We start from the raw sequence: 56,073 nt of genomic DNA, 5'->3' as shown, positions 1-56,073 counted from the left end.
GGGTGACACCATTGAAGTGACCGACCAGGATGGCAATGTCATCTTCTCCGGCCCGGTCACTCAGGACATGCTGGATAATGGCCTTGACCTGAGCATTGATCCGCCTGCCACCGGCACTGAGCTGGAAATTACTGCCACGGTTACAGATCCTGCAGGCAATGCATCTTCCGGTAACGACAGTGCGACCCTGGATTACGGCGTGGGAGTTGGAGCCCCGGCTGGCCCAGTGCTTACTATTACCGAAGATACTGATAACAACGGCTATATCACTGACAATGAACTCAGTGGTGCAGTTAATTACACTGTAACTCTGAGTGCCGGAACTGCCGTGGGTGATACCATCACCATCACAGATCAGGATGGCAACGTTATCTACACCGCCAGCGTGACGCAGGAGATGTTGGATGATGGCCTCAGCCTTAGCATTCCAGCTCCAGCTGATGGCACAGCGATCACGCTTACTGCAACAGTCACAGATGCTGCAGGCAATACCGCATCAGGCAGTGACAGCGCAGTGCTCAGTGGAGGTGCTGCTGCACCAACAGTTGAGATCACAGAAGACGCCAACGATGACGGTACCATCAGCGACGCTGAACTCGACGGCCAAATCAATATTACTGTCACCTTAGGTGCAGACACTGAGGTAGGCGATACCATTACCGTTACAGATCAAGATGGTAATGTGCTCTACTCAGGCCCTGTCACTCAGGACATGCTGGATAATGGTCTGGATTTGGTTACGGATACCCCACCGTCAGGAACCGTCCTCGAGATTACCGCCACAGTCAGTGATGCCGCTGGTAACTCTGTTGAAGGGTCTGATAGCGCCACTCTCGACTTTAGCGGTAATCCACCAAAACCAGATGCTCCGGTTGTTGTCATCACTGAAGACGCCAACAACGATGGCTATATCAATGACAGCGAACTGAGTGGACTGGTCAACTTCACCGTGACATTGGGTGCAGGAACCAACCCATCCAATACTCTGGTTATTACGGATCAGGATGGCAATGTGCTGTTCTCTGGTCGCGTGACCCAGGACATGCTGGACAACGGGCTGCAACTCTCAATCAATCCACCACCAAGTGGAACCAACTTGATCATCACGGCCACCGTCACCACTCCGGCAGGACATTCAGCATCAGGTTCTGATAATGCCCTGCTCAGCTATGGTGCCGGCACAGGTACACCTTCTGCACCAACGGTCACCATTAGCGAAGATGCCGATAATGATGGCTACATTAATGACACTGAGCTTAACGGTCAGATAGACATTACCGTCGCGCTGGGTGCAGGCACCAATGTTGGCGATACCATTACCGTGACCGACCAGGATGGCAATGTCATCTTCTCCGGTCCGGTTACCCAGAACATGCTGGATAACGGTCTGGCCTTGACGATTGACCCACCGGCCACCGGCACCGATTTGGTGGTGACCGCCACCGTGACTGACCCAGCAGGCAACAGCGCCGAGGGCTCAGACAATGCGACGCTGGATTACGGCGTGGGCACCGGTGCACCGGCCTCCCCTACCGTGACCATTACCGAAGATGCCAACAATGACGGCTACATCAATGATACCGAGCTCAGTGGTCAGATAGACATCACTGTAACGCTGGGCGCGGGTACTGCCGTGGGCGATACCCTTGAAGTCACTGATCAGGATGGCAATGTCATCTTCACCGGCATTGTCACTCAGAACATGCTGGACAATGGACTGCAGCTGACTGTTACTGCACCTTCCAACGGTTCTGAACTTGTGGTCACGGCAACTGTGACTGACCCTGCCGGAAACACAGCAGAAAATTCAGACAGAGCCGTAATGGATTATGGTGTGGGTACCGGGGCTCCTGCAGCACCGGACGTGACCATAGCTGAAGATGCCAATAACGATGGCTACATCAACTCGGACGAGCTGAGTGGTCAGATCGATATTACTGTCACTCTGGGTGCCGGCACTTCAGTTGGCGACACCCTCACAGTGACGGATCAGGCAGGTAATGTACTGTTCAGCGGCCCGGTAACCCAGAGCATGCTCGACAATGGTCTGAGCCTGACAGTTGACGCACCGGCAACTGGCACCACACTGACGATAACAGCCAATGTGATGGATCCAGCTGGGAATACCAGCACCGGCAGTGACAGTGCGGTAATGGATTACGGCAGCACAGCTCCGGCGGCACCAACCGTCACCATTACTGAAGATGCCAACGGTGATGGCTATATTAATGATGGAGAGTTGGTTGGTCAGGTAGATATCACTATCGAACTTGGCAGTGGTACCGAAGTAGGCGATACCATCGAAGTGACCGACCAGGATGGCAATGTCATCTATTCCGGCCCGGTCACCCAGGACATGCTGGACAATGGCCTTGATGTGGCGATTGATCCTCCTGCACCGGGAACCACGCTGGAAGTCACCGCAACGGTCACAGACCCTGCAGGTAACTCCGCAGATGGCAGCGCCAGCGCGGAAATGGATACCAGCGGTGGCTCACCAGCGATTGGCTCACCAAGTGTCACAATAGATGAAGATACCAATGGCGATGGCTACATCAATGATGATGAGCTTGATGGCCAGGTTAATATTACCGTTGAGCTGGGCGAAGGCACCGAAGTCGGTGACACTCTGGTAGTCACAGATCAGGATGGTAATGAAATCTTCAATGGTCCAGTGACTCAGGAAATGCTGGATAACGGCTTGCCACTGGAGATCGATGCCCCTGCTACGGGTACTGATTTGGAAGTTACCGCGACGGTCACCGATGGCAGCGGTAACTCTGCTACCGGTAGCGGCAATGCGACCCTGGATTACGGCAGCACGGCTCCCGCAGCACCAACTATTGAGATCACTGAAGATGCCAATGATGATGGCTTCATCAGTGATGATGAGCTGTCAGGTCAGGTGGATATCACCATCACTCTGGGCAGTGGTACCGAAGTTGGTGACACCATAGTCATCACAGATCAGGATGGCAATACTCTGTTCGAAGGTCCTGTAACCCAGGATATGCTGGATAACGGTCTTGATATCAGTATTGACCCACCTGCAACAGGAACCAATCTGGAGATAACGGCCACAGTTACAGATCCAGCTGGAAACAGTGCGGAAAGCTCTGAAAGTGCAACTCTGGACTATGGCAACGATGCTCCAGCCTCCCCAACTGTCACCATAGATGAAGACACCAACGGCGATGGTTATATCAATACCGATGAACTGGGTGGCGACATCAACATCACCGTCACCCTGGGTGAAGGCACAGCAGTAGGCGACACTCTTGTTGTGACGGATCAGGACGGCAACGAGCTGTTTAACGGCACTGTGACTCAAGACATGCTGGATAACGGCGTGCCTGTCACCATGCCAGCGCCAGCCACAGGAACCACAGTCACAGTAACGGCAACTGTTACAGACAATGCAGGTAATACTTCACAGGGTAGCGATAATGCTCTGCTTGATTACGATACTGATGCGCCAAGCGCACCAACGGTCGAGATAACCGAAGATGCCAACGATGATGGTTACATCAATGATGGCGAGCTCACTGGCCAGGTAGGAATCACTATCACTCTTGGCTCCGGCACCGCAGTTGGCGATACCGTGACTATTACCGATCAGGATGGTAATACACTGTTTGAAGGCCCTGTCACCCAGGACATGCTGGATAATGGCCTTGATCTGAACATTGACCCACCGGCGACGGGAACCACACTGGAGGTGACCGCGACTATCACAGACCCTGCGGGCAATACTGCCGAGGGTTCAGATTCAGCGACTCTGGATTATGGCGTAGGTGTGGACGCTCCGGCTCAACCTACAGTCGTTATTACCGAAGACACAAATGGTGATGGCATTATCAATGCCAGCGAGCTTGATGGCGATATTAACATCACTGTGACTCTGGGTGCCGGTACTGAAGTTGGTGATACCCTGGTAGTTACTGACCAGGCTGGTAATGAGCTGTTTAACGGCACAGTAACTCAGGACATGCTGGACAACGGTGTACCGATCACCATGCCTGCCCCTGCGGAGGGTACTGATATTAAGGTCACCGCAACAGTGACAGATGAAGCAGGCAATACTGCCTCAGGTCTGGATATTGCGACCCTTGATACTACGGCCAATGCTTCAGCACCTGTCGTTACCATAGTAGATGACAACAATCCGGATGATGGAGTCATCAACCGCAGCGAGCTGGGAGACGACGATGTTCAATTGAGCGTTGTTATCGACCACGATGAACTCCTGCTGGGTGGTCAGATTAACCTGACAATTGATGGCACAGAGGTCACCCTGACCTGGAATGGTACAGGTCTTACTGCCAGTGACGGCCGTACATACAACTACGACGCCAATACAGGCACTATCACCTGGACCGAAGTGGTTGCCGACGGTGAAAGAATTACCGTAACGGCCACTCAAACCGACCTTGATGGCAATGTGTCCGAGCAAGGCAGTGATACCGCGGTTGTCGATACTTCATCGAATACCACTGCACCGACTGTCACCATTGTCGATGACAACACCCCAGACGACGGTGTGATTAACGAGTCTGAGCTGGGCAATGACAATGTGCAGCTGCAGGTGGTCGTTGACCACGATGAGCTGGTTGCCGGTGGTCAAATCAACCTGACCATTAACAATGGCGGCACCACCTCGCTGGTATTCCTGTCACTCGACAGCAACGGTGACCCTGTCGTTGTGGATGAGAACGGCGACGCCGTCACCGGCTTCACCTACAACAATGGCACCATTACCTGGACTGAAGTGGTCGCCGAAGGCGCCACCATCACAGTCTCTGCAACCCAGACCGACCGTGACGGTAACGTCTCCGATGCCGGCAGTGATACTGCGGAAATTGATACCACCGCCAACACTACTGCACCGACTGTTACCATTGTCGATGACAACAACCCAGACGACGGTGTGATTAACGAGTCTGAGCTGGGCAATGACAATGTGCAGCTGCAGGTAGTCGTTGACCACGATGAGCTGGTTGCCGGTGGTCAAATCAACCTGACCATCAACAATGGCGGCACCACCTCTCAGGTATTCCTGTCACTTGACAGCAACGGTGACCCTGTCGTTGTGGATGAGAACGGTGATGCTGTCACCGGCTTCACCTACAACAATGGCACCATTACCTGGACCGAAGTGGTCGCCGAAGGCGCCACCATCACAGTCTCTGCAACCCAGACCGACCGTGACGGTAACGTCTCCGATGCCGGCAGTGATACTGCAGTGCTCGACACCACAGCACCATCTGCACCAACAGTGACTGTTGTTGATGATGGCAATGATGATGGCCTGATCAATGAAACTGAGCTGGGCACAGACAATGTTCAGCTGTCTGCTTCGGTCAATCATGATGATTTCACTGCAGGTGGACTGGTTACTCTGGTCATCAACAATGACGGCACCATAAACACAGTGAAACTTAAGCTGGTTGGAGGTGAGCTGCAGTTTGAAAACGGTACTCCAGCTACGGGTTATAGCTACAGCAATGGAACAATTACATGGACTGAAATTGTTGCTGCGGGAGACACAATCACTGTCAGTGCCACTCAAACAGATGTCGGCGGCAATGTCTCTGACTCGGGATCTGACTCTGCGACGGTAACCCAGGCTAATGACGATTCAGCTTCTACTCCAGAGGATCAAACTCGCACAGGCAATGTACTGACCAATGACGTAGGCAACACTTCTGTCGTTACCTTTAAAGTGGCTGGAGACAATACGACATATAATGCAGGCCAAACAGCAACAATAACCGGCGTTGGTACCATATTGATTGCAGCCGATGGCGCTTACACCTTTATTCCTAACGCCAACTGGAATGGCACAGTACCTGTCATTACCTACACCACCAACTCAGGAGATACGGCAACTCTCAGTATTAGCGTTACACCGGTGGATGATCCTGTAGATGCAGTAAACGACAGTTACAGCACTGACGAGGATACCTCACTCACTTTGAATCTGCTGAGCAACGATTTAGCTCCTGATGGCGGCCTGGAGATCACCCATATCAATGGTGTGGCATTAACCGGTAACGCCCAGAACATAGATGTCGACAACGGCACAGTGGTGATCGCCGCTGATGGCTCTATGAGCTTTGTGCCAGACAGCAACTTCTTCGGTACAGTTAACTTTGACTATCAGGTGAAAGATGCCGATGGTGACACAGATACAGCGACTGTCACTATCACTGTCAACAACGTTAACGATGCGCCGGATGCGGTTGATGACACTATGATTTGCGTCGACGCAGGCGTTGTAGCTACCGGATATACGGGTCCATCCAGCGACGCCACTATCGTAGAGGGCTATGGAACCGATAAGGTAGATGACTCAGCATACCTGACCACGACCCACGCTGATGGCAGTTACACTGTGGTATGGCGTGCATGGGATACTGGTTACTCAGGAAATAACAAGGTCTTCCTGCAGAGTTTCAATGCGGACGGTACCCCTAAAGGCGATAAGCTGGAACTGGGTAGCAGACAGAAAATTGAATCGCCTCAGGTTACCTTGCTCAATGACGAAGGAGATTTGCTGGTAACCTGGACGGGCTATAACAACAGCTCGTCACTCAATACCCACTCTTATGCTCAGGTGGTTTATGGAAACCCTGCTGACCACGGAGGAGCAACCACAGGCCCAGAGATGGATCTTGGAGCCTCTGCGCTTCGAAGCGTTACTTCCGCACAATCAGGGGATAACAGCATCCTTGTGTGGCAAAACGGTTTCACTCTGTACATGCAGGTGCTGGATGCAGACGGTAACAAGGTAGGCAGCGCTCAGGTAGTCGGCTCTATATCAGCTAACTCCAATGGTTTCTCTATTGAAGCCAAGCCTGAAATTTCTGTCCTGGATAACGGTAACTTTGTTATCTCCTGGAGCCATGGCTCAACCAGTACAGGCACCAATACTGTGCTGCTGTCTTCAGATGGCACCAAGATCGGCAATACCCAGACCCTCAACATAGGTCGTACAGAGGGTGTTGATGACCTTGAGACCAATATCATCAGCATAGGCACAAGTGGTAAGTATGCTGTTGTCGGCTCCACCGGAGGTGTCGTCAAGATCACCCTGGTTGACGGCACAACCAATGTACCGGTTCCAGGCTCAACCCAGACTCTTTCGCTGGCTGGCACGACGGCTAACGATATGCCGTCGATTACCCAGATTGGCAGTGATGGCGAGTTTGTCGTGGTATGGCGAGGCATTGAAGGTGGTCAGTGGCACACCTACATCCAACGCTTCAATGCCGACGGCTCGAAGGACGGTGCAGTTGACAAGTTCATGGCATCCGGTGGTCACGGACCAGCCAAAGTGGTTGGCGTTGGTGAAGACGGCGACTATGTCATCGCCTGGGCCAGCATCAACAGCAATGGCAACTATGATGTCCACACCCAGAAATATGATGCCGACGGCAATAAAATCGGGGCTGAATTGACCTTTACCGGTCAGCAGGCAAACATCAACGATCTTGGGTTCGATATTGTTCCTGTGGGCAATAACGGCGCCTACGCTATCTCCTTTGTAGGTACTGACTCCGCAGCCAATGGTGGTGACTACAGTATCTATATCGGTCGTGTCGATGAGAACGGTAACAAGATCATCGAATACCCTGACGGCAGTACAGGCACCTTCGACATCACGACCACAGTTGAGACCACCAGTGGTTACTACACTGTCACATACAGTACAGGTACTTTGATTGCCAACGGCGTAGAGTATCCAAGTGGCAGCCAGGTTCCAGTGAGCGACTGGGTGAACGTGCAATTGGTTAATGCTGTTGGTGCTGATTTCGATTTGTCAGTAAAAGCCTGGGTACCTATCACGACAGAAGAAGATACTCAGCTGACGCTGAACGTGTCTGACCTGTTGGTTAATGATACGGATCCTGACGGCGATACCCTGACGGTAATCTCAGTACAAAATCCGCAGAACGGTACTGTAGTACTTAACGGTGATGGCACGATTACCTTCACGCCAAATGCGGATTACAACGGTCCAGCCAGCTTCACCTACACCATCAGTGATGGCAATGGTGGAACAGATACCGCGACAGTATTCCTCACTGTCACACCTGTTGATGATACCGTTGGCATAACCGATCCGGACGCCATGACCCTAAATGAAAGTGAGCTTCAGGGCGGCACAGATTCAGGAACAACACCACTGGTGCAATCTGGTCAGTTCACAGTATCTGCACCTGATGGTCTGAACCGTATTGTGTTCGATACCGGTACAGTCAGTACTTCCGTGACCCTGGCGATGTTGTTAGCCGCCACACCGGAAAGCCCTGCAACTGTACAAGGCGACTTCGGCACCATAGAGATTACTGATTACAGCAATGGTGTGGTCAGCTTTAACTATGTACTGTCTGAAGCACAGAACCATTCGTCTGCCGACCCTCTGGTAGATAGCTTCACCATTACCGCCTACGACGCTGATGGAGATACCAGCAGCACAAACCTGAATGTCAGTATCTATGATGACGATGTCGAGACGGTTATCGATACCAATGGTGTAGACGTACTGGTGGATGGCTTCGAAGCCTCTGGCATCGTTGGCGAGTGGACAAGCTGGACAGGTGGTAACCCGCTGAGACGCTATGACGGTGATGACAATGATACAGGTCTCGACCAGATGCGTTGGGGAACAGGCAGTAACCAAACCTCATCGGGTTATGGTTTTGTCGATAATGACACCAACCTCAACGGGGTACTGGATCTCAACCAGGATATCAATCTGGGTGTGTTTACTCACTATAACAACCCAATTCCAGCAGGATCTGCCATCAGTGCGGCAACCTTAACAGTGACCTTCACCATTACCGACTCCTATGGTGTGGTCACACCGATAACCATCAGTATTGACTTTACCCATACAGAAACGCCTAACACACCAGGAAACCCAGGAGATGATGCTTCCAGAGATATTATCCAGATTGGCCAGCCTGAGGTGACGTTCGAATATGAAGGTGAGTTCTACACAATTAAAGTACTGGGCTTTATCGATGAACAGGGACAGTTGGTCAGTACGGTCAGAACTTATGAAGGTCAGTCCAACAGCTACCAGTTAATCGCCAGGATTGTTGAGGGTGATGGCTATGCGCTGCCTGATAAAGAGGGCAATGTTCTTGAGAATGACCTGGGGGCTGATGCCTTGTCCGTAGTCGGTGTTACCACAGGAACAGACACAGGTACTGATGTATTTACCGGTGTAGGCACGCAGATTCAGGGTACCTATGGTGTTCTGACACTGCAGGCCAATGGTAGCTATCGTTACGAGCTGCAGGAAAGTGCAGAAAACATTCCGGAAGGTGCTCAGGAGAACTTTGTCTACACAGTCAGAGATGCTGACGGTGACGTGTCCACCAACCGCCTCATTATCGGTGTAACACCGGAAGACTTTAACGGTATTCCAGTGGGTACAGACCTGACAGTTGAAACCAACGATGGCAATGACACAGTCATAGTTCAGGATGGTGACAACTCAGGTACACCGGACCAGATGCAGGTATTTATTGGGGATAACCTCACAGGTACCATCATTAACAGCAGTGGTGTTGAAACGACGGTAACCACCCCAACCAATCCTGTGACCGGCTACAACAATGGCAGCGCAGATCAGAATGTCAGTACAGGTCAGGGCCAGGATTATGTTGAAGCCGGTAGCGGTAACGACAAGATTTGGGCAGGTGCAACGGGTAACTCCCAGACCAATAACACCGACCCGGATATTGAGCTTACCGCCAGCTTCATCAACAACCTGCGCATAATGACGGGCAATCTGAACAGCATCACCGACAATGATGGCCAGCTCAAAGCCGACGACATCAATGGTGTCACAGCTGACATAGTCAATGGTGGTGCGGGCAATGATCAGATCTTCGGTCAATCAGGCTCTGACATCCTCTATGGTCATGACGGCAATGACACACTGAATGGTGGTCGCCATAACGATGGCCTCAGAGGGGGTGATGGCAACGATACCCTTATCGGTGGATTGGGAGACGATATCCTCCGCGGCGATGACGGTAATGACGTGTTCGTATGGCAGTCAGGAGAGTTTGGTACTGACCGCATTATGGACTTCGATCATGAAGAAGATACCTTGAATCTGGAGGATATCCTCCAGGGAGAGGATCAGAATCCACTGGAAGACTATCTCAACTTCTCGCTGAGCAACGGTTCTACGACCATATCTATCGATGCGGATCTCAATGGAACCTTTGAACAGTCGATTGTGCTGGATGGTGTGGATCTGTTCGATATCTACGGTATGAGCGAGAGCGACATCATTAACGGCCTGTTCGACGATGGTGCGATAGTCGCCAACGTGGCGGATAAATTGCCGAACATCACACCAATCATTCCAGATCCAAATGATGACAACGGAGGTCAAATCCCGTAGCGGATATGTGACAGAGGCTTGTAAATTATCGAGCCTCTGTCACAATTCACACAATGAAAATAACTTTCATAAAATCATTTGCATAAGGAATCGCAAGAGTCGTGGTAGCAACTGTTTCCAAATCACCAGACCAATGGACTATCTCAGCTTCCCAGCGGGTCACAGAAGATCCCTTGCTGGATGCCTTGGTGTTGCTGACTCAATATTTCGGCAATCCCTGCTCCGCAGATTCGCTTTCTGCAGGCCTTCCCATGTCAGAGGCGGTACTTACACCAGACCTTGTACCACAGGCGGCCTCCAGAGGAGGGCTGACAGCCAAGTTATTCCGCAAAGGCTTGGATCAGGTGTCAGAGATCATGCTGCCCTGCATCCTGCTGCTAAAAGATAAGAAAGCCTGTTTGCTGATGGAGCTGGACCATCAATCTGACTCAGCAACCATCCAATTGCCGGACAGCGGTGGTAAGCAAACCATGTCCATCGAGGAACTGGAGACCCTGTATGTCGGTTACCTGTTTCTGGTGAAGCAGCTATACCGTGAAGACAAGGGGATGGATGCTTTTCTTCATAAGTCAGATGAACACTGGCTGTGGAATATCATCAAAGATGCAGCCCCCATCTACCGGGATGCCCTGATCGCCTCGGTGCTGGTTAACTTGTTTGCCCTGATCTCGCCACTGTTCATTATGAACGTTTATGACAAAATCCTGCCGAACCTGGCGTTTGAGTCGCTATGGGTATTGGCGATAGGAGCCGGTCTGGCATTTATGTTCGACTTTGTGATGCGCCAGCTTCGAAGCTATCTGATTGACGTTGCCGGTAAGAAGATCGACATCATTGTTTCCTCCAAACTCTTTGCCAAAGCCATGGGCGTGCCGCTGGCCAAACGCAGTCCCAGTGTTGGTGCCATGGCCAAACAGCTGGGAGAGTTTGACAGTATCCGGGAGTTTCTGGCCTCAGCCACTGTGACCACTCTGGTGGATCTGCCATTTGCACTGCTGTTCTTTACCATTATCTATCTGGTATCGGGCGATCTTGTCATGATCCCCATTATTGGTGGCGTCATTATTATCGGCTATACCCTCTACAGTCAGCCCAAACTCAAAGCCGCCATTGAAGAAAGCAGTAAATTTTCCGCAGTCAAACATGGTCATCTGATCGAAAGCCTGGCATCACTGGAATCTATCAAAGCTTACGGTGCTGAAGGGCTGGTGCAGAAAAGCTGGCAACAAATGACCGGGCACTCAGCCAACTGGCAACTCAAGGCCAAAAAACTCACCAATGGTGTATCCAATGTCGCTAACTTTATTGTGCAGCTCTGCTCAGTCAGCGTAGTTGTACTTGGGGTGTATCGCGTATCGGAAGGCGATATCTCCATGGGTGGGATTATTGCAGCAGTGATTTTGACCAGCCGCGCCGTAGCACCATTGGCACAGCTGGCCAACCTGATGACCCGGGGTAACCATACCGCCAGCGCACTGCAACAGTTGGACCAAATCATGACTCAGGAAGATGAGTTCGATGATAAGGGACACCTGGTCAGCATTGAACGTATGAACGGCAAGATAGAGCTGGATCATGTCAATTTCACCTACCCGAATACAGAGAAATCGGTACTCAACAGTATTTCGCTGTCGATAAAACCGGGAGAGCGTATTGCCATTATTGGCCGTAATGGTTCAGGCAAGAGCACCCTGGCTAAACTCATCATAGGTCTGATGCAACCCAGCAACGGCAATATTCGATACGACGGTCTGGACTCCCAACAGATACACCCAGCAGATCTGCGCCGTAACTTTGGTTACTTGCCTCAGGACGTAACCCTGTTCCAGGGCTCTATTCGTGACAATATTCTGTTTGGCACCCGCCAGGTCACTGAACATCAACTGATCCGTGCCGTTCAACTTTCAGGTGTTGGCCTGTTTACCCATCAGGAGTCTGAGGGCCTGGAACAACAGGTTGGTGAAGGTGGACAGGCGCTGTCCCGAGGCCAACGCCAATGTGTCTCACTGGCCAGAGCCATACTGAATGACCCTCCAATGCTGATGATGGATGAGCCTACCGCCAGTCTGGATGCCCGCGCAGAAAAGCAATTTGTTCGCGCCATGCAAAACGTCAGTCAGCAGCGTTCCCTGCTACTTATCACCCACAAGATGCACCTGCTCAAACTGGTTGACCGCATCATAGTGCTGGATAAAGGGCGAATGCTCGCGGATGGCCCCAGAGAGAAAGTGCTGGAGCAACTCAGTCAGGGGCTGATGGCCGGGGAGGCAAAGCAATGAATAAGCGCCTCACCACTGAAGATATGGAAATGGTCGATGATATCTACGGCGCCATGATGACAGATGCCCCCAGCGGACATCGACTGATCATCTGGTCACTTACCGCCATGATAGTCATCTTCTTTGTGTGGGCCTATCTCTCTGAGCTGGATCAGGTGACTTCCGGTGAGGGGAAGGTGATCCCCTCCTCTCAGGTACAGGTGATTCAGAGTTTGGATGGCGGCATCCTGGAAGAGTTGTTTATCTCCGAGGGTTCAATCGTTACCAAGGGGCAACCTTTGGCGCGCATTGATGATACCCGTTTCCGTTCGGACTTTGCTCAGCAGGAGCAGGAAACCGACAGTCTGCAGGCTAACGTTATACGTCTTCAAACTGAACTGGATAGCCTGGTGGTGGCCGATGTATCCACTGATTGGAGAGAGCAGGTTCAGATTAACAAGCAAACGCTGAACTTCCCTCAGGAGCTAAACGACCGCCAGGATCGCATGATCCGTCGGCAACAGGATGAGTACAACGGTCGCCTGGATAACCTGAGCAATCAGCTCGAAATTCTCGCACGCCAAATTCAGCAAAGACAGCAGGAATCTGCCGAGCTGAATTCCAAAATCAGCACTCTGACCAACAGCTATCGCCTGGTATCCCGGGAGTTGGAATTGACACGCCCTCTCGCCGAGAAAGGGATTGTTGCGGAAGTTGAACTGCTAAAGCTTGAGCGTACTGTGAATGACATTCAGGGTGAGTTGCAGTCACTGAGACTGATGCGTCCTAAAATCAAAGCCTCTCTCGATGAAGCGATTCTGAAACGTCGTGAAGCGGTATTTAACTTTGGTGCGGAAGCCCGTGCCCAACTCAATGAATTACAAACCCGCCTGTCTCGTATGAATGAGGCTCAGGTGGGAGCGGCCGACAAACTCAACAAAGCCGTCATTACCTCCCCGGTAAACGGCACAATAAAAACATTACATATAAATACCCTGGGTGGTGTGGTGAAACCCGCTGTGGATATTATCGAAATTGTCCCATCGGAAGACCAACTCCTGATAGAAACCAAGATCCTGCCAAAGGACATTGCTTTCCTGCACCCCGGCCTGCCGGCTGTGGTAAAGGTCAGCGCTTATGACTTCACGCGTTACGGCGGGTTGGAAGGCACTGTTGAACACATCAGTGCTGACACCAGCCAAGACGAAGAAGGCAACAGTTATTACCTGATACGAGTAAGAACCGAGCAGTCCAGTCTTACCAAGAAAGACGGTACGCCTATGCCCATTATCCCCGGTATGCTGACATCGGTGGATATTATTACCGGCAAGCGTTCCATTCTCGAATACATACTCAACCCAATTTTACGAGCCAAAGATACTGCACTGCGGGAGAGATGAGGCTTGATATACAGGGGGAATGATCCGATGAAATTGTTGAACAAAACCGCGAGATTCAGTGCGACGGCTGTGGCTGTGGCGGCCCTGTTAATGCCGACACTCAGCCAAGCCGACACACTGGAGCAGGCTGTCGCCAAAACACTGGATACCCATCCTGAACTGAGGGTAGCCTTTAACCGATTCAAAGCCAGAGAAGCGCAAATAGACCAGGCCTTCTCAGGTTATTTACCAACTGTAGAACTCAGCGCTGGCTGGGGGCTGGAAAATACTGACAGCCCTTCAACAAGACGTAACCCACTTAACAGGAGCAATGAAGGTGAGGTTGAACTCAAACGCGGCGAAGCCGGTGTGAGTATTCGCCAGATGCTGTTCGATGGTTTCAGAACCACCAGTGAAGTGGAAAGATTCACCTATGAAGCCACGGCTGAGCAGTGGACTCTGATTGCTGCTGCGGAAGATATTGCCCTGGAAGTTGCTCAGGTTTATCTGAAATTTATGCAGGCTGAGCAGGTACTCACCCTGGCTCAGAAGAATCTGCAAACCCATAAAGATATCTACAGCCAGATTAAACAACGTACCGATTCAGGCCTGGGTTCCACAGCTGACCTGTCTCAAATTACCGGCCGTCTGGCTCGCGCCAATGCCAATGTAATTTCAGCACAGAATAACCTGTACGATGCCATCGCTGAGTATCGCAGTGTTACCGGTGTGGTTCCCAGTGAAACCATTATGCCGGTACCGGATGCAGATCAATTGCCCGCCACCTATGAGGGCACAATTAAAGTTGCCGGTGAGTATCACCCGGTTCTGAAATCCGCCTCTCAGGATATCAAGGCTGCTGAAAGTGAAAAGAGTTCAAGGGAATCAAGCTATTACCCAACGATCACTATTGAACTGAACGGTAATTGGAATAATGATATTAATGGTGAAGATGGACGCAGCTTTACCAGTGATGTCGGAGGCCACAGCAATGACCTGCAAGCTATGGTTCGTATGCGCTATGACCTGTTTGCCGGTGGTCGTGACGCGGCTTTGAATCGCGAGTCGGCTTACAAGATTAACGAAGCGAAAGAAGTTCGTGAACGAGCCTATCGCCAAATTATCGAAGGTGCTTCACTGGCCTGGAATGCCTACGAGCTGTTACCACCTCAAAAGCAGTATATTCGTGAACACGTAGTGGCTGCCAAAGAGACTCAGGCTGCTTACGCCCAGCAGTTCAATCTGGGCCAGCGTTCATTGCTGGATTTGCTGGATACTGAAAACGAGTTGTTTGAAGCCAGAAAAGATTACCTGCAAGCAGAGTTTGACGAAACTCTGGCTCAGTATCGGGTGTTAAATGCCACAGGTCAGTTACTGGGTTCTTTGCAAGTAACCCGTCCGGAAACCTGGCGTGGTGAAAATGAGTATGAAGAAGGTGCATACTGATAATGTATCTGCGCAGGGCCTCTGTTGAGGCCCTGCATTCAACTTTAATCTGCATCTATAACAATGTGTAATTTGAACAGCCCGGGGGCTGAATAAAGATAAAAAAACAAAAATAAACAGACAAAAAAGCCAAGGCGATAAGGACGTTAACTTCTGGATATGCAACGCAGGGAAAGGAACAGGTGCGCGACAGCCTCAGTCTTCCGACTGGGACTGCTTTTTTTGCTGATCTCAATCAGCCCAATCTCTGCCGCCCCTACCCAAACTCTCAATGCCAACCTGATTATTGCCCAACTCGAGCGTAACTACGGCCCCAGAGCCGGAAAACGTGCCAATGCCTGGTTTAAAACTATGAAGTCCGCTGAGAACCTGTCTGAGCGGGACAAACTGACAGAGGTAAACCGCTTCTTCAATCTGTTTACCTTTATCGATGACATCAAGCTCTGGGGTGAATCCAACTATTGGGCTACTCCCCTTGAGTTTATTGGTGTCAGCGGTGGCGACTGCGAGGACTTCTCAATCGCCAAATACTTTACCCTGCTGCATGTTGGGGTACCTGAAGACAAGCTGCGTATCACTATGGTTAAAGCTAAAACCGTAGACCAATACCATATGGTACTGACCTACTACGAAACACCGGGTTCAGTGCCTCTGGTACTGGACAATCTGGATCCCCAGATAAAACCGGCAACCCAACGCCGGGATCTGGTGCCGGTATACAGCTTTAACGGTAAGCAGCTTTGGCTTAACAAACAAAAAGGACGGGGTGAGTTGGCTGGCTCGGCCAAACGACTCAAAAAATGGAATGATCTTACCCATAGACTTGAGGTTGACCGCTTGCGGCAACCTAAAATTAGACTGGAGTAGCCACTCATGACACTGTTCCGACAGCTCTATTCGCTACTGTTTGGCTTGTTTCTGCTGGTTGTCATCGGCCTGGGCCTGGTGCAATTCACTGAGACACGCAGCTTTTTGACCAAACAGATGGAGTCAGACCTGAACAATGCCAGCCACTCGCTGGGACTTATGCTTTCACCTGCACTGGAAGCGGGAGACAGTGCTACCGTGGATGCACTGGTGAATGTGATTTTCGAAGGTGGCTACTACCAGAGTATTGAGTTGACCTGGTTGGTCGACGGTCATCAGCAGGTTTGGGAGAACCCCACCAAAGTCAGTGGCGTCCCCCAATGGTTTACCGATCTACAGCTGTTTGATGAGATCAGTACCGAAACTACAATTACATCAGGCTGGCTGCAATTGGCTACGTTGAAGATCACTGCCAACCCAGGCATCGGCTATCACGAGCTTTGGCGTATTCTCAGCAACACCTTCATCTTGTTCGCACTGTTCTTCCTGATTGCGATTTTAAGTGCCCGGGTTGGTTTGACCTGGATTCTCAAGCCGTTAAACCAATTGTCACAACATGCCCAGAATGTTGCCAACCGCAAGTTTGGCCCTGATTTGGCATTGCCAAAGACCCGAGAACTACAAAAAGTGGTCCTGGCATTTAACAGTATGTCTAGCCAACTCAAGAAGGTCTTTCTGTCACTGGATGAAGAAGTGACCGCATTACGTAAGAAGAATCTGGTCGACCAGGTGTCCAACCTGCCCAACCGCCAATACCTGATGGACAGAGTGGCAAGTTGGCTGGATGAGCCTGGATCCGGTGCTCTGTTCATGACCAAAATGGACTGGCTTGAACAGGTTCACAGTAAATTTGGTTATCAGGTCAGAGATGAAACCATTCGTCTGTTGTCACAACGCCTTCAGGAAAACCTTCAAACAGTTGCCCCCAGCGTAATCACCCGCATTGCAGCCTATGAGTTTGCATTCCTGGTCACAGACGTTGAACGCGAACAATTGAATCAATATCTGCAAGCTCTGGTTCGCACTATTAACCAGGAAGTTGCCAAGGCTGAAGGCAAACCCAATGAAGGTTATGCCATAGGTATTGCCGAACGTATCGGTGATATGACCCAGTCAGATATGCTGGCCCAAACCGATAATGCCCTGCAGCAGGCAATGAAAGACGGCAAGGTTTATCACTGGTTTGCCGCAAACCAGCAGCAGCTGTTCTCCCGTGAGCAATGGCGCGACCGTTTAACCCATGCATTTGATAAAAGAGAGTTTTTCTTCCGCTGGCAAGATGTTACCAACACAAATGGGAAAGGCATCGTGCACCGCGAGCTGTTCTGTCAGTTACAACTGGAAGATGGTCAGAGGGTCCATGCAGGACAATTTATGCCCTATGTAGAGCTGCTGTCTATGGGCGCGGCATTGGATAGATGCCTGATCAGTAAGCTCAGGGATGACCAGCTTCTTGAGCGCAATCCTGAACCTGTAGCGGTCAACCTGACTCACCAGAGCATCAGCGATCCAGAGTTCCACAGCTGGCTCGACAAGTTCCTGGCCAAGTCTGACAAAGATAATAAGTTGTGCTTTGAGCTGCCTGAATCGGCGGTTTACAGTGCACCTGAAGCCTGTGAGTCCCTGTGTGCCATTATCCACAAACATGGCGCTCAGTTTGGCATTGACCACTTTGGCCGCCAGTTCGGCTCGATGAACTATCTGCAAACCCTTCGCCCAAGCTATGTCAAGCTGGATCAGGCTTTCGCACACTATGACGAAAACCAACACAACAGTGAACTATGCCGCGCACTGATCAATGTGGCAAAGGGCTTGAGCATTCAGGTTGTTGTAACCGGCATACAGGAAGAAGAGCAGTTGAGAAGCTTCAGCGGCCTGGATATCACAGGCTTCCAGGGCTTTATTACCCCGCCACAGGATGTGTAGACAAAAAACAAAAAGCTCGCGATAAACGCGGGCTTTTTGTTGAATGTGGTCGGTGATAGAGGATTCGAACCTCTGACCCTCTGCTCCCAAAGCAGATGCGCTACCAGACTGCGCTAATCACCGATTATTTTTGATGCTTTATAGCTTCAGAGGAAACCTCTGACCTCTGCTCCGCTCTCAACCCAAAGGACTGATGCGCTACCAGACTGCGCTAATCACCGATGTTTGTTCGTTGCTGAATGTAAGCAGAATGGGGTGGCTAATGGGACTCGAACCCACGACAACTGGAATCACAATCCAGGGCTCTACCAACTGAGCTATAGCCACCATAACGAGTCTGCGTTACAGCAACAAAAAACCCGCATCGCATGCGGGCTTTTGTCGTTATCTGGTCGGTGATAGAGGATTCGAACCTCTGACCCTCTGCTCCCAAAGCAGATGCGCTACCAGACTGCGCTAATCACCGAAAGAAACTTCTTAAAGCTGGTCGGTGATAGAGGATTCGAACCTCTGACCCTCTGCTCCCAAAGCAGATGCGCTACCAGACTGCGCTAATCACCGACGATATATTTTGCACTTGATTTACGACTGTGCTGCCGTTTCAGATCACTCGAAAGTGAAACGGAGTGGGGTGGCTAATGGGACTCGAACCCACGACAACTGGAATCACAATCCAGGGCTCTACCAACTGAGCTATAGCCACCATATCCTTACCGCGTGCTGACAAACATCTTCTGGCCCATTCTGGTGCACCCAGAAGGATTCGAACCCTCGGCCTCACCCTCCGGAGGGGTGCGCTCTATCCAACTGAGCTATGGGTGCCCTGCCTTGTCAGCGGGGCATATACTAGGATTTTATTTTGATGCCGTCCAGCACTGTTTTGGCTTTTTTCATCCAACTGCTCAAGTTTTAACTGAACAGGACCGACTTTGTAGAGGCATACACCACATTTATGACTTGGTTATTAACCACATATATGTTAATTGTATAGCTTGTAAACAAGCCCGAATAAATCCAATAATTATTCATAACAGGCACTATGTTCAGGGATCGTTTAGACAGGGATGACTATACCGGGGACACCGACTCCACCACCCGGGGATTACGCGGCAGGCTTAAACGCCTGAGGCAGCTTGTTGCCAAATATCGCCGTGCAGACAAAATCCAAAAAGCCCTGCTGGAGATCTCCAACGCTGCAATACGTGCCAGCTCGCTCAGCGAATTCTACAGTTTTCTCCACCAGCAACTCAAAAATGTGTTTGCGGCTGATAACTTCTACATTGCCACCTACGATCCTTTGGCCAGGCAATTTGCGATCCCGTTTTTCGCAGATGAGATGGACTCGCACCCATCTGAACTGTATCCGGATCAGGACCTTAATGAACTCCTGGTGAAAGGAATGACAGGCTATGTATTCCGAACCCGCACATCACTGCTGGCAGATAATGACAAATACCAGCAACTCCTCGCCAAAGGCGAAGTAATTGGCCTTGGCAGTGACTGCCATCAGTGGTTGGGCGTACCGATTCTGAGTAATGGCGTTACCACAGGTGTACTTGTTGTTCAGAGCTATGATGAACAAACTCTCTATGGTGAAGCAGAAGTTGAGTTACTGGAATTTATCAGCCAGCATATCTCCGGTGTACTGGATCGGCTCGAGCAGCAGGAACAGTTGGGAAGAGCCATCGCCCAACGGACTCAGGAACTTAGTCAGGCCTATGACAAACTGAAAGATGAAGTCTCGGTCAGGCGCAAAGCCGAAGCTCTGCAAAAGTCACTCTATGAAATTGCCAATCTGGCTGCAGCCAAACTGGACGACACCTCTTTTTATCAACAGATCCACCGGGTCCTGAATCATCTGCTGCCCGCAAATAACTGCTATATCGGCCTGCTCAACGCACAGGGTGACAAAATCAGTTTTCCCTTTTATATGTCGCAACAGGGGACCCCTCACCCGCTGCCACGCCTACGTCAGGATGGCCTGACCGAATATCTGCTCGGACAGCGTCGCCCCTTGATGCTTGGTAACCAGGATATCAAACGTCTTATCGATGAAGGTGTCCTGTACCGCCAATCTCCCAGACTCAATAACACAGACCTGATTCATCAATGGATTGGTGTACCTCTGTTTATTCAGGGGAAAGTGATGGGCGTGCTGGCGATATACAGCTTCAATGAACACCACAGCTTCGCTCCCGGCGATATGGAACTGCTGACTTTTGTATCCCAGCATATCGCCACAGCCATTGAGCGTAAGCTGAGTGCACAATCGCTGCGACAGTCCTATGAGCAACTTGAGAATAAAGTTGAAGCCCGGACCCGGGAGCTGGCCAGAACCAATCAGGAGCTGGAAAAAGAGATACTACAACGGCGAAAGATTGAGCAGCAGCTAATCTATGATGCCAACCATGACGGCCTGACCGGTCTGCCGAACCGAATGATGTTTATGGAACGCCTGGAGCAGGCCTGTAAACATATGCGTCGCCATCCACTTGATAAGTTTGCCGTACTTTTTATCGATCTGGACAGATTCAAACTGATCAACGATACCCTTGGCCACCTCGAGGGGGACAGATTTCTGATCCAAACCGCCAAACGTCTGAAAACCTGTATTCGCGATTGCGACACACTCGGCAGGCTGGGAGGTGATGAGTTTGTAATCTTATTGGATACCATACACCACACTGATGATGTCCATGAGATCAGTGAAAGAGTGCTGGCGGAACTGGCAAAACCTTATCAACTGGATCAGCATCACTTCTTCTCAGGAGGCAGCATAGGTGTCGCGATAGCAACAGCCCATGACACCAGCGAATCCATGCTGAAAAATGCCGACAACGCTATGTATCAGGCCAAGTCCAAGGGCAAGGGCTGCTATGTGATTTATGATCCCAAGCAACCCGGCACTGTAGCCGCTGAAACAGGCCTGTCCGAGGAGCTTAGGCAAGCCATTAAAACCTCAGCCATTGGTCTGCAATATCTGCCAATCTATGATCTGACCAAGATGCGTCTGATCGCATTGGAAGCGCGCCCTTTCTGGCAGCATCCAACCCGGGGAAAGCTTCACCATGCCAGCCTGAATGACATTGCCGAGCAGGCAAACCTGCAAAAAGAGCTGGATCTACTGACTCTGAAAATGCTCAGTGAAGAGTATTCGCAATTGGCCAGGGTGTACCACAAACCACAGATCCAATTGAGTATTTGCAGTTTGCATGGAAAACAAAAGCAATCGATGGAAAAACTGCGGCGAACTTTGGCAGATGCTCAGTTCCCAGCTCAATACCTGTGGCTATTCTTCCATGAAAAGCAACTGGTACAGGACACAGAAAATCACATCAATATGTTTGATAACCTGAGTAAGCAGGGAGTTAAGCTTGGCCTGTATGGCTATGGTACCAGTTACAGTTCACTGTCCAGCCTTTCATTTATGCCGGTTTCAGCGATCAGACTGGACCCAAGCTTCGCTGCTCATCTGGACAACAGCCATCACTACAAACTGGCTAAAGCCAGCAGTCTGGCTGCCGCAGAATTGGATCTGCAGGTGTTTGCCACAGGTATTGCTGAGCCGGATACCCATAGAAAATTTATTGAAATGGGTGTCATTTATGGTCAGGGGCCACTGCTTGGCAGCAGCATTGAGATGCTTGAACATCAGGAAAGTGCCTGAACGACACCTTCCTGACTCCCTTCCCCGAGAGGGTTAGTTGCCTTTGTTGAGCATGGCGCGGATATTGGAAATATTCGCCTTACCTGATTGCTGACGCTCTTCAGCTGTTTGTTGCGGCTTACGGTTTTCCCATATCAGATCATCCTGGGGTAACTCAGCCAGGAAGCGGCTTGGTTCACATCGCATAGTTTCCCCAAACTGGCGGCGTTCACGACACATAACAAACCAAAGCTCTTTCTGTGCCCTGGTAATACCCACATAGGCCAAACGTCGCTCTTCCTCTACATTATCCTCATCAATACTGGTCTGGTGCGGCAGGATCCGCTCCTCCATCCCCACCATAAACACGTAAGGGAACTCCAGACCTTTGGAGGCATGCAGTGTCATCAGCTGGACCTGATCGCCACCTTCATCCTCCTGATTACGCTCCATCATGTCCCGTAATGTCAGTCGGGTTACCACCTCAGGCAGCGTCATCGGCTCATCCAGATCGTCTCCCTGCAGCATCTCTGTCACCCAACGGTACAGCTCAGAGATGTTCTTCATCCGCATCTCTGCCGCCTTGGCACTGGTGCTGGTTTCGTACAGGTAGTCTTCGTAGTTGATCTTGCGGATCAACTGTTTGATGGCATCCACTCCCTCACCCCGGGTCGCAATTTCACCCGTATCCACAATAAAGCGCCCGAATTCATACAGGGTCGACATGGCCGCCGGAGCCAGTTCGTGGTTCAGGTCAGGGTGGAAGATCGCCTCAAACATAGAAATATGTTTCTGGTTGGCAAAGTTACCCAAACGCTCAAGTGTTGCCGGACCTATGCCACGTTTGGGCAGGTTAACTATGCGCAGAAACGCATTGTCATCATCCGGATTCACCACCAGCCTGAGATAAGCCATGATGTCTTTAATCTCAGCGCGAGCGAAGAACGAGGTACCCCCACTGAGTTTGTAGGGAATACGGTTGGTCATCAGCGCCCGCTCCAACAAGCGTGACTGATGGTTACCCCGATACAGAATGGCATAGTCACCGAACTGAGTCCGGCCGACAAACTTGTGGCGTACGATTTCCGCCACCACGCGCTCAGCTTCCTGCTCTTCGTTGGCGGCCATCAATACTCTCAGCGGCTCACCATAGGCCAATTCAGAGAACAGCGACTTGTCGTAAACGTGGGGGTTATTGGCAATCAGAATATTGGCAGCATGCAAAATCCGCTGGCTGGAGCGATAGTTCTGTTCCAGTTTAATCAGCCTGAGGCTGGGGAAATCCTTACCCAATAACACCAGGTTCTGAGGCTTGGCCCCCCGCCAGGAATAGATAGACTGGTCGTCATCCCCTACCACAGTAAAACGGGCACGTTCCCCCACTATCAGCTTCACCAGTTCATACTGACTGGTGTTGGTATCCTGATATTCATCCACCAGCAGGTATTGAATACGCTTTTGCCAGCGTTCGCGCACTTCTGTGTTATGGCGCAGCAACAGAGTCGGGATCAAAATCAGATCATCAAAATCCAGCGCATTATAGGCCTTCATATGCTGTGCATAGCGCTGGTACAAGAGGGCAAACAGCTGCTCCTGTTCCCCTTTGGCCACCTTGCGGGCATGCTCAGGGATCACCAAAGCACCTTTCCAGTTGGAGATCGCTGTCGCCAGTGCCTTCAGCAGATCCTTGTCCTCCTGAAGCTCTTTCTCTGTAAGCTCTTTCAGCAGGGCAATAGTGTCCTGGTCGTCAAACAGTGAGAAACCGGCTTTCAAACCAACGGCTTTATGTTCCCGCTTGAGGATCTCGAGCCCGAGCGTGTGGAAAGTGGATATCCACAGTCCCCGCGCTTCTTTACGCCCCATAGATTGAGCCACCCGCTCTTTCATCTCCCGCGCGGCTTTATTGGTAAAAGTCACGGCAGCTATGTTTCGGGCGTTATAACCACACTTCTGCACCAGGTAAGCAATCTTATTGATGATTACCCGCGTCTTACCACTGCCAGCGCCAGCCAATACCAGGCAGGGACCTGAAACATAGTGAACGGCATCATTTTGCCCTGGATTAAGCTTCATGGATGGGGAATGACCTCAAGATTTGAAAAACGCGGCAGATTCTAACAGAAAGTACCGCACTTGCACCTGAAAGGGATTTCCCCTAGCTTAACATTCAGTGGACACAAAATAACCAGCATCAGTTACACCGCCCTGCATGGATGCTGTCACAACCGGCGTATCAGGCCCTAGGAAGGTCATCCGGGAATCGCTGATTTTCTTGCACTTATTTTCCGGGTACACCTTCCATCTGACGTTACACCGATCACATTATGCTGTCATCCAGTGATGTCATACTTGATAAAATAACAGACAAGTATGTGATTTCTCAGTCAGATGCCATTCAGTCACGCCAGCTTAAGCTTGGAAGCTGACGAGTGATGGCGGCCTCTCTGCCCTGCTCAATGACGGAGTATTCAGAATGAAAAAGTGGTTTGTAATCATGGTGATCATCGCCTTATTGGCTTTCGGTACCGTGATAGGTTTCAATTGGTTTGTACAGCAAAAAACCAAAGAAGCCATCGCCAATATGCCGGAGGCTGTGTATCCGGTAACCGCCATCACCCTCCAATCAGTCAACTGGCAACCCACCATAGATGCCATTGGTTTTATCGAGCCTAATCAAGGCGTCACCATCTCCAACGAAGTGTCCGGTATTGTCACCTCAATCGACTTTGAAAATGGTGCTCAGGTAATGCAGGGCAATATGCTGGTGCAACTGGACTCTGAGGTACAAAAAGCCAATCTCAAAGCCAAACAGGTACAGTTACCCGCATTGAAAGCTGACTATGAACGCTTGCTCAGACTTTATAAGCAGAAGTCAGTGTCACAGCAGGATCTGGATAATGCCGAGTCCCGCTATATGGCGATGCAAGCCGATATCAGCAGCCTTGAAGCGACAATCGACCAGCGCGAGATCGAAGCGCCCTTCTCCGGCAGCCTGGGGATCCGCTCCATCAACCTGGGGCAATATCTACAGGTAGGAACAGAGATAGTTCGACTTGAAGATACCAGCTCCATGAAGCTCAGATTCACCATTCCACAAACTCAGCTCAGCCGCATCGCCGTTGGTCAGCCAGTCCATATTTATGTGGACGCCTATCCGGATGAGGTTTTCGAAGGGCAGATCGCCGCCATTGAACCGGCAGTCTTCTATCAAAGTGGTTTGATTCAGGTTCAGGCCCGTATCCCCAACGCTCATGGCAAACTGCGCAGCGGTATGTTTGCCAAGGCTGCCATCGTCCTGCCAGAAATGACCAATCAGCTGGTTGTCCCTCAAACCGCCATCAACTTCGCCCTCTATGGCAACTCAGTTTATATCATCGAAGAAGCCAGCAAAGAGGGTAAGACAGAAAAGCGGGTAAAACAGGTGAATGTGGATGTGGTTGAACGCAATGGCAACAATGCCCTGGTCACCGGGGAGATAAAAGCCGGCGATCAGGTGGTCACTTCCGGTCTGGTAAGGCTGAGTAACAACAGTCTGGTGAAGATTACCGAGGATAATGCCCTCAAACTTCCTGCCTCCATGCCGACGCTGTAACGGGAGGCGACCATGACATTTACTGATATCTTTATCAAACGACCGGTGCTGGCTGCCTCCATCAGCATCCTTTTGCTGATCCTCGGGCTTAATGCCCTCACTGGTATGCAGGTGCGTGAATATCCCAAGATGACCAACACGGTGATCCAGGTATCCACCTCCTACTATGGAGCTGATGCGAACCTAATCCAGGGCTTTATCACCCAACCACTGGAACAGGCTCTGGCCCAGGTGGATAACGTCGACTTTATGACCTCGGAGAGTTTTCTCGGGACATCCACCATCTCTGTGTATATGAAGCTCAACACAGATCCAAACGGTGCCCTGGCCGATGTCCTGGCCAAGATTAATTCGGTGGCCTCTCAGCTACCGAAAGAGGCGCAGGATCCTACTGTGACTATGTCCACAGGCTCCCAGACCTCAACCCTGTATATCTCCTTCTCCAGTCATGAGCTCAACTCCAGTCAGATCACAGACTACCTGGAGCGTGTGGTTAAACCTCAGCTGTTTACCATCAATGGCGTGTCCACGGTTAACCTCTATGGTGGTATGCCCTACGGCTTGAGAGTCTGGCCAGATCCAGCCCGCATGGGTGCCTACAACATCACAGCGAGTGAACTGTTGAATGTACTGCAGGCCAATAACTACCAGAGTGCGGTGGGCCAGATGAATTCCTATTTCACTCTGCTCAATGGTACCGCCGATACTCAGGTTGCCACTCCCGAGCAACTGGAAAAGCTGGTTGTGGGCAGTAACAACGGTATGGTGATCCGCCTTGGTGACGTCGCCAAAGTCAGCCTGGCCAAGAGTCACGATGTCTATCGCGCCCTCGCCGACGGTAAAGAGGCTGTGGTGATTGGCCTGAACGTTACCCCCACAGCCAACCCACTGACAGTGGCCGCCGACGCCCGCGCCATGTTGCCGGATATCGAGCGCAACCTGCCGCCATCCATGAAAGCTGAAATCCTCTACGATGCTTCTCTGGCTATTGATGAGTCCATTAAAGAGGTGGCCAAGACCATTATCGAGGCAGCAGTCATCGTAATCGTTGTGGTCATGCTGTTTATGGGATCACTGCGCGCCGTGGTTATTCCTATCGTCACCATTCCCCTGTCGCTTATCGGTGTCGCAGTGGTGATGCAGATGTTTGGTTTCTCGCTGAATCTGATGACACTGCTGGCCATGGTATTGGCTATTGGTTTGGTGGTGGATGACGCCATCGTGGTGGTAGAAAACGTCGATCGCCACATCAAGGAGGGGGAAACACCGTTCAGGGCCGCCATTATCGGTACCCGCGAAATCGCCGTACCGGTAATCTCGATGACAATTACCCTGGCAGCAGTGTATGCGCCTATCGCCCTTATGGGTGGGGTAACCGGTGCTCTGTTCAAAGAGTTTGCCCTGACGCTGGCCGGCGCCGTGTTTATTTCAGGTATTGTGGCGCTGACACTATCGCCCATGATGTGTTCGCGCATGCTGAAATCCAACACTCAGCCAAATGCCTTTGAGCGCAGAGTGGAATCTTTCCTGGAAGGATTGCAGCACAAATACGCCAAAACCCTTGATGCAGTAATGGATATCAAGCCGGTTATCGTCGTGTTTGCGATTATTGTGTTTCTCTCGTTGCCAATCATGTTTAAGGATATCCCATCGCAATTGGCACCCAATGAAGATCAGGGTGTGGTAATGATGATGGGCACAGCGCCATCCAGCGCAAACCTTGACTATATTCAGGCCAATATGAAGCTGGTCACCGACATCATTAAAGAACAACCTGAGTCTGCAGGCTCTCTGGCCTTTGTCGGTATCCCAAGCTCCAACCAGGCTATGGGTATTGCGCCACTGGTTCCCTGGAGTCAAAGGGATAAAAGCCAACAGGAGATGCAGAAGATCATTGGTGAGCAAGCCAAAGAGATCCCAGGCATGGCGGTAACCACCTTCCAAATGCCCGCATTACCCGGTGCATCCAGCGGTTTGCCCATGCAGTTTGTTATTACCAGTTCCAACGCCTTTGAAAGCCTGTTCAATATTGGCACCAACATTCTGGACAAGGTGCAGCGCAGTCCACTGTTTGTATACTCTGAGGTCAACCTCAAGTACGACTCAGGCACCATGAAGATCCATATAGATCGAGACCTTGCCGGTGCCTATGGCATTACCATGCAGGATATTGGTGTCACCCTCAGCACCATGATCACCGATGGCTATGTCAACCGGGTGAACATTGATGGACGCTCCTATGAGGTGATCCCTCAGGTAGAGCGTATGTACCGTGCCAATCCAGAGGATCTGTCCAAGTACTATGTTGAGGCAGCGGACGGCAAGGCAATTCCTCTGTCCAGTCTGGTGAATGTGGAAGTGGTCTCAGAGCCCCGCTCACTGCCCCACTTCAATCAGATGAACTCAGTGACCATTGGTGCAGTGCCTTCCCCGGGCGTCGCTATGGGTGATGCGATTAACTTTATGGAAGGTCTGGCTGAAACCGAGTTGCCAAAAGGCTATACCTACAGCTTCCTGGGTGAAGCCCGTCAGTTTGTGGAGGAGGGCGATGCCCTGTACGTTACCTTTGCCCTCGCACTCGCCATTATCTTCCTGGTTCTGGCCAGCCAGTTTGAAAGTGTAAGAGATCCATTGGTTATTCTGGTCACTGTACCACTGGCGATAAGTGGCGCTCTGATTGCGCTGGGATGGACCCATGTCTTCGGTCTAACCTCGCTCAACATCTATACCCAGGTGGGTCTGATTACCCTGGTGGGGCTTATCTCCAAGCACGGTATTTTGATGTGTGAAGTGGCCAAGGAGGAGCAGATGTTCCACGGCGCCTCCAAGGTGGATGCAATTAAACACGCGGCCGCCATACGTTTGCGTCCTATCCTGATGACCACAGCCGCAATGATCGCAGGTTTGATCCCGCTGCTGTTCGCCTCAGGGGCCGGTGCAGCTTCCCGCTTTAACATAGGTATTGTGATTGTGGCTGGCCTGGGGGTAGGCACACTGTTCACCCTGTTTGTCTTGCCCGTGGTTTATACCTATCTGGCCGAAAGACATGAGCCACTGCCGGAGTTTGATGAAAGCCCGGAAGCCAGAGCCAAACCCAGAGATAACCAAGGGGACAGTGAACAACCGGAGGCTCAACCTCAGAGCTGATCTATAGCCAGTCAGCTCAGCCACAAACGTCCGCATTGATATCTCAACTGCGGGCGTTTTTATTTCCCTGACCACTGGGCTACAATCACCCACAATTCCACATGACTTAATTCAGGCTCATCCATGCTAAATCCAAAGAAAATTGAAGATATCGCCAAGCAACTGACCGACAATCTGCCTCCGGGTCTGAAGCAATTTGCCGATGAGTTTGAAGATCGCAGCAAGAAAGTCCTGCAAAACCAACTGATGAAACTGGATCTGGTATCCCGCGAAGAGTTCGAAGTTCAGCAGCATGTACTGCTCAAGACCCGCGAAAAGCTGGAAGCCCTGCAAACAAAGCTGGATGAACTGGAGTCTCGTCTGGCAGATAAGTGATTAGGTTAGCGCTGAGTTATCCGGATTGGTGACCAGGTCCAACCATTGATGAGATGCTCAGATAAGCTTAATCAATCTAATTCACTGGGTATCCCGGATACATGACCAGAAAAAAGCCCCTGTTCTCAGGGGCTTTTGCTTTATTACTGCTGTTGAAAAGCGTTACTCAATGACCACTGGGACCTCAGCAGAACAACCGCCATCGGCACCGCATACCTTGTAGGTCACAGTCACAGGATCACTGCCACTGACACGGAATCTGTCGGTGTAACGGGTGCTGCCGGTAGTACCCACTTCCTCACCGTCACGGCTGACAGTGTAGTCTCCAGTGCTGCCTTCCCAGCTCAGAGAAACCCTGACGCTGCCACGACGTGACTTAAGTACCTTGCCAATCTGCAGGTCTATATTGGCATCAGGTACTGTGACATCAAAGCTCTGGGAGTCGCTGTCCTGTGCTCCGCCATCATCGGTTACTGTCAGAGTAACCGTATAGTTGCCGGAAGCCGCATAGGTGTGGCTGGTCATTTCACCCGAGCCTGTATTGCCGTCACCAAAGTCCCAGCTCCAATCGGTAATTGAACCATCAGAGTCAGTACTGGTGCTGGTAAAGCTACCCAAGGCACCACTGAAGCTGGCATCAAACCCGGCAACCGGTGGCTCATTGGTTTGCCCGCCTTCATAGCTACCGGTCAATGACAGATCACTGTAGCCAGAATAGGCACGAACCATCACGTACCAGGTACCGGCTTCCGGTGTTGGGAAGCTACAGGTCTCATTACTGCTGCCAGACCAGGAACGACAATCAAAACTACTGGTTGTAGGCAACTGACCCTGACTAACGTAGAGGTCCGCATCACCGTTATCACCTTGAGTCACAAACTGTAGGTTGGTGGCACCGGAAGGCACTTGCATATAGAAGTAGGTTTCCTCTCCGGTAGCCCCACTCAAGCCGGTTTTGGCCACGCCATTCATCAGCTCATCCTGAGTGGGATCAAACACATTTGCCTGAGTAAATACCGTTCTTGATGCATCGTCATCATCAGTGGCTTTCAAAGACACCTCATAGTTGCCTTTGGCCGAGTACACATGGGATGGATTGGCTTCGCTGCTGACGTCACTGCCATCACCAAAGTCCCACTCCAGGCTAACGACTGTGCCATCGGGATCTTCGGTTCCAGCGCTGGAGAAGTTAACCGGCGAATCAACAAATGCCAGATAAGGGCCATTGGCATTAACGACAGGCAACTGGTTATCACCGGGATCTGTGGCATTCATACCATCGATCGCCATCTCGCCGGTACCGGCGGCATCCAACCAGGTGCTCAGACGGGTACTGGCTGTACCTCCGCCATTCCATGAGGTGTGGATTCGACCATACCAATCAGAAAGATCGTTACCACAGGCTGCACCACCACCATGAAGCTGACCGATAACCCGCTTATTCTGGTCAAACAGATGGGAGCCGGATGAGCCACCTTCAGTTGTCCCCAGATCCCAGTCAATAACACGAATGTGGGTGCTGTCACCCGGACTGGAGTTACCACCATAGGATGTAATGGTTGTGGCTTCATTTTCAAAGCTGATGCGTTTCTCATCCACATTGGGATGGTGAATCGCTACGGCAGAACTAGAAGTTTCGTCGTTGGCATTCCACCCCGCCAGGAAGACATTATGGGCTGGGTCAAATGGGTCATCCAACTCCACCAAAGTCATATCAGAAGGTGAGTAACCGGCACGGAATATAGAACCTGTATTAAACTGATCCAGCGTCCCATCACCCTGACCACCACTGTCACTGCTGCCAGGATCACGGCAATAGCTGTTTTCGAAGTTCCAATAGGTCACCAGTGAAGCTGCATTACCAGCATTGATGCCGCAGTGATAAGCGGTCAGGAAGAATGCACGGCCATCATTGGCTGTGTTATTCAGTGCACCACCTGAACAGAAACGAGAGCCCCCCAGACTGATTGCCGCAGCCGAGCGGATCTGATCCCGCCAGTCATCACCGGCTGGACAAACCACATCCACGTTACAGGCGCCGGAAAGGGTTTCGAAGATATCTTTTACACTGGCTCCCAGATAACCATGGTTAACCGAAGTCAGTTCAAGCTTAAGTTGCTTCTCTTTGTGCGCAGGAACATTCACTTCAATAATGGCACTGTCACCAGCCAGCATAGGTGTCCACAACTGGCCATGGGCATCATTATCTGCCGCGGTAAATGCGCGAATGCGCTGGCTGCGATCCGGAGTATAGATATGCAGGGAACCGCCTTCCGGCATATCGAACTGAGTAAAACCAAAGTTAAGCGAAAGCGCGCCTGCAGAGGTAATTTGCATACGCCAAACTGACATTTCGCTCGCCTTACCTTCGTTAACTACCCGTACTTTCTGCCACTTGTCCGGAGACAAAGAAACTTTAAGAGGCTCAGCAAACTGCAGCACATAATCTCTTGGGTTCATTGCCCGGTTTACTTCTTCTCTCTGCCTGAGTTTGGCGTTATCCAAGCCAGGCATCTGCATCACCTTTGGCTGGCCACCGACCTCGGATTTAGAGAAAGACAAAGGCGAACTGGCCATAGCTCCGGCACTACAGAGCAAGCCAGCCAAGCCCATGGCGTAAGTAATTTTTTTGAAATCCATAACATCCTCGTCAATATCCTGAATATTCAGCGAATGGGGAAGATGCGAAAACTCCCTAGTCAGACACCAAACTACACCAACCCCAAATACGGACAGTCAATGCAAGTAAATGGCAAACAAACGACACAGATAAATGCCAGAACAGGCGAAGTGAATGATACTGCCGCTTAGCCACTCTAATCTGTTTTTCAAGAAAACAGACAGCCAGCAAAGCACCTCTGAACCTGGGTATAAAAGAGGTAGTAAGAAGGTGCGAAAAGCTCACAAAAACAAAGTCAAAACCATTTAAATCAGATAATTACAGGACTAATAAATAGATAAAAACAAGGACCAAATAAACTAAACTCAAGTCCTCTCGCGACTGAAACAAACAGTTACATCTTGGATTGCATTCAAATATAGCGCTACTCACTAGTAAGAAGGTCTCATGTGTTATCAGCCATAGGTGTGACTCTGTCCTGCCAAAACGCAATTTCAGACATAAACTTAATTTGTCGGTCAATTCAGGGAACAGAATTATGAGCCAGTTGGACAAACACAGCTTCTTTACTTCGCCCATGTTCGCCATGGGACAATCCTTTGAAGGTGAGTCAGGTCTCAGGGTCAACGAGACAGCGACACGGGCAAGGGCCGGACTGCTGAATATTCTTTCCATGGTCACCATATTCATACTCTTGTGGAGGCCTGAGCTGGACCCGGTCATCTATGTTGGGCCTTATGTCATTTTTGATATGACGGTTGCCGCTATCTTTGGTCTGACGCCCCTATCTCCGTCTGGCCTCCTGGGTACAGCAATAACATTGAGACTCCCGCCTCTGTGGAAGCCAGCTAAACCTAAACAGTTCGCCTGGACTTTGGGAGCTATTATGGGCATCACCTGTCTGGCATTCAGGATGCTCGACTTCTCTGTGGAGTGGCTGCTGGCAGTACTGGGGATCTGCTTTGTACTGACCTGGCTGGAAGCCGTTATGGGCTTTTGCGTCGGCTGCTGGATGCACGCCAAGCTGTTTGGATGCGAGGAGTGTCGGTTGAATTAACCTCTCCGGTTACATAGTGCTACGGGTATGACATCAATGAGATAAGGTCATCCCATTGTAATCATTTGGTTTATTCATAATCTGGAATGTAAAGTCAGTGAGCCGCCATGCCCGAACTGCTTGCGGGATCACTGTATTAGCCATTGTCTGCGGTTGCTTACGGGCTTTATTGTTGAACACAAACAATAACCTTAATAATGCACCGGAGCCTCCATGACAGTCGGCACCTCTGTCCCGCCCAAACCGGCCAACACCTGGCTGGATAAAATTGAACATCTGGGTAACCGTATCCCGGATATCACCATGCTGTTTTTCTTCGCCACCCTGATCTGTATTGGCCTTTCATGGGCCCTGTCCCATATTCAGTTTGGCTATGTGCATCCGCTGACTCAGGAGCCTATCCGGGTCGTTAACCTGCTCAGTGCCGATGGCATGATGGGGCTGTTCAGCTCCATGGTGAAGAACTTCGTTAACTTTCCGCCACTGGGTATAGTGATTGTTGCCACTTTAGGTATAGGTATTGCCGAAGGCTCTGGCTATATCACCACGGCACTGAAGAAGTTATTGTCTGTGGTGCCCTTGTCGACGGTCACACCGTCGGTGATTTTTATTGGCATTCTGGCCCATGTTGCCTCTGATTCGGCCTATGTGATCCTGATGCCGGTATCCGCCTATATCTTCTATAAAACCGGCAAGCACCCACTGGCAGGTATCGCCGCCGGTTTTGCGGGTCTGGCAGGTGGCTTTACCGCTTCTTATACACCATCCATTATTGACCCTATTCTGGCAGGCTTTACCGAGACAGGTGCTCATGTACTGGATCCCAGCTACAGCGTGAACGTGCTATGTAACTATTTCTATTCGGTTGCTTCCACCTTTGCTGTCATCGCCACCTGCTGGTACACCACAGACAAGATTGTTGAGCCGCGTCTTGCCAAGACCATGCCTGTCGATACTACGCCTGAAGAATTAGGACCGGAAGAAACCAGCCCTGGCATGCTGACCAGCGCCGAGACCAAAGCCTTCCGTCTGGCGAACCTGACCCTGCTGGGCCTGATTGTGCTTTGTATCGCCCTGATGGCGCCGACTGACTCCATGTTCCGCGCAGCAGATGGTTCATTGACCCACCCAGATGCGCCGGCGATGAAGCTGATTGTGCCGCTGTTGTTGGTGTTCTTCGCCCTGCCCGGTCTGGTGTATGGCTATGTCAGTAAAACCTTTACCTCAGCCAAAGACATCACCAAGTCCATGGAGAGCATCACCGGCTCGCTGATCTCTTTTATCGTATTTGCCTTCTTCTGTGCTCAGTTCCTTTACTGCTTTGGACAGTCCAATATCGGTAGCCTGATTGCGCTGTCCGGAGCTGAGGGGCTGAAAGCCTTGAATATGCCTGGCCAGCTGACCATTCTTGGAGTGATCCTGCTGACCGCCTGTTTGAATCTGATTATCACCTCGGCTTCATCCAAGTGGGCGATTCTGGCGCCGGTATTGGTGCCTATGCTGATGGCTGTGGGTCTGTCTCCTGAGCTGACTCAGGCGGCTTTCCGTATTTCCGACAGTGCCATTAACGTCAGCACTCCTATGTTTGCCTTCTATCCACTGATCATCTCCTACATGCAGAGATACTGCACTCAGTCGGGCATTGGCACTTTGGTCGCCATGATGGTGCCCTATTCAGTAGGTCTGCTTATTGCTTTGACCGCCATGTTGTATCTGTTCTGGGGTCTGGATATTCCCCTTGGCTTCAACAGCGGGTATACCTATCCCCCTACTCTTGATGTCGGTCAGTAAGGAACCGTAATGAAACCTGAAAAGAATTTGCTGTATTACTTCCGTCGCTATATCGCCATCAGCAGCCAATCTGATGCTGCTGCCAACAGCCTGCCATCAACGCCGGGTCAGCTGGAACTGGCCAAACAGTTACAGGCTGACCTCAATGAAATGGGTTATACCCAGACCCAACTGCTGGACTCAGGCATTTTGATTGCCAAACTGCCAGGCAATAAAGCCGGCGCTAAAACCCTGGGCTTTGTCGCTCATCTGGATACCGTGGATGTTGGGTTAAGCCCGGATATCAAGCCGCAGTTGCTCAGGTATGAAGGCGAGCCACTGTGCCTGAATTCAGAGCAAGGCATTATGCTGTCAGAGCAGGAATGCCCAGAGCTGGCCAAATATCTGGGGCAGGAGATCCTGTTCAGCGATGGCACCAGTGTGCTAGGTGCGGACAACAAGGCCGCCATCGCCGTGATGATGTCGCTGGCTAAAGAGCTGAGTGACAGCGAGATTGAGCACGGCGATATCTACCTGGGTTTCGTACCGGATGAAGAGATTGGGCTGCGCGGTGCCAAGGTGATGCCGCTGGAGCTGTTTCCGGTTGAGCACTGCTACACCATTGACTGCTGTGAGCGCGGCGAAGTGATATTCGAAACCTTCAATGCCGGCAGCGCCCGCCTGGATGTAAAGGGCATTACCGCCCACCCAATGAGTGCCAAGAATGTGCTGGTTAACCCAAACCTGGTGGTGGCTGACTTTATCGCCATGGTGCAGGATATGGGGCGGCCAGAACTGACCGAAGGGCGCGAAGGTTACTTCTGGGTAACAGATATCAGTGGCAATCAGAATCAGGCTCAAGTATCGGTGGCGATCCGCGACTTCGATGCTGACAGCTATGAAGGGCGTAAAGCTTACCTGCAGAATCTGCTGACCTTCCTGCGCCAAAAGCATCCTAAAGCCGAGATTGAACTTACCCTGACCGACGTCTACAGCAATATTGCTCAGGCCATGGGTGAAGACACCTCCGCACTGGATAACCTGTATCAGGCGCTTAAGGATCTGGAGATCCCGGCCAAAACCATCCCTATGCGTGGCGGCACCGACGGCTCAGCCCTGTCAGCCATGGGACTGTTTACCCCTAACTTCTTTACCGGCGCCCATAACTTCCACAGCAAGTATGAGTTCCTGCCTATCCCTTCGTTTGTCGACAGCTACAAGGTCGCCAAACGCCTGCTGGAACTGGCGTAAACGAGATTCACGCGACAGCAGATAAAAGCGCTCACTGCTTGAATCCAACGTCCAGCAAGCCACTCAACAAAAAGCCCGCAACTGCGGGCTTTTTATTCCACCGACTCCGGCATGGGGCTTCATACAAAAGACCAAGCTAAATTGCCTTCCCCACCTCGCTGACCCCAGCTTAATACACAACAAAGTCATCAACCTGACACCCTGGTTTAATCACACCAGAATGATAATAATTATCAATCACCATTGAGAATAGTTTTCATTCGATCTAGTATGCCTTCAATTTTAACAATTGTGACAATTTCACAGGGAGTTGATGATGCTAGCCAAACTGTTCAACCACAACAAAATATGGGTGGCCCTACTGTCCACAGGAGTCAGCCTCGGTGTCACAGCTAAAGAGCAGACTGAAGAGCCTGAGATGGAGATTATTGAGGTCAGTCCCAGGGGCATTATCTCCTACGTCAGCGCTTCTGCGGCCAAAAACAGTGTACCAGTGGTCGAAACACCGGTGTCAGTATCTGTACTAACTGAAAAACGAATTGAAGATCTCGGGGCTGAAACCATTCAGGATGCTTTGGGGTTTGTGGCTGGCGTCTACAATGGCCCCTTTGGTGTTGATACCCGGGGTGACTGGGCACAAATCCGTGGTGTGGCTCCCCTGACTTATCAAGACGGTTTACAAACTCTGTTTGGTAATTACAACAACACTCGCGCCAACCCCTATATGCTGGAGCAGATTGAGATCCTCAAAGGCCCCTCTTCAGTACTATACGGACAAGGCTCCACCGGCGGTATCATCAACCTGGTCACCAAACGCCCCAAGGCTGAAACTGCTGGCGAACTCTGGGCTCAGGTGGGTAACTATGACCGAGTGCAACTGGCCGGCGATGTAACCGGCGCCATAGATGAAGATGCCACTCTGCTTTACCGTCTTACCGGTTTGTACCGGGATTCTGAAACCCAAACCGATTTTGTCAAAGATGACAGTTACTTTATCTCACCAGCATTGAGCTGGTACATCACAGATGACACCAGACTGACGCTGCTGACCAACTTCCAGAAGAATGAAACCGGCTCCAGTACTCAGTTTTTTCCCCATGTGGGCACTCGCCTGCCTGCGCCCAACGGCCAGATCCCCAGCGAACGCTTTGTCAGCGAACCGGGTTATGACCGTTATGACGTCAAGCAATCCACCATCACGGTACTGCTCGAGCAGCAGTTGACCGATAACCTGGAATTGAATTGGTCCAGCCGTTATAGCGACAGCGACGCCGAGTACCGCTCCATGTTCGGTTATCCATTTGCTCTGGTGGAGGACAGGTATATCAGTCGCGCTATCTTTATGAGCGATAACAGCGCCGAATCATTCACCTCTGATCTGCAGCTACGTTGGGCTTTTGACACCGGCAGCTTAAGCCATAACCTGTCATCCGGATTGGACTATCAGCAAGCGACTCTGGATACAGATCGCCTGTTTTTAGTTAGTGCAGGAGGTTTGCTGGACATTTACAACCCTGAATACGGCAAAGTACCGACAGCCTTCCCCAGCGATGACGATATCCCCGATAGCCCATCCAATAAGCAACGCCAGTTGGGCTTTTATGTGCAGGACTCCATCAAATGGAACCGCTGGGTCCTAAGCCTGGCTATGCGCCAGGACTGGGTCAAATCTGAACCCGGCAGCCCGACTCAACAATCTGTGTCCGATGATGCAACAACCGGCCGTGCCGGTCTGATGTATGCATTCGATAATGGTCTGTCACCCTACATCAGTTATGCACAGTCGTTTGCGCCTCAGCTGGATACAGCCAATGGCGTGGCACTTGATCCGCTCAAAGGCGATCAGATCGAGTTAGGGATCAAGTATCAACCGGCAGGCACCAGCCACCTTATTACGGCTGCAGTGTATGACATCACAGAGAAGAACAAGCCTTATACCGATCCCCTGGGTAATACCAGCCTGACAGGTGAAGTCGAAATCCGCGGCTTTGAACTGGAAGCCCAGCTGGAATGGGAACAGGTAGATGTATACGCCAGCTATGCCTACACAGACACAGAAAAGGTCAAAGACACCTTAGGTGCTCAGGGGGGGCGATTGGAAGCCATGCCCGATAATATGCTCTCAGTTTGGGCCACCTGGCGCCCGGCAGATCTGCTACCAGGCTTCAAGGTTGGTGCAGGTTACCGCTTTGTCGGCGAGACCTCTGACGGCAGCGCCGAAGTGGTGCTGAATGGCGTACAGGTAAACACCCCACTGACCACAGAAAGTTATGACCTGTATGACTTTATGATTGGTTATGAAATTGGGGCATTTGATTTGAGTCTGAATGTGGACAATCTGGAAGATGAAACTGTGATTACCAGCTGTTTGTTCCGCGGCGACTGCTTTTATGGTCAACGCCGAACCATCACCGGCAATGTGAAATATCGCTTTTGATGAGACTACGCCAGTGACAGGCCGGCCTTTATCGCGTCTGTAAACCTCTTAGCGGAAGAACAACCATGTCCAGACTCTGGTTTAAGTGGCACAAATTGCTGGCCTTACTGGCTTTTTTGCCCATTATTTTAATTGCCGTCAGCGGCAGTATTCTGGTGTTCAAACACCAACTCGACAGCCTGTTGATGCCAGATAAAGTCAGCATCAGTGAAACCGGCCAGCGGCTTAATATCGATACCCTGCTGCTGCAGATGAAAACTCAGCTGCCGGAGTACGAAGTCGGGACCTGGGAGCTATTTCAGGATGGTGAAACCGCGGACAGGGTTTACCTGATCAAGCGTGGCAGCTTTGATTGGTTCAAAGTATTTCTCAATCCCTATACGGGTGAAGCACTGAGCCAGCCGGTACCGCTGCATCACTACCTGACAGACTGGTTGCTTGAGCTCCACCATAATCTGTTGTTGGATACCTCGGGTCTGATCATAGGCCTGCTCTCATCACTCATTATGCTGTATCTGGCGATCAGCGGACTGATGATGCATCGCAAATTCTGGCGCCAGCTTTTTGCCCTCAAACTGAGTAAAGATAAACGTAAACAGTACTCCTCAATACACAAGTTGGCAGGCGTCTGGTCCGCTCCGGTGCTCTTGATATTGAGCTTTACCGGTGGTTACTGGAATGTACTGCATCTGCTCCATGAAATTGAGGAACACAGCGCCTCACCTTATGTGTTGCAGCAACCTCTGTACAATCAAAAACTGTCCATCAATACGCTGATGCAACAGGCCAGCGATACCATAAAAAGCTTCGAGCCTACCTATCTGGTACTCGCCTATGAACCCGGTGTGCCGCTTATGATTTACGGGCGGATTCAGAGCAACAATCCCTTTTACAGTGACTATGCGAATATGGTGAGTTTTACCCCGGATAGTGGTGAGCTTCAGACCTATTGGGATGTGCGGGAAAGGGCCTGGTACTTTGTGCTGGATGACAGCTTCAGAGCATTGCACTTTGGTACATTCGCCGGTCTGGCCAGTAAACTGGTCTGGTGTTTACTGGGTGCAATGCCCCTGGTGTTGGGCTTTACCGGCCTCTACCTGTGGTGGCGTAAACGAAAATCACCCTCCAAAGCATTCAACACAAATCCAGCTGATAAAATAAATGTACTCAGCAGGCATACCCAGTAAAAAGACTCGAGCCAACCCTTTTGGCTCGAGTCTGCTGTAACAGCTTAATTCAACACATCTTCCAGCGCCCGCAGGCACAGAGCGATGTTTTCACGGCGGGCACCGAAGCCCATCAGGCCGATACGCCAGGCTTTACCGGCAAGGGCACCCAGACCAGCGCCAATCTCAAGGTTATACTGCTCCAGCAGTTGCTTACGCACTGCGCCGTCATCCACACCATTCGGAATATAGACAGCGTTCAGCTGAGGCAGGCGACTCGCTTCTTCCACAACAAATTCCAGTCCCAGCTTTTCCAGCCCGGCTTTCAGCAGTTCATGCATTTCACGGTGACGGGCCCAGGCATTTTCCAGCCCTTCATTGGCGAGCAAACGCAGGGACTCATGCAGGGCATAAAGCGCATTCACAGGTGCTGTATGGTGATAGCTGCGTTTGCCATCACCACTCCAATACCCCATCACCAGAGTCTGATCCAAAAACCAGCTCTGCACCGGCGTCTTGCGGGCCTTAATCTTCTCTACCGCCGCAGGCGAGAACGACACAGGCGACAAGCCGGGTACGCAGGACAGACACTTCTGGGAACCGGAATAGATAGCATCAATGCCCCACTCATCGACTCTCAGCTCAACGCCCCCCAGAGAGGTTACTGCATCCACTATCGTCAGGCAGTTATGAGCCCTGGCCAGCGCACACAGACCTTTAGCGTCAGACAGTGCACCGGTTGAGGTTTCGGCATGCACAAAAGCGAGGAATTTGGCATCCGGGTTAGCATGCAGCGCCACCTCAACTTCGGCCAGATCGACAGGCTCACCCCACTCATTATCCACCATCACCACTTCGCCACCGCAACGCTCGACGTTCTGGCGCATACGCTCACCAAACACGCCATTACGGCATACCACTACCTTGTCACCCGGCTCTACCAGATTAACAAAGCAAGTTTCCATACCTGCGCTGCCGGGAGCAGACACGGCAACTGTGACTTCATTTTCAGTTTGGAAGGCATATTGGATCAGCGCTTTCAGCTCATCCATCATGCCAACAAACAGAGGATCCAGGTGACCGACAGTAGGTTTCGACTGCGCCGCCAGCACTTCAGGATACACATCGGAAGGACCCGGCCCCATTAAGATACGGCGGGGAGGATTAAATGGCGGAAACTTGGGTGCAGCAATCATGTCGATCTCCTTGAACCTGGCAGACATCTGCCGAATTTAGAGTTATCACTCAAGGTGTTAAGTTAACACATTCACACAGACTGTCAGCCCCTGCTTTAGGCTAACTTTGAACCCTCAAAAAGTTTGGCAAGCAAACTTGTATATACAAGATAGAAGCCCACTCTATTCTCTTAAGAAAATAACCTGAAGCAAAGGGAGTTACTGATGGGTATCTCCCATTGCTCTAATAAGCCGATTTTGGCTTTTGGCTTTTGGCTTTTGGCTTTTGGTTTTTCAAACAAAGCCTTTCCCAAAAATTTCTTCACCTAACCAGCAGTGAGAGATTTTTCTTCAAGACAAGGCCAGAGGTTGCGACGTGTAGCAGCGCTACACGAGCAACCGATAACGCAGTATTGATGAAAAAGATCCACTGCCCTAAGTTAAAAATAAGCGGTAGGCGGGGCTTGAGGTTTCTTCTTGGTAAACAAACCCCAACTCATTCAAAAACTGTTGAAACTTGAGCCCATCCTGCTCGGGGATCTCAAAGCCCACCAGCACCCGGCCAAAGGCTGCGCCATGGTTCCGATAATGGAACAGGCTGATATTCCACTTGTTCCTGAACGTAGACAGAAACTTAAGAAGTGCGCCAGGATGCTCCGGGAACTCGAAGCTGAACAGGCGCTCCTGCAATGATTCAGGTGGGCGGCCGCCCACCATATAGCGCACATGCAGTTTGGCGGTTTCATCGTCGGACAAGTCCTGCACCCCAAAACCCAATTCAGTCAGACTGGCGACTATCTGTTCCAGCTCCTGTTGACCGCCACTTAAGCGAATACCGGCAAACACCACTGCGCCGTCCCGGCCGCTGAACCTGTAATTAAATTCGGTAATGGCACGATTACCCAACTGCTCACAAAAACGCAGGAAACTACCTGGCTGCTCAGGTACCTTGACCGCCAGTACGGCTTCTTTCTGCTCGCCCAGTTCACAGCGCTCGGAGACATATCTCAGGCTGTGGAAATTTACATTGGCGCCGCTGAGAATGGCCGCTACTTTTGATGGCTGCTCTTGTGACTGAACCTGGGCGTGTTTCTTCAGTCCCGCCAGCGCAAGAGCCCCCGCAGGCTCAGCAATGGCACGGGTATCTTCAAAGATATCTTTCACCGCAGCGCAGATCTCATCAGAGCTGACAGTGACCACCTCATCCACAAAAGCCTGCGCCAGGCGGAAGGTTTCTTCACCGATACGCTTTACCGCCACACCGTCGGCAAACAGGCCTACCTGAGGCAGGGTGACAGGCTCTCCAGCCTCCATCGCCGCTTTCAGGCAGGCTGCATCTTCCGGCTCAACGGCAATCACCTTCACTTCAGGCATCACAGCTTTGTAGTAAGCAGCAATCCCCGCCACCAGACCGCCACCGCCAACCGGCACATACACAGCCTGCAGATCTTGCTGCTGTTGCAACATCTCCTGAGCGACAGTGCCCTGCCCGGCAATCACGGCTTCATCATCAAATGGCGCGATATAAACCCGTCCATCTTGCTCGGCCAGAGACTTGGCATGATCATTGGCCATATCGAATGACTGACCATGAAGCACCACAGTGCCGCCACGACGGCGCACCGCATCGACCTTAATATCCGGCGTCGTCGTCGGCATCACGATCACCGCAGAGATGCCACGGCTGGAGGCTGACAAGGCCACCCCCTGAGCATGATTGCCCGCTGAGGCGCATACCACGCCCCGCTGACATTCAGACTCACTGAGCGCCGCAATACGGTTGTAAGCGCCCCTGAGCTTAAAGGAGTGCACCGGCTGCATATCTTCCCGCTTGAGAAACACCTGACAGCCCAGTCGGGCCGACAGCTTGTCCATGGCAGAGAGCGGCGTCACTTTGGCGATGTCATACACCCGCGCCCTTAAGATCCGCTGCAGATAATAGTTGGCAAGATTCAAATGAGACTCCTTGGCCAGCGCCAGCATCAGCTTTCCTCCAGCTTTTTGACATCTCTCACCGCGCCCTTGTCAGCACTGGTCGCCAACATGGCATAAGCCTTCAGCGCCAAAGACACTGGACGGACCCGGGCCAGCGGTTTCCAGGCCAACGGGCCTTTGGCTTCCATTGCTTCACGGCGACTGGCCAGCTCAGCCTCGCTGACCTCCAGCGTGATACCCCGGCTGGGGATATCAATGGCAATGGGATCGCCGTTTTCAATCAGGGCAATGGTGCCGCCGGATGCTGCTTCAGGTGAAACATGACCAATGGACAAACCTGAGGTACCACCGGAGAAACGACCGTCAGTGATCAACGCACACTGGGTGCCAAGACCTTTGGACTTGAGGTAACTGGTGGGATACAGCATCTCCTGCATCCCCGGGCCACCTTTGGGGCCTTCGTAGCGGATCACCACCACATCACCGGCAACCACTTCGCCGCCAAGAATGCCAGCCACCGCATCATCCTGACTCTCATAAACCCGGGCTGTACCGCGGAAAGTCAGGTTGGACTCATCCACCCCGGCTGTTTTCACTATGCAGCCGTTCTCAGCGATATTGCCCGACAGCACGGCAAGGCCACCATCCTGACTGAAAGCAAATTCGCGGCTGCGGATACAGCCTTCGCGGCGATCCACATCCAAAGTGTCCCAACGGCAATCCTGACTGAAAGCCTGGGTAGTCGGAATGCCGGCAGGGCCTGCACGATACATCTCCTGCACAGACTTATCCTGAGAGACGGCCACATCAAAACGGGACAGCAACTGGCTCAGATCACCATCGTCCAGCGCCACATGACCTACATCGGCATGCAACAGCCCAGCCCGGTTAAGCTCCCCCAGAATCCCCATCACGCCGCCGGCCCTGTGCACATCTTCCATATGATATTTGGGGGTGGCGGGCGCCACCTTGCACAGATGCGGCACCTTGCGTGACAGGCGATCGATATCATCCATGGTGAAGTCGACTTGCGCTTCCTGGGCCGCTGCCAGCAGGTGCAATACGGTATTGGAGGAACCACCCATGGCGATATCCAGCGTCATGGCATTTTCAAAGGCTCGGAAGTTGGCGATATTGCGGGGCAGCACCGACTCATCATCCTGTTGGTAGTAACGTGTCGCCAACGCCATTACCCTGCGCCCGGCTTCCAGGAACAGTTCACGACGGTCGGCATGGGTCGCCAGCAGGGAGCCGTTGCCCGGCAGCGATAAGCCCAGAGCCTCGGTCAGACAGTTCATGGAATTGGCAGTAAACATGCCGGAGCAGCTACCACAGGTCGGACAGGCACTGCGCTCAATTTTTTCGGAGTCTTCATCACTGATGCGATCGTCAGCTGCCGCTACCATGGCATCCACCAGATCCAGTTTGATCAGCTTGTCAGACAGCTTGGTTTTACCCGCTTCCATGGGGCCACCGGATACAAATACCACAGGGATATTCAGTCGCAGCGCCGCCATCAGCATGCCGGGTGTGATCTTGTCGCAGTTGGAGATACATACCAGCGCATCGGCGCAGTGGGCATTGACCATATACTCCACGCTGTCGGCGATAAGTTCTCTGGAGGGCAAGGAATACAGCATGCCGCTGTGACCCATGGCGATACCATCATCCACCGCTATGGTGTTGAACTCTTTAGCAATACCACCGGCCTCTTCGATAGCGCCAGCCACCAGCGCCCCCATATCTTTAAGGTGCACATGGCCGGGTACAAATTGGGTAAAGGAGTTGGCAATGGCAATAATGGGCTTGCCGAAATCGGAATCCTTCACCCCGGTGGCGCGCCACAATGCGCGGGCTCCGGCCATGTTACGTCCCTGGGTGCTGGTTGCTGATCTTAACTTTGGCATCTGGTTTCCTTCCTACTGCAATAATTCTTATCGAGCTGCCTGTCTGGCGGCTTCCTGCGCTTTGATGACACACAGGTTAACATCTACCAACTTGGTCAGCTGGTTGCTGAGCAGTTCTATCGCCCGCTCCGCTTCAACTGTGATGGCAAGCAAGGTGTTCTCTCCCTGCTCACGCATCTGCATATTAGTCACTCTGAATCCTCTGTGACGTGTCACCCGCAGCACACGTTCCAACACCTCAGGCCTGCGGCTCACTTCCAACTCCAGCGAATGCATCATCACTTATCCTCCATCTTATCGAGCATTTCATTATTGGCGGCGCCGGGGGGAACCAGGGGCCAGACGTTAAAGCCATCATCAATGGCGACGTGCAACATAAAAGGGCCCGGGGTCGACAGCATCTCATCCAGAGCCTCGTTCACCTCTTCGGCTTTGGATATGCTGCGACCCGGGATATTGAAGGCGGATGCCATCAACAGAAAATCCGGGTTATCAGACAGGTCTGTCTCAGACAGGCGGCCGTCGAAAAACAGCTGCTGCCACTGCTTTACCATGCCCAGCTTCTGATTATTGAGCAGCAGGATCTTCACCGGCAGTCCCATACGTTTGATGGTGGCCAGCTCCTGTACATTCATCATGAAAGAGCCATCACCGGACACAGCCACAACGGTGGCATTGGGGCGTGCAAACTGAGCGCCAATAGCCGCCGGCAGGCCAAACCCCATGGTGCCGAGTCCGGCACTTGAGAGGTTATCTTCAGGGCGGCGAAACTGCATATGCTGGGCCACCCACATCTGATGCTGACCAACATCACAGGCAACCACACTATCCTTGGGCAGCTTTTCAGACAGACTTTTCAGCATGGCCGGGGCATAAACCAGCTCACCTGGATGGTCATAGTCCCAACTGTGCTCAGCTTTCAATGCGCTTATCTGGTCCCGCCATGGCTGGATATCCAGATCGCCAGCCAAAGCCGGCAGTACTTCACAGAGATCGGCAGCGATCGCCACATCCGGCTGGCGCAGTTTGCCCAGCTCAGCAGCATCAATATCCAAATGGATCACTTTGGCATTGGGAGCGAAAGTAGCCAGTTTGCCGGTCACCCTGTCATCGAAGCGAGCGCCTACAACCAACAGGAGATCGCACTCCTGTACCGCCAGATTGGCGGCTTTCAGGCCGTGCATCCCCAACATGCCCAGATACAGGTCATCATCGCCGGGCACAGTACCCAAACCTTTAAGGGTGCACACTGACGGCATCTGGGTTTGATCCAGAAACCGGCGCAGTGGCTCAACCGCACCTGCCATGCCAACGCCACCACCAATATAGGCCATAGGGCATTTGGCCTCTGCCAGCAGGGCTCTGGCTTTATCGAGATCAGTTTGCGCCGCAGCAGGCAAAGCCGTAACTGGCTGCAAAGGACGGCGATACTCCATGGCGGCAACCTGAATGTCCTTGGGAATATCCACCAGCACAGGGCCGGGGCGGCCTTCTGCAGCCAGTTCAAAGGCCTGATACAGGGTGGGGATAAGCTCATCAACAGAGGTGACCATAAAGCTGTGTTTGGTGCAGGAGAGTGACAGGCCCAGTACATCGATTTCCTGAAAAGCGTCGGTACCGATAAGGGAGGAAGGAACCTGGCCAGTAATGGCTACCACCGGGACAGAATCCAGCAGAGCATCGGCCAGGGCAGTGATCAGGTTGGTGGCACCGGGACCGGATGTAGCCAGACAAACGCCGGTTTTACCACTGGCTCTGGCGTAACCTACGGCTGCGAATGCTGCCCCCTGCTCATGACGGGTGAGTACATGCTCCACCTCACCGTCATACAGAGCGTCGTAGATGGGCATAATGGCGCCGCCTGGATAACCAAATACCCTGTCTACCCCGTGAGCAGCCAGCACCTTAACCACAGCATCGGCGCCCCGGGTCTGTTTCGTCTGGCTGTCCTGCTCTTGTTCCTGCTTTGTCTCTGTCATTTTTTCCATTGCCCTGATAACAAAAAAACCCCCCGGTCCTTTCGGAGCGGGGGGTTGACGTTTTATTCGCCTTTCGGCTGTCAACTGGCCATAAGCCGCCCCCGCTGTGACTTAATAATCACCACGGTAATAATCACTAGGACCAGCGAAGCTGCTGTTGTGATTGGGGCCGGCAAAAGGTTAAACATGCGTTGACAGATTCCTTGAATTCTTTGGTTCAGTGTCGATAGCCGCTCACCATGAGGGATATCGAGTGAATACCTTTTAAGCAATAGCATACTGCTGCTGAAAAACACAACCACTAATCGCTGTCTTTTCTCTCAAGTCAAAAAAGATTCAACATTGCTGCCTTAAGCCGTGAGGCTGGGAACCTGTTTCTGTGGCTAAGGAAACAGGCCCCCATATTCGCTATTCTGCGGCGATTATTCCGCGGCAGAGATACGCTTCATGTCAGTCATATAACCGCGCAGCTCTTCACCGATAAATTCAACGGCTGTGTTACGGATGGCCTGATTCACTTCAATCAGACGCACATTGTCCACCTGGTTGGAGTCAGACTTAAGGCCGCCTCCCAGATACTCGGATGGCATCTTGTTCACAAACTCCCGCAGCAGTGGTACAGCCGCATGGTTGAACAGGTAACAGCCATACTCTGCGGTGTCTGAAATCACCACGTTCATCTCGTACAAACGCTTACGGGCAATGGTGTTGGCGATCAGCGGTGTTTCATGCAGCGACTCATAGTAGGCTGACTCTTCGATGATGCCGGCTTCCACCATGGTATCGAACGCCAGCTCAACGCCAGCTTTGATCATGGCGACCAGGAAGATGCCTTTGTCGAAGTACTCCTGCTCATCGATGTGGCCATCATATTTGGGCGCACATTCAAAACCAGTCTCATTGGTCTCGGCTCTCCAGCGCAGCAGATTGGCATCGTCATTGGCCCAATCGGCCATCATGGTACGGGAGAACTCGCCGCTGATGATGTCATCCATATGCTTTTCAAACAGAGGCTGCAGCTGGGTTTTCAGCTCTTCAGCCAGTTCAAAGGCAGCAATCTTGGCCGGGTTCGACAGCCTGTCCATCATATGGCTGATACCACCGTGCTTCAGGGCTTCGGTCACAGTCTCCCAACCCTGTTGGATCAGCTTGGCGGCATAGCCGGGCTCTACACCCTCAGCCACCATCTTGTCGTACCCCAGAATGGCACCTGTTTGCAGCATGCCGCACAGAATGGTCTGCTCACCCATCAAATCTGATTTCACTTCGGCGATAAAGGAGGAGTGTAATACACCGGCGCGGTCACCACCTGTGGCACTGGCATAAGCCTTGGCGATCTCAAAGCCATCGCCATTGGGATCGTTTTCAGGGTGCACTGCGATCAGCGTCGGTACACCGAAACCGCGCTTATACTCTTCACGCACTTCGGTACCCGGACACTTGGGTGCCACCATGACCACAGTGATATCCGGACGTACCTGCATGCCCTCTTCCACTATGTTGAAACCGTGGGAGTAAGACAGGGTAGCGCCCTGCTTCATCAGTGGCATAACGGCATTCACCACATTGGTGTGTTGCTTGTCAGGCGTCAGATTCAGCACCAGATCGGCCTGGGGGATCAGCTCTTCAAAGCTGTCCACTTTAAACCCATTTTCAGTGGCACGCTGCCAGGATGCCCGCTTCTCGGCAATCGCCTCGGCACGCAAGGCATAGGAGATATTCAGGCCGGAGTCGCGCATGTTCAGGCCCTGGTTCAACCCCTGAGCACCACAGCCGAGCACGACAATATTCCAGTCCTTGATATAGTCACAGCCCTTGCTGAACTCGTCTTTATCCATAAAGCGACACTGGCCCAATTGGGACAGTTGCTGACGTAAACTCAAAGTGTTGAAATAATTAGCCATCCTGCGCACCTACTGCTGTTGATATCACTTAAATCCCATCTCATCCGGCATTGAGAAACAACCCCTACCCTGATGAAGTTTTATCCACTATAGCCCATGGCAAATATTGCCTGAACTGATATATTCACAAAATGTTATTGCGTTTTACGCAACACAAAATCAGCCAAAGGGATTCAAATAACAGTATGGATATCAGGTCACTGCAGCTTTACCTGCACCTGTGCGACAGCCTTAACTTCAGCCGCACTGCTGAGCAAATGCATATGAGCCCGTCAACCCTGAGCCGGGCATTACAACGTTTGGAGCAGCAGGTGGGGTCGAGCCTGATGGAGCGGGATAACAGATCTGTGGCATTAACCAGAGCGGGCAGAGAGTTTCAGCAATTCGCAAGGGAGACAGTGGAGCAGTGGCAGGAGCTGAAAGGCAGGCTGGATCCCCGGGCTCAACTAAAGGGTAAGCTGAACCTCTACTGTTCGGTGACGGCGGCATACAGCCATCTGCCCAACTTGCTGGATAAGTTTCGGCAGGAACAACCTCAGGTAGAGATTAATCTGATCACAGGTGATGCGGCCAACGCCGTCACCGAGGTGCAACAGGGCCGGGCCGATATCGCTATCGCAGCCAGACCGGATAACTTGCCAAACAGTCTGTTTTTCAGCGCCATAGATACTGTGCCACTGCACCTGAGTGTACCTGTGGTGCCCTGCCATGCCAGAGCCCTGTTGCAGCAAAAGCCAATCCCCTGGGAGCAATTACCCTTTATTGTGCCGGACCATGGCCCGGCACGCCGTCGCTGTGACGCCTGGTTTCGGCAGATGGGCATAAGACCCACCATCTATGCTCAGGCCTCTGGTCATGAAGCGATAACATCCATGGTTGCCCTGGGGTGTGGTATCAGTATTCTGCCCTCAGCGGTACTGGATAACAGCCCGGTACGGGACAGAATTGAGCTGCTGGACTCACCCGTGCCCATAGAGCCTTTTGTACTTGGCTGCTGCTGTAAAAAACAACGCACCGATGATGGGATCATCAGTGCGTTTTTCAACATCATTACCTAATGGGATTCAGGCAGCAAAAAGCTACTGCTTCTTGTCATCCACAGGAGGCAACACGGGCAATGGATTATCGGCAGCATCGATGCGGGTCACCAACAACTGGTCTACCCGGAAGGCGTCGATATCCACCACCTCAAACTTAAAACCGGCGTAGACCACAAAGTCAGTGCGCTTGGGGATCTTCCTCAGCATATAAGTCACGAAACCGGCCACGGTTTCATAGTTCTCACTGTAGGGAAACTCTTCAATTTCAAAGGCACGCATCACGTCTGTGATTGGCGTGACGCCGTCCACCAGCCAGGAGTTGGTATCACGGGCAACGATCTGCTCCTCTACGTCGTGCAGTGCCCAGGTACCCATCACGGCACTTTGAAGGTCGTTACTGGTGACAATACCTACCACCAGAGCGTATTCGTTCATTACCACGCCGAAATCGGCTCTGTGGTTTTTAAAGAACTCCATCGCCTCAGCCAGGTTCAGGGTATCCGGAATAATCAAACTGGTATGCAGCACCTTGGCATCATTCAGGTCCAGACTCTTACCGTTAATCAGGCGCAGCAGCAGCTCTTTGGCATCGACAAAGCCCTTAATATTGTCCAGCTGGCCATCACACACCAGGAACTTGGAGTGGGGATCTTCGGTGATCTTGCGTTTGATATCCTCTTCCGAATCTGAGCTGAGGAAGTAGACGATACTTTCACGGGAGGTCATGGCTGCCGTCACAGGAATGGTCTGCATCTCAAACACATTCTCAATCATCTGCTGCTCATCTTTATCCAGCACACCGGCCTCAGCACCGGCATCCATCACAGCGTACATATCATCTATAGTGACTTCGTCATTACGCACCGTTGGCAGGCTCAGCAGTTTCATAATGCCGTCAGCCAGCATATTGAACAGCCACACAAATGGCTTGAGCAGGGTAATACACACCAGCATAGGGCCGACCAGCACCACAGCCACTTTTTCAGGGATCGCCATGGCGATGCGCTTTGGCATGAGATCGGCGATCAAAATAAACATACTGGTGACCATCACGAAGGAGAGCAGAAAGCTCACCTGATCCAGATAAGCCGCAGGTAATACTCCGTCCAGCGCCGCACGGAAATAGGGGGTAAAAGAGGACTCACCCACAATACCGCCCATAATGGCCACGGCATTCAGACCAATTTGCACCACAGTGAAAAAGCTGCCCGGATGCTCCTGCAGCTGTAACACCTTTCCGGCGCGCAGATCTCCCTCCTCCAACGACTGACGCAGTCGCATCTTGCGTGCCGCCGCGAGGGAGATCTCTGACATAGAGAAAAAGCAACTGACACCGATAAGACAAAATATAACCAATAAGTTTTCAAATAAGCCCATAAAGCACCTTGAAACGCGCCCTTAATGCAAAGGCACGGAAATTTAGGGAGAAGGCCTGCAACCCAGACTCCGGCCTGATAATGGCGCCAGTGAAGTCATGGTAAAGATGAGGTCAGGTTGACTGAAAGCGAAAGCCAACATATTGAGGGATATAACTTATTTTCCCGGGAATGGGGGCTTAAGCATTTCTCCCTGAAGTTAGACAGCAAATTTGCTGTGCTCAGTATATACCCAAGGCCCCCAAATTGGCGAGGGGCCACCTCACACAGACAACAATAAGGAAAGCACCCGCTATAAGCCCTTCATTACTGTCCCTGTCAAAATCACAGGGTACCATCTCGCCGCACTCAGGCTTGACTATACTTAGGGTCAAATCAATTGGCGTGTAACTATGGAAATACTGGCAATTACCATTGTATGCATAGGTCTGAGCGGGCTACTGAGCGCACTGTCCCCGGCATTTCAGATCATCCATATGTCAGATTACCAGCACAATGGCTGGATGGTGCTGCTCAGCATGATCATGCTGTTCGTGCTGGGATATGTGGGGTTTGTCTGGGTATTGGCCAGTAAACAGGTAAACAGCGTCGATATGGTGGTGTCGGCCATTTTTTGTGGTGGGGGTGGCTTCGTATACATCATCACCCGAATGAGTCGTCAAACCATAGGTGACCTCAAACGTATCGCCGAACAAAAGCACTTCCTTGCCTATCATGACTCGCTGACCGGGCTGCCTAATCGACTGTACTTTTACGAACAGCTGGATCAGCTTATCGCCGATACTGACGCCAACTTTTGCTGCATGTTGGTGGATGTAGACAACTTTAAACCTATCAATGACACCTATGGCCATGATCACGGTGACATGGTACTGCAAACTATCGCCAAGCGTTTGCAAAATACCATTCCCGAAGGTGCGGTGCCGGCACGTATTGGCGGTGATGAACTGGCAATCCTGTTGCCGGAATCAGATGTTGGACATGCAGTGGAAGTGGCACAACAGATCCAGTCCAAACTGGCACAGCCCTTTAATTGTGGTCGCTTCCAGGATCCGGTGGAAGCCAGTATAGGGATAGCCACTTTTCCTCAGGACGGGCATGACAGAGAGAGTCTGCTGGTCAGCGCCGATATCGCTATGTATCAGGCCAAACGTAGCACCCGTAGTTTTCAGGTATTTAATTCAGATATGGAACTCCCCAAAGCCGTCAACTATCACGAATAACCAGCATCATCAGCAAAAGGATTTGAGATATGGCCATGGCCTGCGTTATCACCCGGGCGTTGTGCGGTGTGGATGCACCTGAGGTAACAGTAGAAGTACACCTCAGCAACGGTTTACCAGCCTTCAGGAACGTAGGAGGATAAGACCATAATTTGCGGTAGCTTAAGGTAACTATTCGTAACCCATGAGAGCATACCCGCTTGCTTCACCATCTTGTTGTAGGTGTCCAATGTCCAACACAACCGCCATTAGCTATATCCGTTTTAGTACCGCCTCCCAAGCCCTTGGGGATAGTTATCGAAGACAAATTGAAGCCGCCAGAAACTACTGTCAGAAGCACGGACTAACTCTAGATGAGTCAATCTACCTAGATTCAGGAGTATCTGGCTTCACAGGTAAAAACCTGGCAGAAGGTGCGCTAGGTTGCTTCATACAAAAGGTCAAAGACGGAACCATTCATTCAGATGTCACGCTCATTCTAGAGTCATTAGACCGTCTTACTCGCATGGAAGTTGAGAAGGCATTGAGGCTTCTTTTAGAGATCGTGGACCTTGGTATAACTGTCGTTACCCTGATGGATAATCAGGTTTATAGGAAAGGTCTGAATATAACTCAGTTGATGTTATCCCTATTCATCATGAGTCGCGCCCACGAAGAGTCTGAGACCAAGAGTAAGCGCCTTAAAGCCGCATGGGACAAGAAAAAGGCTGATGTCGCTAAAGGACTCAAGGTGAAACAATTCACCCCTTCTTGGCTGAGAAAAGTTGAGAAGAATGGCCTAGTCACGTTTGAAGTCATTGAAGATAGAGCCAACAGCATCAGGGCACTATTCAATTTAATGTCGAAAGGATACGGCCCTCTCCCCTCAATTAGACACCTTAACGAAAACGGAATAGTCAGTCATACGGGTAAACCCTGGGCTATGACCTCAGTTAAACGCTTAATCAACAATGGAAGCGTTATCGGTCACTATCAACCCCACGTAGGAAAGGGAGCCCACAGAACCCCCGTAGGTGACTTGATAAAGGACTACTATCCACCTGTTGTTGATGAGGGAATCTATTGGAAGGTTTACCACCAGGTCATGAAGACTAACAACAGTAAAAGTGGAAGAAACGATAACTTTAACAACATCTTCTCTACGATGGTTCGTTGTGACGAATGTGGTGCAACCATGAGATATAACGACAAGGGGCGGCCTAATGAAGTCTATTTAGTTTGCTCAAACAAGTACTCTGGAAGACACGACTGCAACATGCCGTATATGTTCTATCCCCATGCCGAGAAAATCATCCTGATGAGCTTGGTAAAACACGGCTATCAATTGGTAAAACCACAAGTGACAGTGACACCTAAAGAGCTTGAAGCCCTTAAAGGTCAGTTGATGAAAGCACAGGAAGGAATGGACAACCTTGCAGAAGCAATCGCTACTCTAGGTATCAATGACTCATTTAAAGCTAAACACGATTTACTGAGATCTGAATGTGATGACCTGAAGGCTCAGATAGAAAAAGCTGAACGAGCACAACCTGAGCTTCCACCCGAAACCCAGTTAGAGCAACTAAGACAGCGTATTACAGACTCTGATGCAAGAAGAACCCTTCATAGGATTTTGCTGCAAATGGGAATTAAGATTGTTGTCGGTAACGGGCTTATCAAAGTGAATGAGTTCACATACACCAGAATCTTTGATGAGAACAGCTATCCTGTCTGGTCAGGAGATGATGGTCTGTGGATTCAGTTCAATGACAAACGAGGTAAACCTAGAAATCGCCCTAAGTCTAAGAGAGCTATTGAGGCTGAACTGATCGAAATGACGTAACAAGAAATACCAAGTGTTTATTGTCTCCAAGATCTGGAGGCCTTTCCCTTCGAAACCATTCAGATTTCACGTAGGAACACTTCTACTGTTTGAAAAATGGGTAAAAACTTGTAAGGGGATTGGATATATAGCCTTTGCTGAAAATCCCCCCGTACCTAGGGTAAATTCGACAAATTAGTATCTGATTAAAAGAATAGATGTGATGAACTTTCGCAGGCACCAGTATTAGGATGATGCGCAAGATTGAGAGTGAATACTTACACCTGAAGATATTCTCAACTTATCCACAGAATGACTATTGATTTGCAACTTGCGAACAGCAAAAGAGTCTGTAGAATAACCACTTAGCTAACAAAGCTAACGACAAAAGGGAAAGCCCTTTCAGGATTTCCCAATTTTAAATCCGTCATCCACTCACGTGTTGAGGAGTTTTACTTCAGATATGAATCGTTTTCTCGACCAAGATTCCACGATTTCAAACCGTTGTATTGTTGACAGCATAGTATACTTTCTTGACACGGCATGTGGTAAGACCAGTTCATTAGGAGTAGCTAATGCAAAAACCGAATAACCCCCTCTTAGATAGAATTCGATGGCGTCGAGTTATCCCACAAATCCTGCGTGGGTTATTCTATCAGTTTGTGCTGGGGATTCTCAGAGGTTGCCTAGGGGCCTAACAGTTTGATAATTAGGTTGGGCAGGGAGGCCCACCATATTCACAAAGCTCATTAGATTATGACCATATGACCACACTCATGGGACACATTAATTGTATTCATTAGGTGTTGACTTATTGATACGAACACACCCAATATAAATACACCAACCAATTGACCACACTGGTGAGCAGTATGAACACAGTGGAACACACCAATCAGGACACCTCTTCTCAGTCCACCAGCAGCAATGAACAGACCTTTGGATACATCAGGGTATCAACCAAGGGGCAGTCAGTTGAAAGCCAAAGAGACGCTATCCAGAAGGAATACGGCAGCATTAAGCTCTACATTGACCACGGTGTTAGCGGCACTGTGCCAGCCAATGAGCGTCCTGAATTGGGAGCGCTGTTGAAGCATGGCCTCCGCTCTGGTGACACTCTGGTTGTCTGGTGGGTAGACCGTCTAGGTAGGGATTATGACGATGTAGGGCAGGTAATGAGGGATCTCCTCCATAAGGGAGTCACCATCAAGACCATCAACCAAGGCATGACCTTTAGCTACACTGGTGGAACCCAGCAGAAGATGGTCACTGATATGCTGATTACCATGCTGGTAGGTATGGCAGAGGCCGAAAGGGTCAACAGACTGGCGTCAGCAGAGGCTGGCAGAGAAGCGCTTAGGGCGAACCCTGAACTCTGGAGTCAGAAGTTCCAAGGCCGTAAAGCTGATACCAAGAAGCATGAAAAAATAATCGCAGCTCTGGACTCTGGGTTGTCCATCAGGAAGGCAGCAGAGAAGGTAGGAGTGGGTATCAGCACGGTACAAAGGGTAAAAGCCAAGGCGGGTCTTTAGCTGGTATTTCGCAATCGACTCTTTGTGTCTCACACCCTGTTAAACGATCCTGAGAAGCCCCCTAAGCGGGGCTGACTGATTGCTAACACCATCCAACGAATACATTGAGAAAGCCCGTCACAGGAGCCCCTGGGAGCCTTCCCTGATACACCCGACGCAAGCGTTCCATCGTGTGCAGTCTACTTTCCCTAGTCCTATTGGAATTTAATTTAGGCTCACTATATACAGCCCAATTTAGGCTCACTATTAGAAAGAACTAAAAGAAAAAACCTATTAGGGATACCTATTAGAGATACCTATTAGAGATACCTATTAGAGATAAATCCTCTACCACACCGCTCCCTACGCCATAGTCGATATGTCCCATCAAACAACCAATAAGCATCAAATAAGGCTTTGCAGACTAGTCCCTTTTAAACACAGAGGTTCGGTGATAATCCAAGTAATGGGCTAATTGGTCTGGAAGCTTCCTCAGCCTCGTTGAAGGGGTTAATCCTAGTTTTTGAATGTCATCACTAGATAACGTCGGTGAAAACATAATCACCCCTTGGCCATCAAATGTGATGAAACCTAAATCAAATAAGTGGTCCAGGTTTGGCTGTAGTAAAAGGCCATTCATTGGGTCAAGGCGTTCTTGATTAGATGAATCTCGCCACGGCTTGATATGGGAAGCCCTAAGCATCGAGGTGTTGGCTAGATCTGTAACCGCACAACTCCCCCATAGTTCAATGACTCTTTCCCTGAAAACACCTTGCCCTATTCGACTCTTTACTACAGCCTCTTTCTCTGTTTGCTCAAGAGCTTTGAATTCCCTCTGGTGTATCTCAATATCCTC

Annotated in this window: 29 protein-coding genes and 6 tRNA genes (1 of these 35 cut by a window edge); 19 read left to right on the top strand and 16 right to left on the bottom strand. The window is 51.1% G+C overall.

Going from position 1 to position 56,073, the window contains the following annotated elements; translation table 11 throughout:
• Positions 1–16 precede the first annotated feature (16 nt).
• From ACFOE0_RS11775 to ACFOE0_RS11750, 6 genes are all read left to right on the top strand, one after another.
• On the top strand, positions 17–10,429 hold the full coding sequence (locus ACFOE0_RS11775) for an Ig-like domain-containing protein (RefSeq protein ID WP_380712028.1): 10,413 nt from the start codon (positions 17–19) through the stop codon (positions 10,427–10,429).
• Between the two features lie 101 nt (positions 10,430–10,530).
• Positions 10,531–12,708, top strand: a complete 2,178-nt coding sequence (locus ACFOE0_RS11770; RefSeq protein ID WP_248937485.1) for a type I secretion system permease/ATPase — start codon at positions 10,531–10,533, stop codon at positions 12,706–12,708.
• Complete coding sequence (locus tag ACFOE0_RS11765; protein ID WP_248937484.1) at positions 12,705–14,087, top strand: HlyD family type I secretion periplasmic adaptor subunit; 1,383 nt, start codon at positions 12,705–12,707, stop codon at positions 14,085–14,087. The genes ACFOE0_RS11770 and ACFOE0_RS11765 overlap by 4 nt, the downstream gene beginning before the upstream one ends.
• A gap of 27 nt (positions 14,088–14,114) precedes the next feature.
• Positions 14,115–15,512 carry a TolC family outer membrane protein gene (locus ACFOE0_RS11760; RefSeq protein ID WP_248937483.1) on the top strand — a complete coding sequence of 466 codons (1,398 nt, stop codon included), beginning with the start codon at positions 14,115–14,117 and terminating at the stop codon, positions 15,510–15,512.
• Positions 15,513–15,734: 222 nt separating this feature from the next.
• Positions 15,735–16,379 (top strand): transglutaminase-like cysteine peptidase, encoded by a 645-nt coding sequence (locus ACFOE0_RS11755; RefSeq protein ID WP_380712025.1) that lies wholly within the window; start codon positions 15,735–15,737, stop codon positions 16,377–16,379.
• 6 nt (positions 16,380–16,385) lie between these two features.
• Positions 16,386–18,305, top strand: a complete 1,920-nt coding sequence (locus ACFOE0_RS11750) for a bifunctional diguanylate cyclase/phosphodiesterase (RefSeq protein ID WP_248937481.1) — start codon at positions 16,386–16,388, stop codon at positions 18,303–18,305.
• Between the two features lie 46 nt (positions 18,306–18,351).
• Here the strand turns inward: ACFOE0_RS11750 and ACFOE0_RS11745 are convergent.
• The 6 genes from ACFOE0_RS11745 to ACFOE0_RS11720 all read right to left on the bottom strand — a co-directional run bounded on the left by ACFOE0_RS11745 (position 18,352) and on the right by ACFOE0_RS11720 (position 19,127).
• Positions 18,352–18,428, bottom strand: a tRNA-Pro gene (locus tag ACFOE0_RS11745).
• 128 nt (positions 18,429–18,556) lie between these two features.
• Positions 18,557–18,632, bottom strand: a tRNA-His gene (locus ACFOE0_RS11740).
• A 62-nt stretch (positions 18,633–18,694) separates the two neighbouring features.
• Positions 18,695–18,771, bottom strand: a tRNA-Pro gene (locus ACFOE0_RS11735).
• A gap of 18 nt (positions 18,772–18,789) precedes the next feature.
• A tRNA-Pro gene (locus ACFOE0_RS11730) sits at positions 18,790–18,866 on the bottom strand.
• 66 nt (positions 18,867–18,932) lie between these two features.
• Positions 18,933–19,008 (bottom strand) — tRNA-His (locus tag ACFOE0_RS11725).
• Positions 19,009–19,050: 42 nt separating this feature from the next.
• Positions 19,051–19,127: transfer RNA gene (locus tag ACFOE0_RS11720), tRNA-Arg, on the bottom strand.
• A gap of 217 nt (positions 19,128–19,344) precedes the next feature.
• Here ACFOE0_RS11720 and ACFOE0_RS11715 point away from each other — a divergent pair.
• A complete protein-coding gene (locus tag ACFOE0_RS11715; protein WP_248937480.1) occupies positions 19,345–21,972 on the top strand; it encodes a sensor domain-containing phosphodiesterase in 2,628 nt (875 codons plus the stop codon).
• Between the two features lie 33 nt (positions 21,973–22,005).
• Here ACFOE0_RS11715 and rep read toward each other — a convergent pair whose 3' ends face one another.
• Positions 22,006–24,024 carry a DNA helicase Rep gene (rep, locus tag ACFOE0_RS11710; RefSeq protein WP_248937479.1) on the bottom strand — a complete coding sequence of 673 codons (2,019 nt, stop codon included), beginning with the start codon at positions 24,022–24,024 and terminating at the stop codon, positions 22,006–22,008.
• Between the two features lie 400 nt (positions 24,025–24,424).
• Here rep and ACFOE0_RS11705 point away from each other — a divergent pair, with 400 nt between their 5' ends.
• The 3 genes from ACFOE0_RS11705 (at position 24,425) to ubiK (ending at position 29,065) form a co-directional block, all read left to right on the top strand.
• Positions 24,425–25,543, top strand: a complete 1,119-nt coding sequence (locus tag ACFOE0_RS11705) for an efflux RND transporter periplasmic adaptor subunit (RefSeq protein WP_248937478.1) — start codon at positions 24,425–24,427, stop codon at positions 25,541–25,543.
• A 12-nt stretch (positions 25,544–25,555) separates the two neighbouring features.
• Complete coding sequence (locus ACFOE0_RS11700; RefSeq protein WP_248937477.1) at positions 25,556–28,690, top strand: multidrug efflux RND transporter permease subunit; 3,135 nt, start codon at positions 25,556–25,558, stop codon at positions 28,688–28,690.
• Between the two features lie 123 nt (positions 28,691–28,813).
• Positions 28,814–29,065 carry a ubiquinone biosynthesis accessory factor UbiK gene (gene ubiK, locus ACFOE0_RS11695; RefSeq protein ID WP_248937476.1) on the top strand — a complete coding sequence of 84 codons (252 nt, stop codon included), beginning with the start codon at positions 28,814–28,816 and terminating at the stop codon, positions 29,063–29,065.
• Positions 29,066–29,227: 162 nt separating this feature from the next.
• Here the strand turns inward: ubiK and ACFOE0_RS11690 are convergent, their stop codons facing one another.
• Positions 29,228–31,705: a PKD domain-containing protein gene (locus ACFOE0_RS11690; RefSeq protein ID WP_248937475.1), complete on the bottom strand. Its 2,478-nt coding sequence runs from the start codon at positions 31,703–31,705 to the stop codon at positions 29,228–29,230.
• A 518-nt stretch (positions 31,706–32,223) separates the two neighbouring features.
• On the opposite strand from ACFOE0_RS11690, the gene ACFOE0_RS11685 reads away from it, so the two are divergent.
• The 5 genes from ACFOE0_RS11685 (at position 32,224) to ACFOE0_RS11665 (ending at position 39,387) form a co-directional block, all read left to right on the top strand.
• Positions 32,224–32,742 carry a DUF4395 domain-containing protein gene (locus tag ACFOE0_RS11685; RefSeq protein ID WP_248937474.1) on the top strand — a complete coding sequence of 173 codons (519 nt, stop codon included), beginning with the start codon at positions 32,224–32,226 and terminating at the stop codon, positions 32,740–32,742.
• A 213-nt stretch (positions 32,743–32,955) separates the two neighbouring features.
• Positions 32,956–34,533 carry an AbgT family transporter gene (locus ACFOE0_RS11680; protein WP_248937473.1) on the top strand — a complete coding sequence of 526 codons (1,578 nt, stop codon included), beginning with the start codon at positions 32,956–32,958 and terminating at the stop codon, positions 34,531–34,533.
• Between the two features lie 9 nt (positions 34,534–34,542).
• Positions 34,543–35,763 carry a peptidase T gene (gene pepT, locus ACFOE0_RS11675; RefSeq protein ID WP_248937472.1) on the top strand — a complete coding sequence of 407 codons (1,221 nt, stop codon included), beginning with the start codon at positions 34,543–34,545 and terminating at the stop codon, positions 35,761–35,763.
• 313 nt (positions 35,764–36,076) lie between these two features.
• The gene (locus tag ACFOE0_RS11670) at positions 36,077–38,200 is read left to right on the top strand and encodes a TonB-dependent siderophore receptor (protein WP_380712020.1); all 2,124 of its coding nucleotides are present in this window, start codon (positions 36,077–36,079) and stop codon (positions 38,198–38,200) included.
• A gap of 65 nt (positions 38,201–38,265) precedes the next feature.
• On the top strand, positions 38,266–39,387 hold the full coding sequence (locus tag ACFOE0_RS11665) for a PepSY-associated TM helix domain-containing protein (RefSeq protein WP_248937470.1): 1,122 nt from the start codon (positions 38,266–38,268) through the stop codon (positions 39,385–39,387).
• 44 nt (positions 39,388–39,431) lie between these two features.
• On the opposite strand, the gene ACFOE0_RS11660 is transcribed toward ACFOE0_RS11665, so the two are convergent.
• The 6 genes from ACFOE0_RS11660 to ilvC form a co-directional block, all read right to left on the bottom strand.
• Entirely contained in the window at positions 39,432–40,562 is a 1,131-nt protein-coding gene (locus ACFOE0_RS11660; protein WP_248937469.1) for a pyridoxal-phosphate-dependent aminotransferase family protein, read from the bottom strand.
• Between the two features lie 414 nt (positions 40,563–40,976).
• On the bottom strand, positions 40,977–42,524 hold the full coding sequence (gene ilvA, locus ACFOE0_RS11655; RefSeq protein ID WP_248937468.1) for a threonine ammonia-lyase, biosynthetic: 1,548 nt from the start codon (positions 42,522–42,524) through the stop codon (positions 40,977–40,979).
• Positions 42,524–44,383, bottom strand: a complete 1,860-nt coding sequence (gene ilvD / locus ACFOE0_RS11650) for a dihydroxy-acid dehydratase (RefSeq protein ID WP_248937467.1) — start codon at positions 44,381–44,383, stop codon at positions 42,524–42,526. Before ilvD ends, ilvA begins: the two co-directional genes overlap by 1 nt.
• A gap of 27 nt (positions 44,384–44,410) precedes the next feature.
• The gene (gene ilvM / locus ACFOE0_RS11645) at positions 44,411–44,662 is read right to left on the bottom strand and encodes an acetolactate synthase 2 small subunit (RefSeq protein WP_248937466.1); all 252 of its coding nucleotides are present in this window, start codon (positions 44,660–44,662) and stop codon (positions 44,411–44,413) included.
• A complete protein-coding gene (gene ilvG / locus ACFOE0_RS11640; RefSeq protein ID WP_248937465.1) occupies positions 44,662–46,362 on the bottom strand; it encodes an acetolactate synthase 2 catalytic subunit in 1,701 nt (566 codons plus the stop codon). The genes ilvM and ilvG overlap by 1 nt, the downstream gene beginning before the upstream one ends.
• A gap of 422 nt (positions 46,363–46,784) precedes the next feature.
• Complete coding sequence (gene ilvC, locus ACFOE0_RS11635; RefSeq protein WP_248937464.1) at positions 46,785–48,266, bottom strand: ketol-acid reductoisomerase; 1,482 nt, start codon at positions 48,264–48,266, stop codon at positions 46,785–46,787.
• Between the two features lie 185 nt (positions 48,267–48,451).
• Here ilvC and ilvY point away from each other — a divergent pair, with 185 nt between their 5' ends.
• Positions 48,452–49,324, top strand: coding sequence for an HTH-type transcriptional activator IlvY (gene ilvY, locus ACFOE0_RS11630; protein ID WP_248937463.1), 873 nt, complete (start codon positions 48,452–48,454; stop codon positions 49,322–49,324).
• A 21-nt stretch (positions 49,325–49,345) separates the two neighbouring features.
• On the opposite strand, the gene ACFOE0_RS11625 is transcribed toward ilvY, so the two are convergent.
• The gene (locus ACFOE0_RS11625; RefSeq protein ID WP_248937462.1) at positions 49,346–50,683 is read right to left on the bottom strand and encodes a hemolysin family protein; all 1,338 of its coding nucleotides are present in this window, start codon (positions 50,681–50,683) and stop codon (positions 49,346–49,348) included.
• 391 nt (positions 50,684–51,074) lie between these two features.
• Here ACFOE0_RS11625 and ACFOE0_RS11620 point away from each other — a divergent pair, with 391 nt between their 5' ends.
• The 3 genes from ACFOE0_RS11620 to ACFOE0_RS11610 all read left to right on the top strand — a co-directional run bounded on the left by ACFOE0_RS11620 (position 51,075) and on the right by ACFOE0_RS11610 (position 55,238).
• Positions 51,075–51,905, top strand: a complete 831-nt coding sequence (locus tag ACFOE0_RS11620; RefSeq protein ID WP_248937461.1) for a GGDEF domain-containing protein — start codon at positions 51,075–51,077, stop codon at positions 51,903–51,905.
• Positions 51,906–52,134: 229 nt separating this feature from the next.
• Positions 52,135–53,727 carry a recombinase family protein gene (locus ACFOE0_RS11615; protein WP_248937460.1) on the top strand — a complete coding sequence of 531 codons (1,593 nt, stop codon included), beginning with the start codon at positions 52,135–52,137 and terminating at the stop codon, positions 53,725–53,727.
• A gap of 851 nt (positions 53,728–54,578) precedes the next feature.
• The gene (locus ACFOE0_RS11610; protein ID WP_248937459.1) at positions 54,579–55,238 is read left to right on the top strand and encodes a recombinase family protein; all 660 of its coding nucleotides are present in this window, start codon (positions 54,579–54,581) and stop codon (positions 55,236–55,238) included.
• Positions 55,239–55,641: 403 nt separating this feature from the next.
• Here the strand turns inward: ACFOE0_RS11610 and ACFOE0_RS11605 are convergent, their stop codons facing one another.
• Positions 55,642–56,073: the 3' portion of an HNH endonuclease gene (locus ACFOE0_RS11605; protein WP_248937458.1), read on the bottom strand. 417 nt of this gene lie beyond the right edge of the window; only the last 432 of its 849 coding nucleotides appear in the window; its start codon lies beyond the right edge, outside the window — the gene reads right to left on this strand; it ends in the stop codon at positions 55,642–55,644.

Source organism: Shewanella submarina (assembly GCF_042646185.1).
In the GTDB taxonomy this organism is placed as follows: Bacteria; Pseudomonadota; Gammaproteobacteria; order Enterobacterales; family Shewanellaceae; genus Shewanella; species Shewanella corallii.
The sequence above is the reverse complement of the archived record's forward strand: the minus strand, read 5'-3'. Positions and strand labels throughout refer to the sequence as shown.

What these genes read in the sequence shown, in the direction of transcription:
- ACFOE0_RS11765 (WP_248937484.1), top strand. Translation starts at nt 12,705, where the DNA reads ATGAATAAGCGCCTCACCACTGAAGATATGGAAATGGTCGATGATATC.
- ACFOE0_RS11760 (WP_248937483.1), top strand. Translation starts at nt 14,115, where the DNA reads ATGAAATTGTTGAACAAAACCGCGAGATTCAGTGCGACGGCTGTGGCT.
- ACFOE0_RS11750 (WP_248937481.1), top strand. Translation starts at nt 16,386, where the DNA reads ATGACACTGTTCCGACAGCTCTATTCGCTACTGTTTGGCTTGTTTCTG.
- ACFOE0_RS11715 (WP_248937480.1), top strand. Translation starts at nt 19,345, where the DNA reads ATGTTCAGGGATCGTTTAGACAGGGATGACTATACCGGGGACACCGAC.
- rep (WP_248937479.1), bottom strand. Translation starts at nt 24,024, where the DNA reads ATGAAGCTTAATCCAGGGCAAAATGATGCCGTTCACTATGTTTCAGGT.
- ACFOE0_RS11705 (WP_248937478.1), top strand. Translation starts at nt 24,425, where the DNA reads ATGAAAAAGTGGTTTGTAATCATGGTGATCATCGCCTTATTGGCTTTC.
- ACFOE0_RS11700 (WP_248937477.1), top strand. Translation starts at nt 25,556, where the DNA reads ATGACATTTACTGATATCTTTATCAAACGACCGGTGCTGGCTGCCTCC.
- ubiK (WP_248937476.1), top strand. Translation starts at nt 28,814, where the DNA reads ATGCTAAATCCAAAGAAAATTGAAGATATCGCCAAGCAACTGACCGAC.
- ACFOE0_RS11690 (WP_248937475.1), bottom strand. Translation starts at nt 31,705, where the DNA reads ATGGATTTCAAAAAAATTACTTACGCCATGGGCTTGGCTGGCTTGCTC.
- ACFOE0_RS11685 (WP_248937474.1), top strand. Translation starts at nt 32,224, where the DNA reads ATGAGCCAGTTGGACAAACACAGCTTCTTTACTTCGCCCATGTTCGCC.
- ACFOE0_RS11680 (WP_248937473.1), top strand. Translation starts at nt 32,956, where the DNA reads ATGACAGTCGGCACCTCTGTCCCGCCCAAACCGGCCAACACCTGGCTG.
- pepT (WP_248937472.1), top strand. Translation starts at nt 34,543, where the DNA reads ATGAAACCTGAAAAGAATTTGCTGTATTACTTCCGTCGCTATATCGCC.
- ACFOE0_RS11670 (WP_380712020.1), top strand. Translation starts at nt 36,077, where the DNA reads ATGATGCTAGCCAAACTGTTCAACCACAACAAAATATGGGTGGCCCTA.
- ACFOE0_RS11665 (WP_248937470.1), top strand. Translation starts at nt 38,266, where the DNA reads ATGTCCAGACTCTGGTTTAAGTGGCACAAATTGCTGGCCTTACTGGCT.
- ACFOE0_RS11660 (WP_248937469.1), bottom strand. Translation starts at nt 40,562, where the DNA reads ATGATTGCTGCACCCAAGTTTCCGCCATTTAATCCTCCCCGCCGTATC.
- ilvA (WP_248937468.1), bottom strand. Translation starts at nt 42,524, where the DNA reads ATGCTGGCGCTGGCCAAGGAGTCTCATTTGAATCTTGCCAACTATTAT.
- ilvD (WP_248937467.1), bottom strand. Translation starts at nt 44,383, where the DNA reads ATGCCAAAGTTAAGATCAGCAACCAGCACCCAGGGACGTAACATGGCC.
- ilvM (WP_248937466.1), bottom strand. Translation starts at nt 44,662, where the DNA reads ATGATGCATTCGCTGGAGTTGGAAGTGAGCCGCAGGCCTGAGGTGTTG.
- ilvG (WP_248937465.1), bottom strand. Translation starts at nt 46,362, where the DNA reads ATGACAGAGACAAAGCAGGAACAAGAGCAGGACAGCCAGACGAAACAG.
- ilvC (WP_248937464.1), bottom strand. Translation starts at nt 48,266, where the DNA reads ATGGCTAATTATTTCAACACTTTGAGTTTACGTCAGCAACTGTCCCAA.
- ilvY (WP_248937463.1), top strand. Translation starts at nt 48,452, where the DNA reads ATGGATATCAGGTCACTGCAGCTTTACCTGCACCTGTGCGACAGCCTT.
- ACFOE0_RS11625 (WP_248937462.1), bottom strand. Translation starts at nt 50,683, where the DNA reads ATGGGCTTATTTGAAAACTTATTGGTTATATTTTGTCTTATCGGTGTC.
- ACFOE0_RS11620 (WP_248937461.1), top strand. Translation starts at nt 51,075, where the DNA reads ATGGAAATACTGGCAATTACCATTGTATGCATAGGTCTGAGCGGGCTA.
- ACFOE0_RS11615 (WP_248937460.1), top strand. Translation starts at nt 52,135, where the DNA reads ATGTCCAACACAACCGCCATTAGCTATATCCGTTTTAGTACCGCCTCC.
- ACFOE0_RS11610 (WP_248937459.1), top strand. Translation starts at nt 54,579, where the DNA reads ATGAACACAGTGGAACACACCAATCAGGACACCTCTTCTCAGTCCACC.